The following is a 51759-nucleotide window of genomic DNA, read 5'->3' on the forward strand; positions in this document are numbered from 1 at the left end:
GCACGAACTCCTCTCCGCCGAGGCGGAAGGCCAGAACCTGAGGATCCGCGTCGAGAGCTCCGCCCACTGCCTTCAGGACCCCATCGCCGGTGGCGTGGCCGTGAGTGTCGTTGATTGCCTTGAAGTGGTCCAGGTCGAGCACGGCAAGTGCGTGGTAGCCCTCAGCGCGATACCTCGCGAAATTCTGCTCGATCGCTCGACGATTGAGCAGGCCCGTCAGAGCATCACGCTCGGAAATGTTCTTCAATGCGTCGGCTTCAAAGAACGCTTTGTCGCGCTGGAGCCGCATCGTCATGAAGCGGTCTGCGACCCCGAGCGTGGTGAACAGGACTTCGCATACGCAGCCGGTATAGAACAGGAGCATCGCGTCATTGCTCTCCAGCCATGGAAACAGGCCCGTGACCAGGCGTGTCGATCCGGCCAAGATCACCGGTATGTAGCCGATTGCCTGAAATTTGGCGGCCCGGCTTCCGCGTCGCAATGCATCGGCAACGGACAGGATGAAAATAAAGAGCACCGGGCCGAAAGCCGCAGTGTAGACGGTCGACTGGACCGGGCGTTCGACATACGGGAACGCTGCGTGAAACGTACTGAGGAATACCGCCCAGGCGGCGCAATAGATGAGCGCCCGGCGAAGCAGGGGATCCATATAGCCCGGTTCGATGAAGCTGTAGGTGAACATCGCTCCGGATGCGATCGTAAGACCGAAGATCACCGTCGTCATCCAGCTCAGCGTCATTGCCGGCGGATCCCAAAGAACGACCGAGATTCCCGAAGAGATCAGGATCGTCATCAGCAGCGAGATCGTCAGCGCCGAATGCCACAGCACGAATGGTTCGCGCAGAATCCGATAAAAGGCAGCGTTGAAGATGAGCGGCATGCACAACATGCCGGAAAGGATGGCGAGAAACAGCTGCGAGCGGAGAAAATCGGGGCTCAAAGCCAGATCCGACGGTGCCAGATAAGCTCTTTCCAGCGTCATCCGGTGGCTCGGCAGATCGAAAGCAACAACGACATGTTGCGTGTCGCGCGTGACTGTCGGCAGTGAGGCTTTGAAATATCCGCCCCGCAAAGAGCTATGCAGGTCGCCTGCGGGCAGGGTGGTTTGGCGCATAGCGCCATCCCGGTTGATTGCCAGCAGATGGACAGCGGTAAGTGCCGCTCTTCTGGAAAAGACATATTGCGGAAGGGCGCTGTCAGGACCGATTTCAAAACGCAGCAGGACCCGCTCGCCTTCAAGCGAATAGTCCTGATCCCCGCAGATCCAACGTTCCGATGACCGGACAGCGGTGGCAAGGTCCTCCGACAGATCGCCGGAAGCCCAGCAAGAGCTTTGAATCTCCATAGATTGCGCCGCCTCAAGCGGTGTGGCATGCGAAGATGCCAACATCACGAGGCTCAGCACAATTATCGAAAGCGCTTTTTTGACGTCGTGCCAGAACATGGTGCGACAATACACGTCAAATATTGCGATGCGGTTACGCGAGTGCTTTGCAGGACATGTGGCGTTTCAAGCGCGAGATGACGCTTTCGGCACTACGAGTGAGAATGGTCCTGGTTGGCGACTTTCCTGTCCATCGAGATGGCGGTGCGAAGTAGATCGATAAACTGTTCCGCTCTGACGGTCATGATTTTCGTCAGGCCATCCGTGTGGCGGATTTCGATTGTCTCCGAGGCAAAGCCTTTCTTCGTGTCGATGCTGTGGATTTGAGTGAGCGGCAGGCTCCACTCGACAGTCTTGCCGACCTTGATCAGGCCCTTCTGCGCGAAATGCACGTCGTTCGAGCGGATGGAGAATTCGCCACCGACCCACTGGCCACGGCTGCGATGCAACATCCAAGCGGAAGTCGGCAGCAGGATCCATCTCCAGAAGGGGATTTTATAATCTGCAGGCAATGGGCTCAGCCATGCGGCGGGGATCATGTGCGTCTTCGGTTCGTTCAATACAGCCTCCTCGTCCAAATGCCAGGTCGGGGAATAGCGAGTTCTCGCGCAAAACACCAATGGTCGTTTGTCTCGCCCGAAAGCGAGGATAGCTACAGGCTCAATAGCCCCGTTCCGGGTCCACGAGGTTGCTCAGCGGCTTATCACGCAGATACGCATCGAGACTGCCCAGGAAGCGTTCAAGGAAACGGCCGGTCTTCGCGCCAATTCAAGCTCAAAAGAGGTCAGGCGCAATACCTGCGGTGGCGAACAGGTAGTCGCGGCTCGCCTCCAGTTCAGCTCTCAACTTGGCGATGTCGTGGCCAAGCAGGCTGCCCTGCCATTTGCGGACTTTGCCGGCGCAAATGACCGTCGAGACGTTGGAGCGCTCCATCAGTGTGACGACGGCGCCCGGCACGTGGTTCAGCGGCGCGACGTTGATGGCATTCGCGTCGAGCAGGATAATGTCGGCTTCCTTGCCCGGAGTCAGCGAACCCGTCTTGTGATCGAGCTTCAGGCCGCGTGCGCCTTCGATCGTTGCGAAGCGGATGACGTCCATGGCGGATAACAGCTTCGGATATTCCTCGCCGCGCAGCGCCTTGTCGTTCGCCAGCATGCGCTGCAGCGTGATCGCAGAGCGCATCTGGGTGAACATGTCGGCGGTCATCGTGCATTCGACATCCGTCGAAAGCGACGGCTGCAGGCCGAGATCGAGCGCCTGATGCAGCGGCGGATTGCCGTGCCGCATCTGCATTTCGATCGGAACCGAGAGCGAGATATGCGCGCCTGCATCCGCGACGCGCTTCCAGGCCATATCGCTCATGCCGGTCATGTGGATGAAGATATTGTCCGGCCCAAATTTCCCGGCCTCCGCCAGCTGGTCGAAGACCGGCTGCATGCCGAACGTGCCGACCACATGCAGCGCCACCGGAATGCCGAGTTCGCGGCCGAGCGCCCAGGCTTCTTCATGGAAAGGCAGGTAGATTTCACCGCCCATGACCATGGTCAGCAGCTGATCGTCGCTGGAGAAATGTTCGGTCTTGATGCGCCGGGCATCGCCCGGATATTTCGATGCATCGCCCCAGCCTTCGAAGTAACCGAAGGCGGCGCGACGCCCGGCATCGCGAAGGGCGGCGATGGCCGCATCCGAGTGTTCGGGTGAATGGTGGATCTGGCTGACGTCCATGACGGTGGTGACACCGGCATCTATCTGCGAAAGGCTGCCGAACAGCTCGGAAATATAGACGTCCTTCGGCCGATAGAGGACGGAAAATTTCTGAAGGATCCATTCGTAATAATTGGCGGCACTTTCCGGCCGGCCGTCATTGATAAGGATTGCGTCGGCGAGCAGGCTGCGCAACGCCGTCTCGAACTGGTGGTGATGGGTGTCGATGAAGCCGGGCATGACGACCATGCCGGATGCATCGATAACCGCGGCATCCGGCGCATTGATGGATGTTGCGATTTCGACGATCTTGGAGCCGCGGATCAGCACGTCGCCCCTGGCGAAATTTCCGACCGCGGCGTCCATGGAGAGAACCGCTCCGCCGCGGATCAGCGTCAGCCGGTCTGCGTCACCGATGCCGGCGGGCATGGCGGAAGATGAAGCCGCGAATTTGCCGATGCCATTACCGATTTCCGCCGGCGCATGGGTCCGGTTGCCGCAGAACTTGCACATGGTCTTCCTCCCGATCCCAGTCCAAATCGCCGAAGCCTCCCGCTTTTGAAGCGAAAGGCTTGTTCAAAGCATCGCGATCAGCGTGCTGCTGCCTGCCACAGTGCGATGGACGGATAATCCTTACCAGTCCAGTGCTGCAGTTTTTCGGCGAACTCGCGCTGGAAGGAGAGGGGACCGCTCTTCGTCATGTAATCCTCGTCGTAAATGGCGATGAAGATCGTCAGCGACAGGAAGAAATGCACGCCCATCTCGAACAGTGCAACATAATCGTGATTGATCAGCGCGTCTCGTTCGGCATCCGTCAGGAAGTTGACGGTCGAGACTTCGGCATCGTTCAGCTTTGGACCAATCGACTGTTCCCAACTGGCGACCAGCGAGCGCGGGTCTTCCTTATAGCGCCGCAGCAGTTCCGGGTCCCGGTCGACGGTAAAGAGGAACTTGTTCACATAATACTTGCTCATGCGGCTGCTCCTTCCGGATACCAGGTAAAATAGGCTTCCATCGTATGGAAGAGGTCGAGATTGTCGTGATAGGCGGTCGGGATCGGCCCGGCGATGCCCATCATCAGGATCAGGTCCATGAAGCCGTGCGTAGCATTGCCGCTCGCGGTCATGCTTTCATGCGTGACGTTCTCAAGGATCGCCTCGATATTGCCGGTGGAAAGCCACTCGATCGCCTTGCGGTCGAAGTCCGGGTCCGGACCAGTCTCCTTGAACTGGCGAGGACCGCCAAGCTCCAGCGACAGATGCCCGCTGCCGACGGCGGCGATACGCTGGTCGGACGGATAGGCATCGATGATCTCGCGGATGGCGCGGCCAAGATCCCAGAAGCGTTTCGGGGAGGGGAGCGGCGGCACGAAGATATTGGTGTAGATCGGCACGACCGGCAGGTCGGCATCCGGGCGGGTGGTGATGATCGGGCAGATGATTGAATGGTCGAGCTTCAGTTCGTGGCTGAAGGCGAAGTCGAAACCGCGCTCCATCAGGCCTTCGTGCATGAAATTCGACAGTTCCTCATGGCCCTCCAGCACGTATTTCGGAATGCCGAACTCGCGCTCTTCATTATAGAAGGTCGCGTCGTAACGCGGTGCCTTGCCGATCAGGAACTGCGGATAGTTGTCCAGGAAGAACTGGTGGAAATGGTCGGCGCCGATCATGACGAGGATGTCGGGCTTGGCGCACGTCAGGGTCTCGCGATAGGCCTCGACCTTGCGTTTCCATTCCGGAGCCTGCGGCATCTGCTGTTCCGGCGGCATGGTTGTCGCCTTCAGGTAAAAAGGGTGATGCGTGGTAGCAAGCACCGCTGCCAGGGTCGCCATATCTCTCCTCCAAATCCCAGTAAAATGAATACACCGATTTATTGTGCGGCAGCTACCGATTCCGCCTCCGGTTTCAGTTCCGGCCAGGCCTTGGGATCGCTGTCGAGTGCGGCGCGGATTTCCGCGCTGTGCTGATCGAGGACCGGTGCCGCGCGTACCGCGGTTGCGTGTTGACCGTCGAAGGAAAATGCGGGACGAACAGTCCGCTCGGCACCTTCGATGCGGCCGGTCAACGGCACGAACATGTCGAGATGGTTGGCCTGCGGATCGCTCACCACATCCGGGATCGTGTTGATCGGTGCGGCCGGCACGTCGAATTGGGCAAACCGCTCCACCCACTCGGCGCGTGTCTTCGTCGCGAAGATAGCGTTCAGTTCAGCATTCAGCGCTTCGTAATTGTCGATACGCTTAAGGCGCTGCGAAAAACGGTCGTCCTGCGCCAGCGCCTGACCGTCGATCGCCTCGACCAGTGCGTCCCAGAACTTGTCGAGTGACGAAAGATGAAAGGCAAACAGATTGTCGTCCTTGCAGCGAACGATGAAGGCCTGGGCGAGGCGCGGCCGGTCGACGCCGCTCGGTTCTTCACCGAGCGCGAAGTAACCCATGAATGGCTCGACGGCGAAATGCATCATCGCCTCGATCATCGAGATGTCGATGCGCTTGCCCTTTCCGGTGCGGGCACGCTCCACAAGAGCGGCGGAAATCCCGAGCGAGGCATAGATGCCGGTGATCGCGTCAGCGAGAGCGGGGCCGACAAAGCGCGGCTGTTCCGGATCGATCGAAACGCTCAGGAAGCCGCTGACTGCCTGCGCGACGGAATCGTAGACCGGCCGCTGTGAATAAGGACCATCCGGACCGAAGCCGCTGATCGAGCAATAAATGAGCTTCGGATTGAGTTTCGACAGAGTTTCGTAGTCTGCGCCGATACGGGCTGCGGCGCCCGGCCGGAAATTCTGGATATAGACATCCGCCTGAGCGACGAGCTGGTAGAAGACCTCGCGATCCTTCTCGCTCTTGAGGTCGAGGCCGATCGCCCGTTTGTTGCGGTTATAGGCCTGAAAATGGGCGCTGTAGAAGCCGGTCTTGAAGCTGCGGTAGGGGTCGCCGTTGCCGGCCGATTCGATCTTGATGACATCGGCGCCGAGATCGGCGAGCATCATGCCGGTGCAGGGGCCGGTGATGAACGTGCCCTGTTCGACGACACGGATTTGATTCAAGGCAGTCAGCATCTGCGGATCCTAGTTCTCGTTGGCGACGAAACCGTCCGGTGCCGGGCCGTCGTATTCGATGGCGGCTGCCGCCGCATGGGACATGATGAAACCGATCGGACGGGTCTGCTCTTCGAGGAGATGACCGATCAGACCGGCAGTGCGTGCCAGCAGCGGCACGCCCTTCAGCGCCAGCAGCGGATAACCCGCATCGAGCAACACGCAGGGGATGGCGCTCGAAACATTCTGGACGAGCGGCTTGCCGATGATGTCGGGGATCAGCTTTTCGACCGCCTTGGCGATCTCGCAATGGATGCCAGCGATGCCGAGTTCGCGGGCAATCGCAAGCAGCCGTTCGGCGCGCGGATCGTGGCCCTTGTGCAGTGGATGGCCGTAGCCCGGCACCACCTTCTTCTGTTCCTTGTAGCGGTGCAGCAGCTTTTCGGCGGCAGCTTCGGTCGTGCTGCCGCTGGCTTCCTTCTCTTCGCGAATATCGCGGAAGAAGGCGCCGGAAGTTTCCGATGCACCGAGAATGACCGAACCGCAGCCGAGCAGCCCGGCGGCGACCGCGCCCTGGACCGCTTCGGGAGAGGCGGCGAGTGTCATGCGGGCCGCCTGCACGCTTGGCACCAGCCCGTGTTCGGCGATCGCCACCAGCGTGGCATCCAGCATGCGGCGCTGGTTCTCGTTCGGCAGCGAGCCGGCGACCAGCAGCCAAGTATATTCGGTGAAGGAAATCGAACCGACGAGATCTTTGACGAGATCATGTCCACGGACGATGATCGTCTCGGGGTTCGAGGTGCAGATCGCCTGATAGGGTGCAGACTGCTTGCCGATTTTCATGCTGATGTCCTTGATTTGAAAAGCTAGGCTGCGGCACTCGCCTTGTCGGCGAAGCGGCTGGCCCATCGGCCGAACTGGTCCATGAAGCCCTGCAGGAAGAGGCGGGTTTCGTCGTTGGTAACCTCGCCCTCCGGCGTGACCAGCCCGGGGAACAGATGGATGAAAGCCTCCGGCTGTCCCATGACGGCGACATCGAGGCAGCCGAGAATGGCGCGCAGATGCTGTTGAGCGGCGGCCGTGCCGATGCGTCCATAGGAGGCGCCGGTGATGGCCGCCGGCTTACCAGCCCAGACACTGGAATCCCGTGGCCGCGAACCCCAGTCGATAGCGTTCTTCAGCATGACGGAAACGGAACGGTTATGCTCCGGCGTCACGAAAAGCAGCGCGTCGGCCCGCGAGATCTCGGCCTTCAGGCGCTCGACCTGCGGCGGCACGCCGGCATCCAGCACTTCCTGATCGAAGATCGGTAAGTCGCGGATGATCACCCACTCGAATTCCATGTCGGGCGTATCGAGTTTCGTCAAGGCAAGCGCCAACAGCCTGTTCAGCGACGCCTGACGTGCGCTGCCGACAATGACGGCGACCCTCAATCGCGCCATGATAACCTCCCAAATCATTTTAATTTATTCGCTCAGCGAATTTATATTCGTATAATGAATTCGTAAAATCGAGGGAGTGTCAACCCCTGCGAAGAGAGGCTCTGAAAAATTCCGGAGGGTCGGAGCAGATCAACGGGTAGGGGCGGCCGTCGGTGCCAGGGAATGCAGCAGCGCTGGAAAACGTGTGAAGAGTTGCGAGAGCCGGTTCGCTGCAAGCCGCATCTCCGGAAGGCGCTGCTCGATCAGCTCTTCTGGTGTCAGCCGCGGTGTATAACCGGAACTGTTGATCGAACAGACGACGCGGCCGGTATTGTCCTTCACCGGAACGGCAATCGCCGTGATGCCGTAGTCGAGCTGGTCGACGGTGATCGAATATCCCTTGGCGCGCGTCTCGACGAGGATGTCTCGCAGTTCGGCCTCCTCGGTCAGCGTGTAGTCGGTCAGTTTCACCGGAGTGTATGTTTCGAAATAACGGGCAATCTCGTCCTCCGGCAAGGAAGCGAGCAGAACGCGGCCCATCGAGGTGGCGTAAGCCGGATAGGTGACGCCGAGCGTCGCGTTGCGGCGAACACCGCGGCTCTCGGAAAGATGGGCGATGTAGAGCACGTTCACACCGTCGAGCACGGCCATGTTGGCCGCATCGCCGAACTGCGAGGTGATCCGGTGCAGTTCCGGCGTCACCGCTTCCTCGACATTGAAAGCGTTGAGATAGGCCGAACCGAGCGTCAGGATACGCGGCGCCAGCAGAAAATGTTTGTTGTGACGGCGGATGAAGCCGAGCGCTTCCAGTGTCAGCACGTTGCGCCGGACGGTGGCGATCGACATGCCGACCTTGCGTGAAAGCTCGGCCAGCGTCATTTCGGGGTCTTTAGCATCGAAGGCTTCCAGAACGGACAAGCCCCTCGCCAGTGCCTCGACGAACTCGGGCGAATTGCTGTCGATCATCGGAATTCTCCTGCGCTTCTTTTTTCGTTCGCATACGGGATTGACAAGCGCAAGACCCGCCGCCTATCGTTATGCGAATATTTATTCGTCTAGCGAATTTTCTTGGGAGGGAAAAATGATGAAGACAAGGCGTGAGTTTCACAAGCTCGCGGCCGCCACGGCCGCAGCGCTTGCCGCCCCTGCATTTGTCGGGAGCAAGGTATTTGCACAGGACAAGCCGATCCGGGTCGGCGCCAGCGTTTCACTGACGGGGCCACTTGCCAGCACCAAGAACGGCCTGATCGGCTACGAACTTTGGCGCGACGACGTCAATGCCGCCGGCGGTCTCCTCGGCCGCAAGGTTGAACTGGTCACCTATGACGACCAGAGCAGCGCCGCCAACGTGCCGGCGATCTATTCCAAGCTCGTCGATGTCGATGCCTGCGACGTGCTGTTTTCGCCCTATGGCGCAAACCTGTCGGCGCCGGTCATGCCATTCATCAAGCAGCGCGATCTTTTCATGATCGGCATGTTCGGTCTTGCCGGTAACGACGTCGCCAAGCACGACAAATTCTTCCACAGTGGCCCCTGGGGACCGAATTCCGGTCGCGACTGGGCACGCGGTTTCTTCGATCTCGCCAAGGGGCAAGGTGTGAAGAAGATCGCCATCATCAATGCCGATCTGGAATTCTCCAAGAACGCCGCCAAGGGCGGCGCGGAGGTCGCCAAGGAATACGGCATGGAGATCGTGTTCAACCAGAGCTATCCGCCGAACACGACCGACTTTTCCTCGATGATCCGCAATATCAATGCCGGCGATCCGGAAGCGATCTTCATTGCCTCCTATCCGGCCGACAGCACCGCGATCATCCGCGGCGTCAAGGAAATCGGCATTTCCGACAAGGTGAAGATCTTCGGCGGGGCGATGGTCGGCCCGCAATACGGTGCGCTTTTGAGCTCGCTTGGGCCGGAACTCAACGGTCTGGTCAACTCGCACACCTTCGTGCCCGAGCCGACCATGCAGACCCCGGCGATCAAGGGTTTCTTCGACCGCTACACGCCGATTGCCGTCAAGCAGGGCGTCGATCCGCTCGGTTATTACATTCCGCCCTTCTACTATGTCGCGGGCCAGCTCGCCGCAGCTGCGATCACCGGCTCGAAATCGGTCGATCCGGCCAAGATGGCGGCTTTCCTGCATGCCAACAGCGTCGATACGATTGCCGGCAAGATAGCCTTCAACGAGATCGGCGACTGGAAGGAACGGCGTGTGCTGATGGTGCAGTTGCGCGGCATCAAGGGCAATGACCTCGAACAGTTCCGCAACCCGGGCCACCAGGTCATTCTCGATCCACCGTCGCTGAAGACGGGCGATCTTGCCGGTCCCTATAACAAGGCGCGTGCCAGCTAATCTCGTCAACCGATCCAGAGAGCCGGCAGAATGCCGGCTCAAGGACCTCCATATGATATCGATCGACATTCTGCTGAACGCCGTGGTGACCGGTATTCTGCTGGGCAGCGTCTATGCGTCGCTCGCCCTCGGGCTCGCCATCACCTTCGGCATTCTCCACATTCCGAATATCGCGCATCCGACGCTGGTCGTCGCTGGCGCTTTCTTCGTCTACACGCTCTCTCAATGGGGGCTTGATCCGATCGTCGCTGCGCTGATCGGCCTCGTGCCGTTCTATATCCTCGGCGTGGCGCTCTATATTTTCTATTCCCGCGTGTTCGAACGGCGAGGCGGCGCGAATGTGCTGCAGAGCTTGACCTTGTTCTTCGGCCTGTCGCTGGTCATCGAAATCCTGCTGGCGCTTGGTTTCGGCTCGGAACTCAAATCGGTCAGCGTCTCTTATATCGGCTCCAGCCTGAAGCTCGGCCTGCTCACAATTCCTTATCGTCTGTTAATCCCGGCGCTTCTCGGTCCGGTCATGATCGGCGCCGTCTGGCTTTATCTCAGCCGCACCAATTCCGGCACGGCGATCCGCGCCGTTGCGCATGAGGAACGAGCGCTGTCGATCGCAGGCCTCAATCCGGCTTCCGTCAAACGCCACGCCTTCGGCATCGCCACGGCAACCGCCGTGGTCGCGGGTGCCGCGCTGATCATGGTCGGCCCGGTCGAACCCTTTGCTGGCCGTTTCCAGATAGGTCGCGTTTTCGCCATCGTCGTGCTCGCTGGCATGGGCTCCATTCCCGGCAGCCTGGCGATCGCCGTCATCATCGGTATCGCCGAGGCGCTGGTCTCCAGCTATCTCAACCCTTCATGGTCTCCGGGTGTCGCCTTCGCGATCCTGCTGCTCGGCCTTGCACTTCGCCCGCAGGGCCTGTTTGGAGCGGCGCGATGAGAAAGACGTCCATCCTGTTCATTGCCGGTATCGTCATCGTGCTGGCGCTCGGTTTTCTCTTGCCCTGGACCGTCCGCAATCCGTTCTATTTCTTCGTCGGTTACGTGGTCCTGCAATATGTGACGATCGCCACCGGCTGGAATATTCTGGGTGGTTACGCCGGTTATATCAATTTCGGCGCGGCCGGATTCTTCGGGGCGGGCGTCTACCTGTCGGCTTTCCTGTTCACCACGTTCGGACTGCCCTTGCCGCTTTGCATCCTTGCGGCTGCCGTCTTCGGCGCCGTTCTCGGCTTGCTGATGGGTTATCTGACGCTGCGGATCCAGGGCGTTTATTTCGCTATCGCCACCCTCGGTCTCGTCGTGGTGCTGGAGACGATCGTCCACAATATCTCGGCACTCGGCGGCGCGAGCGGCATGGCGGTTTACGGCCCGCGCCCGCCGGCCTGGAGCCCCGGTCCGTCGCAATACAATTTCACCATCATGCTGGTGATCGCGGTGGCCGCCGTTTCGCTTGCGCGTTTTGTGGAAATCTCCTGGATCGGCCGCGGCCTGCGGGCCGTGCGGGCCAGCGAGGATGCCGCCGAATGCTCCGGCGTGCCGACCTTGCGGCTGAAACTTCTGGCCTGCGCGCTCAGCGGCGCGGTACTCGCTATGGCGGGTGCTCCCTATCCATTCTACACGTCCTTCGTCGAACCGGTCACCGCGTTCAGCCTGATCATCGGCCTCAACGCCATCGCCATGCCGCTGATCGGCGGCACCAAGAGCTGGGCGGGTCCGGTTCTCGGCGCGCTGCTCCTTGCCTCCGTGCAACAGATCGCCACCGTCACAATCTCGTCGGAACTCAATATCCTCTTCGTCGGTCTTGTCCTGATCGCCTTCGTGGCCTTCGCACCCGGCGGCCTCTCCGATCTCTTCGGCCGCAGGCAAGGGAGGGCGAAGTCGTGAGCGATACTATCCTTTCCCTCAAGGGTGTCGAAAAGCACTTCGGTTCGTTCCGGGCGCTCGGCCCTGTCGATCTCGACCTGCGGGTGGGAGAACGACTCGGCATTATCGGCCCCAACGGCTCCGGCAAGACGACGCTGATCAACTGCATTACCGGCGTTTACCGTCCTGATAAGGGCTCGGTACATTTTCAGGACCGCGACATTTCCCATATCGAAGCCCATAAACGCGCCCGGCTCGGCATCTCTCGTAGCTTCCAGATCCCGCGACCGTTTACCGGCATGACGGTGTTGGAGAACCTGCTCGTGCCGCTCGACTACTGCCAGGTGGACGGGAGCAAGGAGGAACGCGCGCGATCCGTTTTGGCGAGCGTCGGGCTATCGGGCCGTATCTCCGACCCTTCCGAAAAACTGACGCAGCTAGAGCTGCGCAAGCTAGAGCTTGCCCGCGCGCTGGTCGGCAATCCCGAGGTCTTGATCGCCGATGAGGCGATGGCGGGCCTTTCCGAAGAAGAGATCGACGAAGTTCTGGCGATCCTCTTTGCGCTCAACAAGTCCGGTGTCGCCGTCATCATGATCGAGCATATCATGCATGCCGTGATGCGTTTTTCGGAGCGGATCGTCTGTTTCGAAACTGGCCGCCTGATCGCCACCGGCACATCGTCGGAGATCGCTGAAAATCCGCTCGTTCAGAAGGTGTACTTCGGTGAATAGGCTGATCATCGACAATCTGTCCGCCGGCTACGGCGCCGTTTCCGTGCTCCGTGAGGTATCGCTGGAATTGAACGAGAGCGAAATGGTGGCGCTGCTCGGCATGAACGGCAATGGCAAGAGCACGTTGCTCAACTGCGTGCTGGGTTTCGTGCACGCAAGCGACGGCCGTATCCTGCTCGAATGGGATGGCAAAACCAACGATCTGACCAGGCTGCAGCCGCACGAGATCGTCCGGCTCGGCCTGTCGATCGTGCCGGAAGGGCGGCGGCTGGTTCCGAACATTTCGGTCGAAGACAATCTGAAGCTTGCCGGCAGCAATCCGCTGGTGGTCGGCCGGATGAAGGAAAACCTCGCCTATTGTTTCGAGACGTTTCCGCTGCTTCTGGAGCGCCGCAAACAGATTGCCTCGACCATGAGCGGCGGCCAACAGCAATTGCTGGCGATCGCCCGCTCGCTGATGACCGCGCCGAAGATCATGGTGATCGACGAACCGTCCGTAGGCTTGGCACCGATCGTCGTGCGCGACGTGCTGAACGCCATTACCACGCTGCGCGAAAAGAGCAATATGACGATCCTGATGGCCGAGCAGAGCTTTTTCCAGGCGATCGACGTTTCCTCGCGCGCCTATGTGCTGGCGCATGGCAGCATTCATAAGGAGTTCAAACGCTCGGATGGCGCGATTGCCCATGATGAAATCCGCCGCGCCATGCTGGGCACGGGGCACTGAGGAGGCTTCCATGGAACTCGGATTGAAGGGCAGGGTGGCGCTTGTCACCGGCGCCAGCAAGGGCATCGGCAAGGCGACGGCGATCTCGTTTGCCAGGGAGGGTGCAAAAGTCGTGCTTCTTGCCCGCACTGCAGCCGATCTTGAGGTCGTGGCGCGTGAGATTTCTTCCGAATACGGCGTGCCGGTTCTCCCGATCGCATGCGACATCACCATTGCCGACGATGTGAAACGTGCTGTGGAGACGGTGCAGAACCATCCGGATTTCGGCCGTCTGCATGTGCTGGTCAACAATGCCGGCAGCGCCATTCGCCGTCAGGACCGTCAGCTCCTCTGGGAGGACGACGACTGGCGTGCCGATCTGGAAATCAAGATGATCGGCTATCTTCGCGTCATCCGGGACTTCCTGCCGCTGATGCCGCGGGACGGGACGGGCCGCATCATCAATATCACCGGCGCGGCCGGCATCTCCACCTGGTCGCCCGCCTTGACCCATGGGCTCAACAACGCCGCGCTCAACCATGGGACAGGCTATCTGGCGCAAGATCTCGTGGCGGAGAAGATTACGGTCAATGCGGTCATCCCCGGCTTGATCGCCACCGAATGGCGGCAATATTGGGCGGAAAACGCCGGCAGCGCTACGGGCGTTTCGCGGGAGGAATTCCTCGAAAAATTCTGCAAGGAAAAGGGCATCATCTCCGGCCGCTGGGCGCAGCCACAAGAAGTGGCCGATGTCATTGTTTTCCTCGCCTCGGACCGTGCATCCTATATCAACGGCGCCAAGATCATGGTCGATGGCGGCATTCATGTGAATGCGCGCTGATAAATTGGGCCATGGCTGAGCGCCTACCGACGCCCGAACCACAAGGAGCCCGCCTTACCGGCCTTCGCGCAATCCGGAGCTCTGATAGATGCGATCGACAGCCAGCATGTTACCGATCGCGTCGGCTCCGCCGGTAATCGGCAACCTACCGGTTTCCACCGCCTCGATCATCGCGGCGAGCTGATAGTCGTAGGTCGTGCCGGCTCCAAGCGTGTGCTCGCGATAGGGTTCATCTTCGAGCCATTCGCGGATCGAGTGTCCCTTGTGCGGCAGACAAGGATTGTCGAGTTCGACAATGCCTCGTTCGCCCTCCAGCCGAAGCAGGCCCCGGAAGGGCGGACTGGCGATGTCGGCGATGACCGTGGCCGGCGTGCCGTCTGGAAACCGCATTTCCACATGCATGCTCTGATCGACGCCAAGCGGATTGATCGTGCCTTTGGCGGAGAGTATCTCCGGCTCTGCCTGCATGATCGAGCGCACCCAATGGACCGGGTAGCAGCCGAGGTCCATCATCGCTCCGCCGCCTTGAGCGGGATCGTGGCGAATCGACTTCGGATCGAAGGGAATGTCGACGTAGAATTCTGCTCTGACCGATTTCAGCTTGCCAAGACGGCCGGAGGTCTTGAGATCGAGGAGATGCAGAAAAGCCGGGTGATAACGGTCGTGGAAGGCCTCCATCAGGATACGCCCGGCGCGATCGGCTTCCGCCACCATTTCCTCCGCCTCTTCGGCATCCATGGCGATCGGCTTTTCGCAGAGTACGTGTTTGCCGGCCTTCAGGGCTGCGATTGACCACTCCTTATGACCGGCCGGCGGCAGGGCATTGTAGACGATGTCGATCTCGGGATCGGAAAGCATCGCCTCATAGCTTTCATGGGCTTTCGCGATCCCGTGCTTTTCTGCATAAGCAGCGGCTGCACCCGGCCGCCGTGAGGCGACCGCGTGAATGACCGCATCCTTGCTGCGATTGGCTGGCTGGATGATGGAGCGCGGTGCGATGCCGGCGGCGCCCAGAATGCCGATCTTGTGCATGATGTCTCTCCTCCAGGTCATGTCGAAGTTCAGTCGAAAAACGCCTTGTCATCCTCGGTGAGGTAGCGTTTGGCCTTTTCCGGCACGAGATCGACGCCCATACCGGGCCGGTCGATAACGTCGATGAAGCCGTCCTTGACGATCTGCTGCGGCAGGCCTTCGACGATGTCGTACCACCACTCCGGATCGCCGGTCGTGTATTCGAAGGCGATGAAATTGTTGGGCAATGTCGCCGAGACCTGGATGAGGGCGGCAAGTCCGAGCACGCCATTCGCGGTGCCGTGCGGCGCCATCAGGATCGAATGCAGGTCGGCATATTCGGCGATCCATTTCAGCTCGGCGATGCCGCCGACGTCAGCCGGGTCCGGGCCGACGACATTGACCGCTTGGCCTTCGATCAGTTCCTTGAAATTCTGGCGCAGATAGATCTGTTCGCCGGTATGGATCGGCGTCGTGCTCATGCGGGTCAGTTCGCGATAGACCCCGGCATTGACCCAGGGCGTGTAGTCGCCCGACAGCAGGTCCTCGACCCAGAGGAGATTATAGGGTTCGAGCATCCGCACCAGCCGGATCGCGTCCGGCAACATCCAGCCGGGGCCGCAGTCAAGCGCGAGACCGATGCTGTCGCCCGCGACTTCCTTCATCGCCGCGACGCAGTCGACGAAATGCCGGAGGCCTTTTTCGGTGATCGGACCGCGGTCCAGCGCGCCGTGGAAGGGGCTGGCATTGGGTTCGTGGTAATAGAAATCCTTCACCGCCCGCTTCATGGGCGAATGGAAGCCGATCGGTTGCTTGATGATGGTGAAACCTTCCGGCAGAGCCATCATCTTCTTCAGGTCGTCGGCCAGATCTTCCGGCCGGTGGTCGGCGAGCGGGAAGCGGATCGAGCCGTTATAGACGCGCACCTTGTCACGCACCTTGCCGCCGAGCAGCTTGTAGACGGGCACATTGGCCGCCTTGCCCGCAATGTCCCACAGCGCCATTTCGATGACGCTGACAGCCGATCCCCACGGCTTGAAGCCGCCGCGTTGGCGGATTTTCAGCATGACGCGCTCGACATTGGTCGGGTCCTCTCCGATCAATGCGTCGCGAAAGGCGAGGATATGCGTCTTCAGGTAGGGTTTCCAGGTCTCTGCCTGTCCGTAACCCGAAATACCCTCGTCGGTGACGATCCGCACGATCGGGCTCTTGCCGATGACCGCGCATTTGAGGTCGACGATCTTCATTCTGCCTCCCAGTCTGAATGTCTTTTGATTGAATGACTTAAACGGGCATCGCCTCGCTCATGGCCCGTGCCGCGTCGATTGCCGCAACGCGAATCTCCTCCATGCGGCTCGGTTCGGCGCCGGCCAGAAACGGCACGCTGATCGCGGCGACGAGCTTGCCTGAGCGGTCGAAAACGGGGGCGGCAAAGGCATGGATGCTCGGCGCGTTTTCGCCGCGGTCCTGCGCCCAGCCCAGCCGCTTGATGCGGGCGAGCTCGGTTCCGAGCCGTTTCGGGTCGGTGATCGATTTCGACGTGTAGGCGATCAGCGGCTTGGCGAGCCAAATCGCCATTTCCTCGGGCGGCAGGTGTGCGAGCAGCATCTTGCTGGCGGCGCCCGCATGGATCGGCATGCGCTGGCCGGGCGCGACGGTCAGTGCATATTCGCGACGGCCTTGCGATGCGGACAGGACGAGTATCCCCTCGGGATCGAGCACCGAAAGCTTGCTGCCTTCGCCAAGTTCGGTGGAAAGCTTATCGAGGAACGGTTGGGAAAAGGCGGCGAGATCGATATCGCTGACGCCGGCCGCCACATGCGATGCAAGCTTCAGCAGTCGTCGGCCAAGATGATAGGCGCCGGTATCGTCTCGCCGCAGCATGTCATGGCCCTGCAACGTGTTGACGATGCGGTAGATCGTCGTGCGCGGCAGGCCGAGAAGCGCGGTCAGGTCGCGGATATTGACGCCGTTCGGCCGCCGCTCCAGCGCCGCCAGAACATCCATCATCCGGTCAATCACCGGGATCGTGTGCTTGGCCGCACCGGAATCGCTCATTTGGTCCATTGCAATCTTCGCCGTTGACTTTCCAATTCTCTTCTCTCTATCATGCATTATTGAACTGTCAAAGTTCAAATATGGATTAAAGCTTGCGGCGCGCTCGAAGAGGAGGGCGCGCTCGGCGAGCCGATCTGCTGGAGGAGGCAGACATCATGGAGAGAGATACCGCAGCGATTGCGGCCACGGCCGCACGCTTTCAGAAGCTCTACACCGCTGCCGTCTACGACATTCTCGACGAGATGGGCCTGCCCAATCAGTGCATGGATCTGGAGATCCGCGGCCTCGACAAGGGCATGCGGATCGCCGGCCCGGCCTTTACGGTGGCCTGCACGCTCGATGTCCGCGAAGACCACGAATACGACAACGAAGAGGTGAAGACCTTCACCTTCTTCCGCCGTATGTATCCCGGCTGCGTGGTGCTGATCTCGGCGGCCGGCGAGCGCAAGGCCGGCCATTGGGGCGAGCTGATGAGTACCGGCTCCAAGGCCAAGGGCGCCGCCGGCGTCGTGGTCGATGGCGGCATCCGTGACGGCAATATCCTGATGAGCATGGAGAACTGGCCGGTCTTCACCCGTTATCTCTCGCCGATCGAATCCCGCAAACGCACCCGCATCAGCGGCATCGAGGTGCCGATCTCGATCTCCGGCACGCTGACCTCGCAGATCCGGGTCGATCCTGGCGATTGGATCTTTGGCGATATGGACGGCGTCATCGTCGTGCCGGCCGGCAAGGTCGAGGCGGTTCTGGATCGGGCCGAAGAGATCATGGGGATCGAAAACCGCTCCCGCAACGAAATCCGCGCCGGTGGCGATGTTGCCGACGTCTACGCCAAATACGGCCGTCTTTAACCGGAGTTATTTCTATGCTGACCATTTCCTCGATTGCCCATGTGGCCATCCGCGTCAAAGACATCGACCGGATCCTTGATTTCTACATCAATAAGCTCGGTTTTTCCGAGATGATGCGCCTCGACAAGGATGGCAAGCTCTGGCTCGTCTACCTGCGCATTACCGACGATCAGTATCTGGAAATTTTCCCGGACGGCGAAGGCGATCGTGCCGCGGAACGCGAGGTCGTCGGCTTCAATCACCTCTGCCTGGCCGTGCCGGATATTCACAAGGCGGTTGCCGAACTCGACGCGCTCGGTATCGAGCGTATCCGCCCGACCATCAAGGCGGCCGATAACAACTGGCAGACCTGGATCGAAGACCCCGAAGGCCACCGCATCGAGCTGATGCAGATGGCCGACGACAGCCTGCAGTTCCAGGCGATCGAACGCCTGAAGTCGCAGCGGAAATAGTCGCCGAGACGTCGCGTCGATCGGGAGGAGCCTCATGAAAATCGTCAAGCAGAAGATCTTCGTCGCGAACGTCTCGCGCACCAATTTCGTGTTCGTCAAACTCTATACGGATGACGGCTACGAAGGTGTGGGCGAGGCGACGCTCGAATGGAAGACGAAGACGATCGTCTCGGCGCTTGAAGAGCTGGAGCGCGTGCTGATCGGCCGCGATCCTTTCCAGGTCGATGCAATTATCGAGCAGTTGCACCGGGATTCCTACTGGAGAACGGGTGCCGTGTTCCGTACGGCGCTCGGGGCGATCGAAGCGGCGCTGCTCGATATCAAAGGCAAGTCGCTCGGCGTCCCGGTCTTCGAATTGCTCGGCGGTAAATACCGCGATCGGGTCGAATGCTACGCCAATCATTGGTTCTTCGGCGCGGTGACGCCCGACCAATATGCCGAGAACGCCCGCAAGGCGGTCGCCATGGGCTATCGCGCGCTGAAATGGGACCCGTTCGATGTTGCCGACCTCGAAATGGACCGCAAGCAGCGCCGCGAAACGATCGATATCGTCGCCGCCGTGCGCGATGCGGTCGGCCCGGATGTCGATCTGATGTTGGACGTTCATGGTCGTCTCAACGTGCCGACGGCGATTGCCATGTGCCGCGAACTGGCGCCGTATAATCTTCGCTGGATCGAGGAGCCGACGCCGCCGGAAAGCATCGATGCACTGGTGGATGTGCGGGAAAAGAGCCCCGTTCCGATCGCAGCTGGTGAGCGCTGGTACGAGCCCGGAAAGTTCCTCGAGGCCCTGAACAAGAAGGCCGTCGATATCCTGCAGCCGGACGTCTCGCATGCCGGCGGCCTTGGTGAGACCAAGCGCATTTCGCATATGGCCCACCATCATCTGATCCCGGTCGCGCCGCATAATCCGGTGGGTCCGGTCATGAATGCCATGACGCTGCATATGTCCGTGGCCATCCCGAATTTTTCGATCTTCGAGACGGTTTCGGTGGATGTGCCGTGGCGCAAGGAGCTGGTCAGGGAAACGCTGCAATTCGAAGGCGGCGCCATTCTAGCGCCGACCGCGCCAGGTCTCGGCGTCGAGCTGATCGAGGAAGCCTGCGAGCGTTATCCCTATGCGCCCTACAACGTGCCGCTGTTCGACGGCAGCATGAACACAAGCGGCGTCGCCACCGGCGCTGCCACGCTGAAGGACCGCTCGCACTCGTGATGAGCGTCTAATTGACAACCGGGCCTAACTGGCTCAAGTTATAGTTCGAATTGATGACATTCAAATATGAACTAACTGGCGCGCAAGCTAGGCATCAATCGGGGAGGCAGGCGTGAGGGTAGGACTGACGCTGTTCGGCGATCATCTGACGGAGGATGGTGCGCGTTATGCGAGCCAGCTCGGCGTCGCCGACGTGGTCATCCATCTCACCCAGTATGCCCGCAATGCCGACAACAGTGCCTATCGTGCCGGCGGCATCGTTGGGCCGATCAATGGCGACTGCATCGACGTGCCGCTCTGGACCTATGATCACATGGCAGGTGTCGTCTCGATGCTCGGGAAACATGGCCTCAAGATCGCAGCGCTGGAAAATCTCTCGCCGAATTTCTGGTCGGATATTCTTCTCGACGGCCCGAAAAAGCACGAGCAGATGGATGGCCTGAAACAGCTCGTGCGTGATGCGGGCAGGGCGGGAATCCCGGTTCTCGGCTATAATTTTTCGATCGCCGGTGTCTGGGGATGGCAGCGTAAGCGCGTTGCCCGCGGCGGCGCCATGACAGCCGTGTTTTTCGGCGAGGAATTCGACCAGCAGCAGCCCATGCCGGACGGCATGTTGTGGAACATGCGTTATCGCCCGGCTGCTTCCAATGGTGTGCCGATCGACGTCTCCGAGGCTGAGCTCTGGTCGCGGCTTGAATGGTTCCTGAAGGAACTTGTGCCGGTTGCCGAGAAAGCGAATGTGAAGCTCGCCGCCCATCCGGACGATCCGCCGGTGGAACGGCTGCGTGGCAACGCCCGCCTGGTCAACAGCCACGCCAAATACGAGCGCCTTCTGGACATCGTCAAAAGTCCCGCCAACGCGCTCGAATTCTGCGTCGGTTCGCTGCAGGAAATGGTGGACGGTGACGTCTACGAGACGACCCGCCATTTCGCCCGGCGCGACGCGATCGCCTACGTCCATTTCCGCAACGTGCGCGGCAAGGTTCCGCATTATGTCGAGAGCTTCGTGGACGACGGCGATGTGGAAATGGCCGAGATCGTCCGCGTGCTGCGCGATGAGGGTTTTGACGGCGTGATGGTCCCGGACCACGTGCCGGACCTCGATTGCCCGGCTCCATGGCATGCCGGCAATGCCTATACGATCGGCTTCATGAAGGCGCTGACGATGAACGCAGCTTCGCTCGGGCCGGCGCGTTCGCAGCGCACAGCGAGCTTTGAAGAGATGCGGAAGACAGCGACAGCATGATGAATTCCGGCGGGAGCCGGGTCTGAAGGAGGGCGGCGATCAAGCCGCATGGAGGAGGAAATGGCAATGAAACTCAAGAAACTGGCCGTCATGGCCACCGCAATGACGATGCTCGCCAGCGGTGTAGCATTCGCCGGTGACGTCACCTGGTGGACGCCGAACTTCAACGAGGCGAGAGCTCGCGAAATCGTCGCCAAGTTCGAAAAAGCCAACCCGGACGTCAAGGTCAAGCTCGAGATCACCACCTCGGACGGCCTGCCGCAGCGCGTGCTGACCGCGCTTCAGTCGGGTGCTGCCCCTGAAGTCATCGACGTGCAGCATGCCTGGATCAATGGTTATGCCCAGAACGACCTCGTTCTGCCGGTCGATGACGTGCTGAAGGATCGCGACGACTACATTCCCGCCGCGCTGGACTATGCGACATGGAACAGCAAGCTCTGGGGCATTCCGTACCGCATCGAGACCCATGCGATCATCTACAACAAGGGCGCTTTCAAGGATGCCGGCCTTGATCCGGCGAAGCCGCCGCTGACCTGGGACGAACTCGTTGCTGCCGCCAAGACGCTCTCCAAGGGCAAGCTTTCCGGCTTCGGCATTACCGGCGGCGGCGAAATGGGCAACACCATTTTCCGTTCGCTTCCCTTCATCTGGATGAACGGCGGCGACATCATTTCCGCCGACGGCAAGAAGGCGCTCGTCAACCAGCCGGCAGCCGTCGCGGCCGTGAAGTTCTATACGGACTTCTTCAAGAACAAGCAGGCGCCGGCCTCGACGCTCGAAAACGACGGCACGGCGCTTCGCCGCCTGTTCATTGCCGAGACGGTCGCAGCCTACCAGTCCGGCCAGTTCGACATCGCTTCGATCAAGAAGGAAAACCCGAAGATCGATATCGGCGTGATGCAGATCCCGCATCCGGCCGACAAGAAGACCGCAGCCCTTCTCGGCGGCTGGAGCTTCGTCATTCCGAAGTCGGCCAAGAACCCGACGGATGCCAAGAAGCTGGTCGGCTTCCTGGCCGAGGCGGAAAACCAGGGCGCCCTGACAGACACCTTCCCGGCCCGCAAGTCGGCCATGTCGCTGCCGCGCTTCAGCGATCCGATCCTGACCGTCTTCAAGGAAATGTTGCCCTACGGTCGCGCCGTGCCGAACAACAAGAACTGGGTACAGATCACCCAGGCTTATTTCGACGGCATTCAGCGCATCCTGCTTGGCGATGAAGACGTGCAGAAGTCCATGGATGGTGCCGCGAAGGACATCCAGGCCCTGCTCGACCAGAAATAATACTCGGATATCCGACCGCTCCGGGGCTCAATCTCCCGGAGCGGCCACGCATCTGACTTCCCGAAGGAGCCATAGATGGACCGCAATTCGACGGGCCTTGTTTTCGTGCTGCCAGCGCTGATCGTGCTGGCCATGCTCATCGCCTATCCCGTTGCCTATACCGGCCTGTTGAGCGTCACCGATCGCCAGGGCGCCTTCGTCGGCCTCGACAATTTCAACGCTGTGCTCGGCGCGCGCGCCACGCCGCAGGCGTTCTGGAACACGCTCTGGTTCGTCGGAGGATCGATTGTCTTTCAGGTGGTGCTTGGCACAGCGGCAGCCATTCTGCTCAACCAGAATTTCGTCGGTCGCGGCATCGTGCGGTCGATCACGCTGCTGCCCTGGGTTGTGCCCGGCATCGTCGCGGCGACCACCTGGGCCTGGATGTTCCATACCGAATTCGGCATTATCAACTACATGATGACCGGCGCCGGGGTCATTCCGGAACCGATCGGCTGGCTGACCAATGGCAGCACCGTTATGCCGGTGCTGATTGCCATCAACGTCTGGAAGCTCTTCCCTTTCGTGGCGATCATGGTGCTCGCCGGCCTGCAGTCGATCCCGAACGATCTCTATGAGGCGGCTCGCGTCGACGGCGCCAATTTCTGGCAGGAGGTCTTCCACATCATGCTGCCACAGGTGCGCTCGGTCATCGTCGCGGTCACCCTGCTACTGGTCATCTGGGGCCTGAACTCGATCACCATCATCTACGCGATCACCCGCGGCGGCCCTGCCAACCGCACGCTGATCACGCCGATCCAGATCTTCCGGCTCGCTTTCGAGAGCACCAATTTCAATCAGGCGGCAGCACTTTCGGTGATGTTCTTTGCCGTCGCGCTGGTCATCGTCATCATCTACATCAAGGCGCTGGCCTCGACCCCGGGAGAGGCAAAATGAGCGACGCAAACACCCTGAAGCGCACCGGCCTGCCGCTGCCCATCACCATCATCGGCGCGGTGGTCATCGTCTTCATATGCCTGTTTCCGTTCATGTGGATGTTCGGTTCGTCGATCAAGACGCTGCCGGAACTCTACACCGTGCCGCCGATCTGGTGGCCGGAGACGCCGACATTCGGCAATTATTACAAGGTGCTCTTCGAGAGCAATATTCCGCGTTACTTCCTGAACAGTGTGATCATCTCGGTCGGCTCCACCGTACTGGCGCTGATCCTCGCGATCTTTGCCTCCTACGGGTTCGCCCGCTTCAACTTCCGCGGCAAACCGATCCTGCAGAGCTTCGTGCTGATCGGCCAGCTGCTGCCGACGGCGGCGATCATCGTGCCGCTGTTCATCACTCTCAGGGTGCTTGGCCTCGTCAACACGTTCTGGGGTCTGATCCTCGTTTATATGATCGTCACGCTGCCGCTCTCGGTCTGGATGCTGACGTCGTATTTCAAGGCGATCCCGGTGGAGCTTGAGGAGGCGGCGATCATCGACGGCGCCTCGCGGGTCGGCATTCTTTTCCGCATCACGCTGCCGCTTTCGACGCCGGGCATCGTCGCGGTCGTCGTCTACGCCTTCGTCACCACCTGGAACGAGTTTGTCTTTGCGCTCTGCTTTGCGACCGATAGTTCCGTGAAGACCCTGCCGATCGGGCTTGCAGAATTCTCGACCGAGTTCAACACCGATTGGGGTGCCGTCATGGCCGCCTCCGTCGTCATGACGCTGCCGATCGCGCTTCTGTTCTTCTCGATGCAGCGTCTCTTCGTCGGCGGCTTGACCGCGGGCGCCACGAAAGGATGATCATGACGGACGACACCATTCCCAAGCTTGGGCTCGGTACTTATGGCCGGACGGGAGACGAGGGCATTGCCGCACTTCTGAAGGCAATCGAGATCGGCTACCGCCATCTCGATACCGCCCAGAGCTATGGCACCGAGCAGAATGTCGGCGAGGCTATGCGCCGCTCCGGCCTCAAGCGCGGCGATTTCTTCGTCACCACCAAAGTCGCCGATACTCGGCTCGACAAGGCGCAGTTCGTGCCCTCGGTGCGTGCCAGCCTCGACACGATCGGCGTCGATCAGGTCGATCTGCTGCTGATCCACTGGCCGTCGCATGGGGATGCTGTGCCATTTGAGGATTATATGCTGGCGCTCGTCGAGGCGCAGCAGAAGGGTTATGCCCGCCTGATCGGTGTGTCGAACTATCCGGCTGCGCTTCTGGACAAGGCAGCGGCCCTGATCGGAGAGAATGCGCTTGCCACCAATCAGGTCGAGATCCATCCCTATCTGCAGGCGCCCAAGCTCGTGGCCCATGCGCGAAAGATCGGCCTGCAGTTGACGGCGTATCAGCCGCTCGCCAAAGGCGAGATTGCCGATGATGCCGTGCTGAAGCGTATCGCCGAAAAACACGGCGTCACGGTCTCGGCCGTCGCGCTGGCCTTCTTGATGGCGGAAGGCCACATCGTCATTCCCGCTTCGGGCAGCGAGACCAATCTCAGGGCAAATTTCGCTGCCGGCACCGTTTCGCTGGATGCGGCCGAAATGGCCGAGATCCGTAAACTCGATCGCGGTTATCGCCGTATCGATCCCGAAAAATCGCCCGCCTGGGACGACTGAATTTTTGAATGGAGGTGCCCCTTGGGCTCAGTGAACATCGCGCAGGCGCGCAAGAATTACGGTGCGCTGGAAGTCCTTCACGGCGTGTCCGTGGATATCGCCAACGGCGAATTCGTGGTGCTGGTCGGCCCGTCCGGCTGCGGCAAGTCAACGCTTCTCCGGATGATTGCCGGTCTGGAAGCGATCAGCGGCGGCGAGATCGCCATCGACGGCAAGGTTGTGAACACGCTTGCCCCGAAAGAACGCGACATCGCCATGGTGTTCCAATCCTATGCGCTTTATCCGCATATGACGGTCGAAGCGAATATGGGCTTCTCGCTGAGGCTCGGTGGTGCGCCGAGAGACGAGATCAAGACACGGGTGGCGGAAGCCGCCAAGATGCTCGGCCTCCAAGATTACCTGAAGCGCTATCCCAAGCATCTCTCCGGCGGCCAGCGGCAGCGCGTCGCCATGGGCCGCGCCATGGTGCGCAAGCCGAAAGTCTTCCTCTTCGACGAGCCGCTGTCGAACCTCGATGCCAAGCTGCGTGTGCAGATGCGCTCGGAGATCAAGCAGAACCACCAGCGCCTGAAAACGACCACCGTCTATGTCACCCACGACCAGATCGAGGCGATGACCATGGCCGATCGCATCGTGGTGATGAATGGCGGCGTGGTCGAGCAGGTCGGCTCGCCGCTCGAACTCTACGATCGTCCAAACAATCTCTTCGTCGCCGGTTTCATCGGCTCCCCGAGCATGAACATTCTCTCCGGCAGGCTGGAGAACGGCAATTTCCGGACGGCGGATAACACCACCTTCGCAGTGCCGGGCGCCGAACGTGTCGGCAACCGGGACGTCCGCCTCGGCATCCGGCCGGAGCATTTCAGCCTCGATCCGAACGGGCTTGCCGCCGAGATCGTCACCGTCGAACCGACCGGCTCGGAAACGCAGGTCGTCCTTCGGCTTGGCAGCCATGACGTGGTCGGCGTCTTCCGCGAACGCATCCTGCAGCAACCGGGCGAGAAGCTTGCCGTCGGTATCGATGCGACGCGGGTGCATTTCTTCGATCCCGAAACCGGCAAGCGACTGGAGGCCTGACATGACCGCAACTGCGATCCTGGGCGATGGCGAAGAGCTTCTGCAGATTTGCTTCGTTACCCACAAGCTCGAAGAATCGGCCGCCTGGTTTTCACAACTGACCGGGCTGCCATTGCCGCCGGTGAGCTATGCCGCCGATCCGGACAAGGCGCAGGCCGTCTATCGGGGTGGACCGCCGCGGATCGGCTGCCGCATCATGATGTTCCATTTCGCCCATATCGACCTGGAATTCATCGAGCCGGGACCGGAGCCGAGTGCCTGGCGCGATCTTCTGGAAAGCCGCGGCCCGGGCTTCCACCATCTGGCCTTCAAGACCCGCAACCTGACACGCGATACCGCAGCACTCGAAGCGGCGGGCCATCCTATGCTGCAGCGGGGCGAATTCCAGAGCGGAACCGGCCGTTACGCCTATTTCGACACCGAAGGGGCGCTTGGCGGATTGATCGAACTTCTCGAATTCGATCGGGACAAGCAGCCGCAATAGCAGTTCAGACGAGACGCGGTGCCCGTCGGGCCATGCGTTGTCGCACATGCATCGAAAGACGAAATCCATGACGTATCCGATTTCCTACCAGCTTTATTCCTCCCGCAATTTCCCACCGCTTTTCGCCCAGTTCGCTGAGCTGAAATCTTTCGGTTACGATGCGATCGAGCCCTGGCTGCCGGCCTATGAGGCCGATCCGAAGGCCTTTCGACAGGCGCTCGACGATAACGGCCTGAAATGCCATTGCTTCCACATGCCGTTGAAGGGGCTGGTCAACGAACCGAACCGCTTCATCGACATTGCGCTCACCATCGGCGCGACGATCATGATCCCGCCCTATGTGGTGCCGGAAGAGCGTGGCACGAGCGCCGAATACTGGAATGGTCTAGGGCGGCAGCTTGCCGAAGGCGCAGCACTTGCGGCGGACCACGGCCTGAAGGTCGCCTGGCACAACCACGATTTCGAGTTCATGCCCCTGGCGGACGGCTCGCGCCCGATCGACCATATTATGGCAGGCGGCGGTGAAAATGTCTGGTTCGAGATCGATTGCGGCTGGATTACCCGCGCCGGCGGCGATCCTGCAGCCGAGCTTGAGAAATTCGCCGACCGCATCATTGCCATCCAGGTGAAGGATACGATGCCGTTCGGGACGAAACAGGACGATGGCTGGGCGCCGACCGGCGACGGTATCATTGACTGGCAAAAGCTCGTGCCACTGTTCCGCAAGACGAAGGCCGAGCATATCGTCACCGAGCACGACAACCCGAGCGATTGGCGTGCCTTTGCGAAGCGGTCGATCGACTATGTTAAAAAGCTTGGCCTTTAGGTCGCAGCCAATCTCATACCGTCTTGTCGCAAGGACACAATCTTGACCGCACCTCAAACCATCGAAGAGCTGCAGATCCAGGCGGCGGAGCTCGAGCTCCCCGCATTCGATCCGCTGATCGCCTGGGAGATCGGCTGCTTCATTCAAAAGCGGGCATTGGCGGAAAACATGCCGATCGCCTTCGAAGTGGCCCGAACCGCCCATCCGCTATTCTATTTTTCCATGCCGGGCGCCATGCCCGACAATGCTCACTGGATCAGACGAAAGCGCAATGTCGTCGAACGCTTTTATCGCAGCTCGCTGATGATGAAGCTGCTTGCCGATCGAGAAGGCCGACCATTTCTGGAGCGTTACATCCTGTCGCCGGATGATTTCGTCTCAAGCGGTGGCAGCGTTCCGATCATCGTCAAGGGAAGCGGCTGCATCGGTTCCGTGACTGTGAGCGGCCTGACGCAATACGACGACCATCGTCTTGCAGCCGAGGCCATCAGGCATGTGATCGGCTGACTCGAAGAAGCAGGTCCCATTCACCGCGGGTTGGACGGCGAATGGGACGTTACTTTCCGAGACGGGCGGATACTGTTCCAACGATCAGCCGCCGGCCAGCGGCAGGATCAATACGTCGCGAGCGGGTACCTCGATCTTTCCTCCCGCAGAATCCAACGGCCAGACTGGCGCTCCGCCGCCGATGCTGCCGTGTTCTGCAGCAAGTTTCACCTCTGTCGTCTGAGCCTCCCGTGTCGGATTGACCAGCCAGAGGAAGCTGCCGGCGTCGCCCTTGTGGACACGGGCAAAGAGATTGGCATTTGAAAGCGCCGCATGGCTGGTTCTGCCGCTCCATTTGATGAGTTCGGCATAGAAGCCAGCATTCGATTTTCCGTTCGTTCGATAATAGGCGACGGAAGGATTGGTGCCTATCAACAGCGTCCGGCCCTGGCCGAACGTGTTCTCGACCACCGCCATACGGCCGTCGTCAAAATTGCCATGCGCCTTGCCGCCGGCAAGCCGGTAGGATTGCAGCAAGCCGCCGCCATCGACGGCAATGTCGCCGAATTTGAAATGGATGCGGTCGCCGATATCCGGCATGAATTCGACGGTTTCTTCCTGTGCGCCGAAGACTGTGTCGAGGCCCATATTCGGCTGCACTTGGCCGACATGGCCGCGGTCGCCGAAATAGCCGGGGCAGGCTTCGGCGATCAGCGTGCCGCCTTTCTCGACCCAGGCCTTAAGGCGAGCCGCCTGATTTTCGGTGAACATGATCGGATAGGGGAAATACAGGAAATCGTAAGCGTCGATATCATCGATATGCACCCAGTCCGGCTGCATGCCATTATCGAGGAAGGCGCGATAGGTACCCCACATGGCTTCCGGATAAGGCTTTTCCTTGCGATCGTAACTCAGTAGATATTCCCATTCCTGGGTTTCGGGAACCACAAGAATGCCGATTTCGCCGCGCACCGGCTTGGCGTCCCACAACGGCTTTTGGGCCGGATCGTTGGCCCATTTAGCCATGGCGCTCTGCATTTGCGAACGCGGCGTGCGCGAGCCGTCCATGCCATAGGCGCCAAAGGCTCCGAAGAGCGGGCCGTCGAGCAGCGGACGCCAGCGCAGATTCAGCACGCCACGGGCACCGCCCGCAAACGAGGTCATGGTCCAGATGCGGATGTCCTCCGGCTCGGCAACGCGGCCGTCCTCTTTGTCCCGGCCGATCACCTGCGGCTGCAGCCACAAGGGGCCGCCCTGACGCTCCGCGTGCCAGAAAGGCTTGCCGCGTGCAGCACCGCGGTTGATATCGACACCGTACCAAGTCTTCCAGGGCTCGGTGCCCTTGCGCGCCTGAATCCAGGTGAAGCCGTAGACCTGCACCTTGGAGGCGGCCAGCCAGTCGTCGCAGCCGTTTGCCGCCATGTTGGGGATCGAGCCGGAAATGCCGTGGGCGGCGATGACGTTCTTCTGGTCGATGGCGCGGATCGTATCGATGCGCCACTGCATCTGGTCGTAAAAATTGTCGCGTTTGAACTGCAGCCAGTCGATGCATTCCGGATAAGGCGCCATATGCACCGGCGGCTCGACATCGTCCCATTCGGCATAGCTGTAGCGGTGCCAGGCCTTGGCGAGCACTTTCAACGTGCCGTATTTCTTCTCCAGCCATTTGCGGAAAGCCGCCTTGGCATAACTCGAATAATCGACATCAGCCGAATAATTGCACTCGTTCCAGACGTCATAGCCGTAGATCGACGGATGGTCCTTGTAGCGGGTGGCGAGTGCGGTCAGGAACTTGCCGGCAGCTTCCTTGACTTCCGGGCAGTTCAGCGTAAGCGCACCGGCACCGCCACCATTGTTGGAAAAGCCGCCCGTTGCGGCCGAAACGCCCATATAGGAACCGAGCTTGGTGCCGTCGGCGTTGACCTGCAGCGCATCGGCATATTTGCGCACCGCCCAGTCCGGCACGGCGTGGATGAGTTCGGCGATGATCGTCTTGATGCCGTTCTTGGCGGCAAGATCGAGCTGCCGGTCGTATTCTTCCCAATCATAGACGCCGGGCGCTACCTCGATCGCACTCCACATGAACCAGTGGCGGAAAATATTGAGCCCGTCCTCGCCGGCGACGCCATAATCGCGCTCCCAATGCTCGCGAGGCGGGTTGGATTTTCGGAAATAGACGGCGCCGAAAGGGAATTGGATATCGTTAGGCATTGTGCTGGTCCTCTTTGTCTAAGGTCCGGACACAGCTCCGCCTTCGAGGCGAAAGCCTCTTGAAAACAGACAGAGATAGCGTCCGGAAATTCTAAAAGCCGTGGGTCTTAGCGCGATCCTCCGAAGAGGCCGCGGGTTGGGTGGTGAAGTATTTGCATGGCTATGTCCTCACGCATTCGCCGGTGCGACGAAGCGCTGACGGTGCAGCATGCGCTTGTCGCGTGGGTCGGGGTTCGGGACGGCGGAGATCAGGCTTTTCGTATAGGCTTCCTGCGGCGCAGTGCAGATCTGCTCGGCGCTACCGAGTTCGACGATCTTGCCGCGATGCATGACGGCGACGCGGTCGCAGAAATAGCGCACCACTGAAATGTCGTGCGAAATGAAGACGAAGCTGAGGTTGAGGCGCTTCTTGATGTCGAGCAGCAGATCGAGGATCTGGCTACGGATCGACACGTCGAGCGCCGAGGTCGCCTCGTCGGCGATGATGATGCGCGGTTCGAGCGCCAGCGCCCGTGCGATGCCGATACGCTGCCGCTGGCCGCCGGAGAAGGCGTGCGGGTAACGCTCCATACCCATCGGATCGAGCCCGACGAGCCGCATCAGCTCGGCGACGCGATCCTCCAAAGCCTTGCCCTTGGCGAGCCCGTTGACGATCAACGGATCGCCGATCACCTCTTTTACGGTCATGCGCGGATTGAGCGAGGCGAACGGGTCCTGAAAGACGAGGCGGACTTCGCGATGGAAACCACGCAGTTCTCGTTTGCCAAGGCTTGTGACGTCGATCTCCTGACCGTCCCTGGCGCGATAGATCACTTTGCCGGTCGTCGGTTCGACGGTGCGCAGAATGAGGCGTCCGAGCGTCGTCTTGCCGGAGCCGCTTTCGCCGACGATCCCAAGATTTTCGCCGGGATATAGGTCAAAGTTGGCGTCGTCCACGGCGCGCAGCACCGTATTGCCCGCAAGCCCGAATGTCTTGCCAAGGCCGCGAACAGAAAGGACCGGTTTCGGCATTTCCGCCGAGAACGCCGAAACCGGCTGCCGTGCCTCGGCGTGGTGGGTGAGTTTCACCGTCGAGGCAAGCAATTGGCGGGTGTAGGGGTGTACGGCGGCGTGATAGATCGCATCCACTGGTCCGTGCTCGACGATACGGCCGAAACGCATGACCGCGACCTCATCGGCCACTTCGGCCACGATGCCCATGTCATGGGTAATCAGCAGCATAGCCATGCCGCGGCTGACCTGCAGGCGCTTGATCAGGTCGAGAATTTCCGCTTGGGTGGTGACATCGAGTGCCGTCGTCGGTTCGTCGGCAATCAGGATATCCGGATCGCCGGCCAGCGCCATGGCGATCATCGCGCGCTGGCGCATGCCGCCGGAGAATTCGAACGTATAACGATCGGCCATTTTGTCGGCATTGGGAATTTCCACCTGCCGCAGCAGCTCGATCATCCGTTCGCGCGCAGCTTTCCTGTCCATCTTGCTATGCAGCCGGATGGCCTCGACGATCTGCGAGCCGATCGTGTGGACGGGCGAGAGCGAACTCATCGGCTCCTGGAAAATCAAGCCGATGCGGCGGCCGCGGATGGCGCGCATCGTCTGGCTGTCCGGGTGAAGCCCGGCAATATCGGTGATCGCATCACCATTTCGCAGCAGAATGTTGCCGCCGACGATCTGGCCGGGACGATCGACGATCTGCAAAAGCGACCGGGCCGTGACGCTTTTGCCCGAGCCGCTTTCGCCGACGAGGCAAAGTGTCTGGCCACGCTTCAGTTGGAAGCTTACCTTCTCGACCGCGTGGAGAATATGCGTGCGCAAGCGAAAATCGACGCAGAGGTCTTCGACGGAGAGCACGACGTCGTCTGGAAGGGTAGCCATCGTCACCTCCTCAATTGTCATAAGGATCGGCCGCATCGCGCAGGCCGTCGCCGAAGAAGTTGAAGGACAGGACCGCGACGACCACGGCCAGCGAGGGCCAGATCAGCAGCCACGGCGCGGTCGCGACGGTGCGAATATTCTGCGCGTCCTGCAGCAGCACGCCCCAACTGACCACCGGCGGCTTCAATCCAATTCCCAGGAAGGACAGGGAGGTTTCCGCGACGATCATGGTCGGCACGGCAAGCGTCACGACGGCAAGGATATGGCTGGTCAGCGACGGCAGGATGTGCCGGAAGATCAGCCGTGCCTCGCTCGAGCCGTCGAGCTTGGCGGCCGTTACGAAGTCTTCGCCGCGTAGCGCCAGGAAACGGCCGCGCACTTCCCGTGCCAGGCTCGTCCAACCGAGAAACGAGACGATGATGGTGATGACGAAATAGACGCTGAGCGGCGACCATGTGATGGGAATGGCGGCCGCCAGGCCCAGCCATAGCGGAATGGTCGGCATGGCACTGATCACCTCAATGACGCGCTGGATCACCGTATCGACCCATCCGCCGTAGAAGCCCGAAATCGAGCCGAAAACGACGCCGAGAATGAGCGACATGGCGACGCCGACGAGGCCGATCGACATGGAGACACGCGTGCCATAGACCAGCCGCGAGAAGACATCGCGACCGAGGCGATCGGTGCCGAGTAGGTACATCGGATCGTTGAGATTGATCGGACCGATCAGATGCCGGTCCATCGGGATCAAGCCCCAGAGCTGATAGGCTGGGCCTTTGACGAAGAAGCCGATCGGCACGACCTTGTTGTCGTCGACCACGAAAGTGCGGCGCAGCGCCACTTTCTCGATCTCGATCTTGTAGCCCTTCACATGGAAATTGAACTCGCTCGAACCGTCCGGCCTGGTAACGAAGAAGCTGATCCCCTGCGGCGGCGCATAGGTATATTGCGGCTTGGAAGTCGAGGGCAGGGATGGGGCGATGACCTCGGCGAAGAGGCCGACGAAATAGAGGAAAAGAATGATCGCGCCGGCAAGCATCGCTACCTTCTGGCGCACCAGCTTGCCTGCCACCAGCCGCCACGGGCCGACGGCTGCGGTGGAGACTGTCTTTCCCTGTTTCAACGGGCTGATCGAGGGGCCATCGACGATGACGAGCGAAGGTTCTGAGGCTTTTCCCATCGTTTCGTGAATTGTCATCCGCCGCTCCTCAATTGAACCGGATGCGCGGATCGAGCAGCGCAAGCAGGATATCGGAGAGAAGCATGCCGACCAGCGTCAGCGCCGAAAGGAGCAGGATGAAGCTGCCGGCGAGATACATGTCCTGCGAGATCAGCGCCCGGAAGAGCAGGGGCCCTGCGGTCGGCAGGTTGAGGACGATGGCGGTGATTGTCACGCCGGAGACCAGATGCGGCAGGACCCAGCCAATCGCCGAGACGAACGGGTTGAGCGCGATGCGCACCGGATATTTGAGGATGACCTTGTATTCCGGCAGGCCCTTGGCACGGGCGGTGACGACATAAGGCTTGTGCAGTTCGTCGGTCAGGTTGGCGCGCAGGATGCGGATCAAGGCCGCTGTGCCCGAGGCGCCGATGATGATGATCGGGATCCACAGATGCGCCAGGAAATCGCCGACCTTGGCAAGGCTCCAGGGCGCCTCGGCATATTCCGGAGAATTGAGGCCGCCGACACTCAGGCCGAGATATTTATACGCGAGATACATCAGCGTCAGCGCCAGGATGAAGTTGGGCACCGCAAGCCCGATGAAGCCGAAGAAGGTGAAGACGTGGTCGCCGACCGAACCGCGACGGACGGCCGAATAGATGCCGATCGGTAGCGCGACGATCCAGACGAACAGCAGGCTGAGCAAGGAGATGACGAGCGTCGAGCCCATCCGCGCCCAGATCAGATTGGCGACGGGCTGGTTCCATTCGAAGGAGTGGCCGAAATCGCCACGGCTCACGATGCCCCAGATCCATTTCAGATATTGGAGATAGAACGGAGCATCCAGTCCATATGTTTCCCGCAGCCGCTCGATCTGGGCAGGGTCGACCGCCTGGCCGCTGTCGCTCATCGTCGCGATCATCGAAGTCAGATAGTCGCCGGGCGGCAACTGGATGATCAGGAACGCGATCAGCGACATGCCGAACAGGGTCGGGATCATGTATAGGATTCGCCTGACGATATAGGCCAGCATCGGAATGGTTCTCCTCCCGTTGAAAGCGCCGCCGCTCGAATGGTTCGCGGACGCTTCGTCGGTTCTTCATTCACCTTCGGCCCCTCCAGGCCAAAGGCGCTCCTCCCTCGCCACCTCATTTCCAACTGAGGTGCAGCACCTCCAGCCGGTCGATACCAGACACCTCCATGATCGCCCGGCCATCCTTGACGCTGAAGTTCGCGGCGCGGTCGGCCACCACGAGCCAGGCCCGCGCCACCGACTTGCCGTTTGGAATGTCCACCGAAACCGTCTGGCCCGCCAGAGGGTAATTTTCGCGGATCGGACCCTTCATCATCATCGGGTTGGTCAGGTTGAACATGCTGAGCGCGATGCCGTCTTCATTCTCGCGCAGAGCCAGATCGATGACGCCCGGTCCCTCGACCGCAATGCGCGATGACTTGCCGAGTGCCCAGCGCACCGCATTGGCGATCAGCCGGCCGTGATCGACAGCGAACACTTCCCAGAAAATCTCGCCGATATTCCAGGGGATATAGACCGTGCGGCCGCCTTTGCCTGTCTCGCGCGCCACGACGGCGGCACCTTCCGGGTCTTTTCGCGGATATACCTCTTCCATCGGCAGGTCCGGAAAATCCGGAACATAGAGGAAAGGTGTTTCCACATTGCCGGCTGTATCCACATGGATCAGCCGCGTACCGCCCATGATACGCGCCGCGCCGTCAAAACCCTGATTGACCGGATGATCGCCGAAGAGCGCCACATAGGTATTCTTGACGATGCCACGCGGGCCGGAGGCGAACTTGATGCCCAGCGTATCGGCTAGGCCGAATTCCGGTCGCGTCTTGCCGTTCTCATCGCGCAGCGAAGTCTCATAGGCCGCCACCACGCTGCCGCCGCGTTCCACGTAAGCGCGGATCGCTTCGTTCTGTGCATTCGAGAGGCATGAGGCGTTGGCGAGGATGACGACCTTGAAACGATCGAGATTTTCTTTGGTCAGCACCTGGTCGGAAAGCAGCTCGAACGGCAGTCGAGCTTCGACAAGCGCATGATAGAAGCCGAGATCGTGCTTTTCGGCACTGTGCCGGTCCTCCGGCGCCCAGTGGCGAAGCGTTGTCGAAGGATCGATCACGGCGATTTCCGCGGTCGGCTTCATGCTGTTGATGACCGGCTCGACCGCTGCCTGCAGGCCGAAGGCTTCGGCGACCGGCTCCACCCAGCGTTCGTCCGGCACAACGCCGTTGAACTTGGTGAACCAGCCGTAGAGCCCGTGGGTCGTGCCGTTATTGATCCAGAGCTGCATTTCCTCGCCGGAGGTGACGGCATCCTTCCAGCGGTATTCTTCCTCCGGGCCGATCGAGGTGATCAGCACGACGGGGCGGTCAGGAAAGCTGGCGCGGATGCGCTTGCCGTTGCGGCCGGCTGACCAGCCGACTTCCAGACCCTTGCGGCCCTGATGGTCGACGACCAGGAAGGGGCAATGCTTGGTGATGACGGAGAGATCGAACTCCATCAGCGACGCGCCGCTCATGTTCGGGATGAAGCTCGAATTCGGGCGGATCGCCTTCATCGCGTCGTCCCATTGGGCGATCATGTCGGTCAGCACCTGGCGGCGCCATTGCAGCCAGGCCTGCCATGCTGGGTCTTCCGCATCCGCCTTTTTCGGCAGGGCATAACCGAACATGTCCTTGAAGCGGCGGGCGCTGTTTTCGCTATAGTCGACACCGTGGCCCTGCCAGCGGTTGGCAAAGATCGCGTCGATATCGTATTCGCGCACGATCTCCTTCACCACTTCCGGCATGAAGCCAGTATTGTAATCGCCATAGGCATTGGTGACCCAGACATCTGGATAGGCCCAGTGGCGGCGCGGACTGCCGTCGGCATTGACCATCACCCATTCCGGATGCGCTTTCGCCGCATCGTCATGGATCGCATGCGGATCGACACGAGCCATGACATGCATGTCGAGCTTGCGCGCCGCATCGACCAATGCGCCGAAAATGTCCTTGTCGCCCAGAAATTTGGAGACGTAGTGATAGGGCACCTTGCTCGGGTAATAGGCGATGTAGCCGCCAGCGCTCAGGCAGACAGCATTCGACTTGGTGCGCTTGAATACATCGACCCAGAAGGCCGGATCGTATTTCTCCGGATCGTCTTCCACAAAAGTCAGCTGCGTCCAGCGGGTCGCGGTCTTGTACCAGTCGGGAGTACGCAGAGTGTCGGCGTTCGGTCGTGTGGCCTCAAGCATGGCATTCATCCAATTCATCGGCAAAGGAAATCCCATGGCGCCGGCCGGTTAAAACCGGCGCCCGGAAAGCTGTACGAAACAGCTAGAGATGTCAGACCTTGTAGAACTGCTCCGGCATGGTCGGGGCAGGGGTCGGCCAGCCGAACGAGTTCGGCATGGTCATGGTGATGTTCTTCATGTTGTTCTTGACGATGCCGTAACTGTCCGGCGGCTGTGAAATGCCGAACACGTAGAAGGTCTCCGCGGCGCCCTGCAGAATCTGTTTCATGACTTCGCGCTGGCCCGCCTGATCGGAGGTCGATTTCAGCTTGTCGTAGAGGGCAAGCTGTTTCTTGGTATCCTCCGGCGGTTCTTCGGCATTGGCATTCTTCGGATCGAGATACCAGAGCTGCCAGGCCGGGGCATACATCGCGTTATTGTCGGTCGGCACATAGTAGCGCGGATCGAGCATGGCCGCGACACCGCCATTGGCGCCGAACTGGTGGGCGGTGGCATCGAAATCGCGACCCTGGCGGACGCGGGTTTCCCACAGCGAACGGTCCATGGTGCGCATCTGGGCATCGATACCAACCGCCTGGAACATCGGGATGATCAGTTGGAACAGGTCGAGGAAGATCGGGCGGGCCTGGTCGATCTCGAAGATGATCGTCAGGCGGCGGCCTTTTTCGTCCAGACGGAAGTTCTGGCTGTCGCGTTTCGGAACCAGCTCGTCGAGCATGGCATTCGATTTGTCGACGCTGTATTCCGTATATTGCTTGGCGAGCTGCTCGTTGTAGAGCGGATCGCCTTCCTTGATCGAAGGCTGGGCCGGCGCGCCCTGGCCGACAAGCACCGCGTCGATCAGCGATTGACGATCGAGCGCCATCGACATTGCCGCCCGGAACTTCTTGTCCCGGAACAGTTTTCGCTTCGTCTCGTCGTTGTGGTTCAGGTTGAAGATGAAGTTCATGACGTTTGCCTCGGTCGAGGTCAGCGTATAAAAATCATAACCGCCCTGCTGGCGCGCGTCGTAGAGCACCGACTTGTTGTTCGGCGTGGCGATATACTGGTCCATCAGGTCGATTTCGCCCTGCATGCATTTCAGCAGCAGCACCTGGGGATCCGCCACCATCTGGTAGACGATACGATCCATATAGGGCAGCTGGTTCCCTTCGGTATCGACCTTCCAATAGTAGGGATTACGCTCGGCTACGACCCGCTCGGTATTTTCGCCGGGAGCGATGGTGAAATACCAGGCGTTGAGCGTCGGCTTTTTCGACGAATTCAGGAAGAAGGTATTGTCCTCCTGGAAGCCGGAAGCGGCCTGAAAGGACGCGATCCACGACTGGAACCCACGCGTCTTGGCAAGCTCGTCGGCCTTCGGATTGTAGTCGATATGGAACTGTTCGAGATAATGTTTCGGGCAACGGGTTGTATGGTCCCAGTTGGACCAAGCAACTTGCAACGCAAACATACCGTTAGGTTTATCGAAGATCACCTTGAAGGTCTGTTCGTCGACGATTTCCAGCTTGGCCGGTTTGCCGCCCTGCTTCCAGTGACCCTGGCTGGTGACTGCGACGCGCTTGTCGGTGAGCACGGTATCGTACCAGAATTTGACGTCCGCCGTCGTATAGGGATGGCCGTCCGACCATTTCATGCCCTTGCGCAGCCGGATCGTATAGACGGTCGAATCCGCATTGCCGTCGAAGGCTTCCGCGACATTCAGCGTCACGCCCGACCAGTCTGGCGTATAGCGCAGCAATGGTTCGTAGGCCTGATATCGGAACAGCATGGACAGCGATCCGCCGCCCACAAGCGCCAGTTTCCAGTCGCCGCCGTATTTTCCGATGCTTTCGACAGGCTTGATGACGAGCGGGTTTTCCGGCAGCCGGTCCTTGACCGGCGGCAGACCGCCACTCGACACTTTTGGCTTGAGAATATCCGCTTCCTTGTAGCTGGCAGCGGCAAGGGCCGGCAGGGCCGGCAAAATCAAGGCGGCCGAGGTCCCGGCCAGAAACGCACGACGTTTCAGCGTGATCATCAGTGTCTCCTCCACAAATCCACGCCCAAACTGCTGCTTTTTCTCTCTTCAGGCTTGGATAATCCAAAGGTCTCACTCGAATACTGTTAGGTAAAGTGTTATGTTGCTTTAAGTAGGAATTTTATGTTGTGCGTCGCAGCAGTTTGGTGCGGCACGACCGATGAGAGGGCTATATGGGCAAGCGAGGGCGGGTGACGTTAGAAACGATCGCCGCGGAGGTTGGGCTCTCCAAATACGCGGTATCCCGATCACTCGCCGGCAAGAATGGCGTCAGCGAGGAGACGCGCGAGCGCATTCGCGAGACGGCGCAAAGGCTGGGTTATATCAAGCCGGCCAATTCGTCGGTATCAAACGAGATCGCAGTCGTCTTCCACGACCATGACTCCGTCAACAGCGAACTCTACATGCAAATCCAGAACGGCGTTCAGGCCGAAGCGCATCGGCAGGGCATGAGTCTGCGGATACGCTGGACACATAACAAGGGACAGCTTGCGGAGATGGCCAAGACCTGCGCCGGTCTCTTGCTGGTCGGCCCCCACGACCGCGAAGCCGTTGATGCAGCGGTGGCGACGGGAATTCCGATTGTCCGCTTCGGCTGGGTCGATCCGCTGGAGGATGCCGATCAGGTGTCCGGCACTGACCACGAATCCGGACAGGCCGTGCTGCAGTATCTGATCGATCTCGGTCATCGCGAAATAGCTTATGTGTATGGTGTGCCGGGATATCGCGGACGGCGCGAGCGCTTTTATGGCGCCCGCGAGATTGCCGAACGGTATAGCGATGCCAATCTCCATGCCATGCAGTTTGAAGAGCAGGGCGGTTTTGCAGATGCGTATCGTGCCCTGAAGGCGAAGGGTGTTCAGCCCACGGCTTTCTTCTGCGCGCATGACGGATTGGCCCTGACCGTCATTTCGGAACTGCTCGGGCAAGGCTACCGCATCCCGGATGACATATCGGTCGTCGGTTTCGGCGATTTTTCCGCGGCAACCCAAATCTCGCCAGCGCTGACGACCGTGAAGATGGAAGGCCAGGAATGTGGCGCGGTGGGATTGCGTCTACTGGTCCAGCGGATCGAAAACCCGCGCCTGCCCGGCATGCCGGCGTGCCGCATCTACATCGCTTCGCACATCGTGGAGCGCCGCTCATCCGGACCACGCCGTGATAGATCAAAGTCAACGGAAGTGCCGCTCGATAGTCGCAGGCAGCATCAACAACGACCAACTCATGAGGCCGCTGCCATCGCAGATGAAGAGGCGATCGAATTCAATCGTCGGATGTGGCCGACTGATCCGCGGAACTGACGTCGATTGCCACACTGCTGGACAGCCTGTTCAGGTCTTCTGAAATCGCGACCGCTGCAGATTTGAGAATTGGCACATAGCGATCTCGTGCCTCCTGCTCTGAACCAAACGCGGCCTTGAAATAGGTCAGTCCCAGGCTGGCAAGCACCCGGCCGCTTTTGGCTATGATCGGCACGGCAATCGTGTCCGAATTGCGTGGTTCGACGGTTGAGGAACGTGTCGCGTAACCGTTGCTACGCACTTCGTTCAGCAGGCGCAGAAGTTTGTCCTGGTGGTGGCTCAGCGCATTTTCCGGATTGTCGGATTTCTGCAGGATGTCGATCATGACATTGCGGTCTTCGCCATCGAGAAAGGCAAGATAGGCAAGCCCCATCGCGCGGGTGAGCATGCACAGGCGCTTGTTGACCGTGCTGTGGAAGGGCGAAATCAGGCTGTCGGGCACCGTGCTGAAGCGGATGATCATGTCGTCGTAATCCGGCAGGGCAATGGCGACTGGCCATTTGTGCTTGCGGGTGATGGCGATCGCCCACGCTCGGCCGGCCTCGACGACCAGAGGCCCCTTGTGGAAACCGGAGCTGAGCGATGTGACGAGCGCGCTCACCTGATAGCCGCCTTGCCGCGTGTCGTTCTCCACGTAGCCTGCCTCCTCCAGCGTTCGCAGGATGCGCACTAGCGTTGGCTTGGGCAGTTTCGTGCGGGCATGAAGCTGCGCAATCGTATTGATCGGCTGCTGGTTAAGCTCCTGCAGCACGTTCATCGCGCGTTCTATGGCTCTAATGGTCATGGGTCCTCCTCCCAGACTGTCCGCCAAGCCATTCCGGCTCGCGAAACGATAGAGACGATAGGTTGTCGCCGGACCAAGTCAAGTTCTAAGGCTGCCTTAGATGCAAGGAGGATGAAGTTCATGGCTTCGACAGAGGATACGAAACGCAACCGCGAGGAAGTTCGCCGACTGATCGCCGGTATTGATGACGCCTTGGCGGCAAGCCTGTTGCGCGGCGCACTGGATCTTCACGTGCATTCCGGGCCTTCGACGATGCCGCGCCAGCTCGATCACCTGGAAGCGGCCGAAGAAGCGGCGGCGGCGGGCATGCGTGCTGTGCTGTTCAAGGATCACCATTATTCCGTGGCGCCGTTCATTCCCCTGATGGAACGGGTGCTGGGGGATCGTGGCCTTGCCATGTATAGCGGCCTCGTACTCAACAATTCGACCGGCGGCTTCAATCCGTTTGTCGTGGATGCACAGTTGAAGATGGGCGCCAAACTGATCTGGATGCCGACGGCGCAGGCCGCCAACCATATCAGAAGCGCCCATCGCAAGGTCCGGCTCGCCTCCAATGTCGAGCTGAAAAACTCGCCGGCGCTGAGTGTCGTCGACGGGTACGGAAATATTATCGACGAGGTGAAACAGATCCTAGACATGATCGCCGAGTTCGACGTGATCCTGTCTTCCGGCCATCTGCATGTCTGGGAAATCTGGCAGCTGTTCGAGGAAGCGAAAAAACGCGGGGTCAAGCGTCTCCTCATCAACCATCCGATGTACGGCTTGCACTTCACCTACGACGATATCCGCGACCTGGCCGCCATGGGTGCGCTGGTCGAGCAGTCGGCCGGCATGTATGTCGACAGCCGCTTCAACGCCTATTCCCCGCAGGAACTCAAGGAGCACATCCTTGCCGCCGGTGTTGCACACTCTTCGATCGGCTCCGATCTGGGGCAGGTCGATAATCCGACCCCCGTGGAAGGTATGCGGCAGGCCATCAAGCTCTGCCTGGCACTCGGCTTCAGCGAGGCGGAGGTTAGGGCCATGGTTTCGGATAATCCAGCCCGACTAGTCGGTCTGAGCGATTGACGCGGCGACGGGTCCGAGCTGGTGCAAGTCATTGAAATCGAGAGGCCGGGTGGTCCGGAAGTGCTTCGGATCGCCGATCGCCCTCGGCCGCAGCCAGGCGCTGGCGAGGTGTTGATCCGGGTCGTTGCGGCAGGCGTCAATCGGCCGGATGTACAGCAACGACGCGGGCTCTATCCGCCACCGCCCGGTGCATCGGATATTCCCGGGCTTGATGTTGCGGGGCTCGTTGAGGAGGTCGGTCCCGGCGTCGAAACCCTGAAGCCCGGAATGCCGGTCTGCGCGCTGGTGAATGGCGGCGGATATGCGGAGTTCTGTGTCGCGCCGGCCGTGCAGTGCATGCCGGTCCCGAAGGGGCTGAGTTTTATCGAGGGTGCGTCGCTTCCGGAGGTCTTCTTTACCGCCTGGAACAACCTGATCTGGCTGGCGCGTCTCGGCGAGGGGGAAACGCTGCTGATCCACGGCGGCACGAGTGGTGTCGGCATGGCCGGCATCCAGATCGCCAGGCATCTGCGCGGGGCAAAGGTTTTTGCCACCGCGGGCAGCCCGGAGAAACGCGACGTCTGCTTGGCGATCGGTGCCAAGGCGGCGGTGGATTATCGCGGTGCCTGGGACGAGGAAATCCGCGCGCTGACCGATGGCGCCGGTGTCGACGTCATTCTCGACGGACAGGCCGGGCCGAATACCCAACGGCATCTCGATCTCTTGAAGGCCGATGGCCGGCTGGTCTTCATTGCCAGCCATGAGTGCGAGTCCGCCGAGGTCAATATCAGGTCGCTGGTGCGCCGGCGTCTGACGATCACGGGTTCGACACTGCGGCCCCGATCGGCGGAGTACAAGGGCCGGCTGGCGCGCGAGCTTGTCGCACAGGTCTGGCCGCTGATCGAGGATGGGCAGATCAAGACGCATATCCACGAACCCGTGCCATTTCATCAGGTGAGGGATGCTCACGCCATTCTCGACGAGAACCGGCAGATCGGCAAAGTCGTGCTGGTCGTCGACCCGGCGATGGCGCCAGCCGTGCCCGAACCATGTCGGCCATTCTAGGGGACGAGAGATCAAGATGACCGAACAACGCCCGAATTTCACAACGTTTCGCGAACGCCTTGTTGCGCGGGAGCGGATGCTGGGAACCTTCCTGAAACTGCCGACGACCCAGGTGATCGAAATACTCGGGCATATCGGCTACGATTTCGTCGTCATCGACCAGGAGCATGCGCCTCTCGATCGTGGAATAACGGACCTGATGATCCTGGCTGCCCGCGCTTCCAATATTGCGCCACTGGTGCGGGTGCCAGAATTCAACGCAGCGAGCATCCTCTCCGCACTGGATTGCGGGGCGATGGGGATCATGGTTCCGCATGTGAACTCGGTGGAGAAGGCGCAGGCCGTTGCGCAAAGCTGCCGGTATGCCGGTGGCAGCCGCGGCTTTGCAGGACTTACCCGTGCAGGCGCTTGGGGGAGTTTCACTGGCGTGCAGCATATGGCTTTGCAGGACAGACAAGTCGCCTGCGTCGTGATGATCGAGGATCAGGATGCGATAGAACATGCGGAGGCGATCGCACGTGTCGATGGGATCGACGCCCTGTTTATCGGCCGTGGCGATCTGACCGCCTCCTTCGGTAACGATCCGGATGCCGCAAAGAAGGTTGCCGAAATCAGCGCAAGAGTTGCGGCCGCGGCTCAAGCGGCCAATGTCCCATTGCTGATGCTGCCGACGAACAAGGACGACTTCGAATTCGCCAAAGGGCTTGGCGCCAGCGCCATGCTGCTTTCAAGCGACCACGGGTTCATCCGTTCCGCAGCCGCCAAGGCGCTCAAGGACTTTGCGGACTGATTGTTCGATTGGAGGAGAATGTGACTGCTATCGATATCCCCGCGCTCCGTATCCCCAAAGTGGCGGTCGTCACCGGAGGAAGCAGCGGGATCGGCCGCGCTACCGCAGCGCGTCTGGCCGAGATGGGCTCGACGGTTGTCGTCGGTTACAACAGCCGGCCTGACGCAGCGAATGACGTGATCAGCGGTCTTCAGGGCAGCGGTCATGTCGCCATGCGCATCTCGATCGACGATCCCGTCTCGATCGATACGGCTGTTGCCGCCGTGAAGGAACGGTTCGGCAGTATTGACGCGCTCATCAATTCCGGTGGCGCGACCACGCCGGTTCCTGCCGGTGATCTGAACGGGCTTACCGACGAAATCTTCGACCGGACCGTGATGCTCAACCTGCGTGGGCCCTTCGCGACGATCCGCGCGTTTCGTCCGTTGCTGGAACGCGGTGACAATGCCGCCATCGTCAACGTCTCGTCGATCGCGGCGCGGACGGGGATCGGCAGCAGCCTCGCCTATCTCGCAGCAAAAGGCGGGCTGGATTCGCTGACGATCGCGCTTGCCAAGGTGCTGGCGCCGAAGGTCAGGGTCTTTTCCGTGTCGCCGGCCGGAGTCGATACGGATTTCGTTCCGAACCGCACCCGCGAGCAGCTGGAAAAGGTTGCCGAAAGACTGCCGCTAGGGCGGGTTACGACGCCTGATGACGTGGCGCGCGCTGTGATTGCCTGCATCGTCAACCTGACGAGTTCGACCGGGATTATTGTGCCGGTGGATGAAGGAAGGCATTTATAAGGTTGCCTTCCAAGCCGGCTTGTTGTCGTCTGGCGAAACGTCTTCGAGAATGCGTTGCCAGTCATGTCCAGCCCTATAGTGTCGATGAGATCCCTTACCTCTTTGACGCCAGCAGCAATGAACGGAACGATGGAAAAACTGAAGTTTTACATAGACGGCCGATGGGTCGATCCTGCCGTTCCGGCAAGTATCGGGATTACCAACCCGGCGACCGAGGAAACGTTCGCACGGATCAGCCTCGGTGCGCGCGAAGACGTGGACAGGGCGGCACGGGCTGCCAGACGCGCTTTTGCAGTCTACAGCGACACCAGTGTTGAGGAGCGGCTGGGTTATCTCGAAAAGATCATTGCCGGGTTTCGGGCACACCTGCCGGAACTGGCAAAGCTGATGACGCTGGAGATGGGATCGCCGATCACCTTCTCGACCGAACGCCAGGCGACCGTCGCGCTCTTCCATTTCGAGGAAGTGGTGCGGGTGCTTTCGATTTACGATTTCGAGCACCGGATGGGCAATGGCATCGTCCGCCGCGAGCCGATCGGCGTTTGCGGTTTCATCACGCCGTGGAACTGGCCGTTGAACCAGGTCGCCTCCAAGGTCGCCCCGGCGCTTGCGGCCGGCTGCACCGTGGTCCTGAAGCCGAGCGAGATCGCGCCGCTGAGCTCGATGCTGCTTGCGGAGATCATCGACGCGGCAGGCCTGCCGCCCGGCGTCTTCAATCTGGTGAACGGCGACGGCCCGACCGTCGGCGAAGCGATTGCCGGTCATCCGGAAATCGACATGGTGTCCTTCACCGGTTCGACGACCGCCGGCATCAAGGTCGCGAAGCTGGCCGCCGATACCGTCAAGCGGGTCGCTCAGGAGCTTGGTGGAAAGTCCGCCAACATCATCCTGACGGATGCCGATCTTGAAGCCTCAGTCGAGGCCGGCGTGCATGCCTGCTACACCAATGCCGGCCAGAACTGCCAGTCGCCGACGCGCATGCTGGTGCACCGCTCACAACGCGAACAGGCATTCGACGCAGCCCGTAGGGCCGTCGACAGCATTCGTCTTGGTGATCCGCTCGACCCGAAATCGACGATGGGGCCGCTCGTCAGCCAGCAGCAGTTCGACAAGGTCCAGAACCTGATCCAGACCGGCCTTGACGAGGGTGCGACGCTGGTGGCCGGCGGGCCATGCCGCCCTGCCGAACTGAACCGCGGTTATTATGTGCGCCCCACGGTGTTCGGCGACGTGACGCCCGACATGACGATCGCCCGAGAGGAGATTTTCGGCCCCGTTCTGTCCATCCTGAATTACGACACGGAAGACGAAGCCATTGCGATAGCCAATGATACGCCCTTCGGGCTGGCGGGTTTCGTGCAGTCGAAGGACGTCGATCGCGCCCGCAAGGTTGCCAACCGCATCCGGGCAGGGCGCGTCTACCTGAATGGCGCCGGCTTCGACCGCAGCCTGCCGTTCGGCGGTTACAAACAGTCCGGCAACGGGCGTGAGTTCGGCCTGTTCGGTTTCGAGGAATATCTCGAGGTCAAGGCGATCCTTGGCTACCCTGCTTGAGGGGTGACCTGCATCGATTTCGGCAGGAGGAGCCGGATCGGTTGCATGACCTATCGTTTGCATCGACCTGAAGCATAGGTCGAGTTTCTGTCCGCATTTTGGGAGGTTTGCCGATGAAGATCGGTCAAGACAGTATATTAGGGCTCTTTTTTGCCGTCACCGGCTGCGTGGCGCTCTGGATCGCAATCCAGTATCCTTTCGGGACAGCAGGGCGAATGGGGCCGGGCTATTTTCCGGTCATCATCTCGAGCCTCCTCGTCGTGACCGGCATCTGCGTCGTCATCCGATCGATATCCGCATCGGGCGATGCGTTTCCGGCGATCAATTTGAAGGCACTGTTCATGGTGCCTGCGGCCGTCGTGGTCTTCGGCCTGGCGATCGAGCCGCTCGGTTTTCTGCCAGCCGTCCTGCTGCTTCTCGTCCTCAGCGCGGCAACCAGCGTCAAATTCCGTTTCGACTGGAAGGCGTCTGCCGGCGCACTGGTTTTCTCCGGACTATGCACCGTTCTTTTCGTCAAGCTGATCGGGCTGCCCATACCTATACTCGGCACCTGGCTGCAATAACCAACGCATCGTGAGCCTCGACATGGATATATTCAACGGACTTATGCTCGGCTTCTCGACCGCGACGACGTTTGGGAATTTTCTCTATTGTTTCCTGGGCGTACTGCTCGGAACGGCTGTCGGTGTGCTGCCGGGCCTCGGGCCGATCGCCACCATTTCCATGCTTCTGCCTTTCACCTTCGGCCTTCCGGTGGATACGGCGCTGATCATGCTGGCGGGCATTTTTTATGGCTCGCAATATGGCGGGTCTACCACTGCCATCCTGATGAACCTTCCCGGTGAAGCGTCTTCGGTCGTCACCACGCTTGATGGCCATGAGATGGCAAAGCAGGGCAAGGCGGGCAGGGCGCTCGCGGCGGCGGCCATCGGCAGCTTCTTTGCAGGCACCGTCGGTACGCTTTTCATCGCCATCGCGGCGCCGCTGCTCGCAGGCCTTGCGCTGACCTTCGGACCCGCGGAATATTTCTCGCTGATCGTTCTCGGGCTGATCACGTCCATGGTGCTGGCCAGCGGTTCGCTGCTCACAGCCCTCGGCATGGCCCTCTTCGGAATGATGCTCGGCATGATCGGAACCGACGTCAATTCGGGCGCCGCTCGCTTCACCTTCGGCACGCCGAACCTGCTCGACGGACTGGATTTCGTCGTGGTGGCCACCGGTGTTTTCGGCCTCGGCGAAGTTCTTGCAAATCTCGAGAATGAGCGCAGCCGCTCCGCCGGGATCGCTCAGGTCAGCAGTCTGTTTCCGACCCGCGAGGACTGGAAACGCATGGCCGCGCCGATCCTGCGCGGCACCGGCATAGGTGTCCTGCTCGGCGTGCTGCCGGGGGCAGGGGTGTTGCTCGCGTCCTTCTCGGCCTATGCGCTGGAAAAGAAGGTTTCGCGCCATTCCGCCGAGTTCGGCAAGGGCGCGATCGAAGGCGTGGCGGCTCCCGAAGCGGCAAACAATGCGGCGGCCCAGACGTGTTTCATCCCGATGCTGACGCTTGGTCTTCCCGGCACGGCAACCATGGCCTTGATGATCGGTGCGCTGGTCGTGCAGGGTGTGCAGCCGGGGCCGGAAATTCTGACGCAGCAGCCGGCTCTGTTCTGGGGGCTCGTGGTTTCCATGTGGCTCGGAAATCTGATGCTGCTGTTCCTGAACCTGCCGCTCGTCGGCGTCTGGGCAAAGCTGATCTCGGTGCCTTATCATTACCTCTTCCCGATGATCTGCGTCTTCGTCGCCATCGGCGTCTACAGCATCAACAACAGCGTCTTCGACGTCTACATGATGGCTCTGTTCGGCGTGCTGGGGTATTTCTTCAAGAAGGTCGGCGCGGAGCCTGCACCACTCATCCTCGCCATGATCCTGGGGCCGATGGCGGAGGAATATCTCCGGCGGGCGCTGCTGATCTCGCATGGCGACGCCAGCGTCTTCTTCACCAGCCCGCTCAGCCTCGGGACGCTGATCGTCGCTGCGCTGCTGCTGCTGTCGATCATATCTCCCCGTTTCCGCAAAGTGCGCGAGGAGGGGCTGCAGGAAGTCGACTGACGATCGTCGGTTTCCTGCGCCTTCGCGCAGCCGCATCCACATAAAACAGGAGACCCAATGCCACATGATTTCGACGCCCGCCTGCGAGCTCATCTCGACCGCGAAGAACTTTTCGATCTCGTGCGGCGCGAACGGTTCGCACGGGACCAGCGCCGTTTCGACGTGATGGCTGCATGTTTTCACCGCGACGCCTATATCCGCACCAGCTGGTATGACGGCCATGGCGGCGACGCCTATGTGGACGCGACGCGCAAGTGGATGAGCAATACCGGCAATAGCAAACACTGGGTGTTTCCGGCCTTTGCTCAAATCTCCGGCGACCGGGCGACAGTGGAAAGCCCTGCCATGATCTTCAACCGCGCGCGGTTGGAAGATATTGAAGTGGATTTTCATGTGTTCTGCCGCTTCTTTTCCCGCGCGGTCAGGGAGGATGGCGCCTGGAAGCTCTTGTCCTTCCACGTTTTCTTCGAACGGGATGTGATGAAGCCGGTCAATCCGTCCGAAACGCTTCCGATCGACTGGGCGCAACTGAATGCAATGCGGCCATCCTACAAGTTCCTCGCCTATATCCAGAGCGTGCGGGGTGTGAAGGTCAACCCGGATCTCCTGGGCGACGACCGACCGGATGAACTGGCCGCGTTTCACGCCGGAGAAGAGCGGTGGCTTGCCGGTGGGGAATAGGGATGGCGGGAGGCCGTTCCAAGCAGCGAAACGGAAGCAGCCTCATGTTCGAGAAGGGGACATGTTGCGTTAATTTGACGACATAGGCTCGATCAACGAGCGGGAGGAATAACAATGAAGAGACGCGAATTCATGGTGCTCGGTGGCACGGCAGCCCTGCTGGCCTCAAGTGGAACGGCATGGTCGGCCGGCAAATGGCCGAGCAAGCCGGGCGTCGTTATCTCGGCCTACCCGCCGGGCGGCACGAGCGACATCATCACGCGCCTGGTGGCGGATGTGCTGACGGCCAAGTTCGGCCAGCAGTTCGTGGTCGAAAACCATGCCGGCGCCGCCGGAGCGCTGGCAGGCGGCAAGCTCGCCCGTGCGGCCGCAGACGGCTACACGATCATGGTCAGCGGCAGCGCGCCGATCGCGGCCAACAAGGTCGTTCAGAAGAACCTTGCTTATGACCCGCAGGTGGATTTCACGCCGATCACGATCGTTGCGGAAAGCCCGGCACTCTTGACCGCGAGCGCTTCTGCTCCGGCAAAGTCGCTCCAGGAACTGATCGCCTACGCCAAGGCAAATCCCGGAAAGGTCAATATCGGCAATCCGGGCGCCGGCACCAAGGGACATATCGCAGCGGCGATCATCGGCCAGTTGGCCGGCGTCGAAATCAACCACATCCCCTACAAGGGATCGCCCCCGCTGCTGACGGATCTCCTGGGCGGGCATATCCATTTCGCGCTCGATGCACCGTCGAACTACCTGCCGCATGTGCGAGACTCCAAGATCCGCGGGCTTGCCGTCACGTCGCTGAAGCGCACGAGCGAATTGCCGGATGTGCCGACAGTCGCCGAACAGGGTTTCAAGGATTACGACCAGACGCTGTGGTTCGGGGCCGTCGGTCCGAAGGGAATGCCGGCGGAGATCGTCAATGCGATCCAGGGCGCCATCAAAGAATGGACCGATATGCCGGCAACCAAGGAAAAGCTGACATCGCTCGGCCTGACGGCGGTCGCCAATACGCCCGACCAGATGCGGGTTTCCATCCAGAAGGAAATCGAGTCCATCCGGCCGCTGGTCGATGCCGGCCTCGTTCAACCGACGTGATCCGGAAACGTTTCCCGATCCTGCTCATAATAAAAGGCCCCCGGAAATCTCCGGGGGCCTTTCTGTATTCGTCTTAAGCCTTCGGCATGGGATAATCGTCCTCGTTGAGAACCCAGCCGGGCTTCAGCGAAAAATCCATGCGCGGCGGTGCGAATATGTCGACGAGCTGGTTCACGCCGGCCGATTCCGCTGTGGTCGTATGGATCGACGGTGGCGGGATGACGCAGACCGATGGCGACTCGCAGTAAAGATGCTCGTCTTCGCGCCAGACATTCATGTCCGTCGTCCACGGCCAGCGCAGATGGTGCGTGAACGTGCCGGTCAAAGCCAGCGAGCACTGCTCGAAATCGTCATGATGATGCGGCGAGACCTTGTCGCGCTCGCGTGGGCCGACCCGCGGCGTCAGATAATTGACCATGAAAGTCGTGCAGCGATAGATCCGCCCGAAGCGTGACGGGTCTTCGGGAACGTCCAGCGTGTACCACTTGAGCTTCAGGCCACCGGGCGGTACCGGCCAGGCTTCGAAGGGCGGAACATTGGGATGCGGGCCTGAAAAGGCGTCCGCGTTGGAAGCCGCATCGGCCATATCCTTCGATTTCGGCGTAAAGAGCCGGACGATGCTGCCCGCGGTCAGCATGCGGATGCTGCTTTCGCCAGGTGGTATGAAGGCAACCGAATAGCCCGGAACGGTCGTAGTTCCGTCCGCCGTGGTGATCTCGACGGAGGTTTCCCGGTCCGGAATGATCAGGGCATATTCGTCCGGTTGGGCGCTGCGGGCGAAGGTGCCGCCCTGCTTGCCGTCGGCATAAGCTATCACGAAATTCTGGCCGCGGCTGATCCAGGTCCTGCCGTTCTCGTCCGAGACCTGCGGCTCAGTGCCGTAATAAAGGCTAAGCTGCGAGCCGAAATAGCTGTTGTGGACATGGCCTGTTTTCGGCTTTGCGGCCTGAGCCAGGCTGGCTCTCGGGTCACTCTGGTCGTACATCTGTTCCTCCGCTTCTGTCTTGAAATATGCTCAGGGAAAATCGCTGGCAGCCTTTCGGGTGGCGCCTCACGTTGGCAGCTGTTTCTTCAGCTTGAGAATTTCGCGCGCCTCACCGGGCGTGGCGATCGTGCCGCCGAGTTCCTTCAGGATGCGCACGGCCTTGCTCACGAGCTCCGCATTGCTTTTCGCCAACACGCCTTTTTCCAGATAGATGTTGTCTTCCAGCCCGACGCGCACATGGCCGCCGAGCAGCCAGGCTTGCGCCAGCATGGGAAACTCCCAACGGCCGATGCCAAAGGCCGCCCAGTGAGACCCAGCCGGCAAGAGGGACTTCATATAGGCAAGCGTCTCCGGCGTGGCGATCGCGCCGTAACGAACGCCGAGTACGATCTGGAAGAGGGCGGGCGCATCGAGGCGACCTTCCTGAATGAACTGGTTGGCGAGCTGGATATCGCCGGTGTCGAAAACCTCGAGTTCGGGCAGGACGCCGGCTTCCCGGATGATATCCGCCATGATGCCGAGATTGCGCGGCGTGTTGATCACCACCGAGGTGCCGGAATACATCGTGTTGAAGTCGAGGCTGCAGATTTCCGGCCGAAGTGTGGCGATATGCTCAACGCGCCGCTCGGGCGGCAGCAGCGTGGTTCCGGGGCCGGCAACGCTCGGCTCCTGTTCGCCCGGCACGAACCGGCCGCCCGGTCCGGTCGTCAGGTTAATGATGACATCCTCATCGGCGGCGCGAAGGCGATCCATCACCTCGCGATAATGCTGCAATTCCATGCTCGGCCGCCCGTCCGGGTGCCGGACGTGAATATGCACGATCGCCGCGCCGGCTCTGACGGCTTCCAGGCAGGAATTCGCGATCTGCTCGGGCGTGATCGGCAGGTAGGGTGTCGACTCGACTGTCGTGATATTGCCCGTGACGGCGCAACTGATAATCGTCGGATTGGCCAAGTATTTCTCCCACATTTTCAAGGCACTGAGGTTTTGCTTGCTCACTGGCTCGCATCTGGATGCGCCAAGCGCAAAGCAAATTGCCCTGCGTTTCACGGACAGAAATGCTGCGGTCGGATCTGGGTCGGGATGGCCGAGGTTCGAAGCGCCGTCAGGAGCATCGACGCTTCCGAAACTCCCGGTGACATGCGGCGTCGGGATTCACGCCGCCATGGATGCTTCATTGACCAATTTCGTCAGGATGGCTCGAACCGTCGAGCCACACCTATGGCGGCAGCTTGTAAAATCGTCGGCGGTTCCGCATCGAGGTAATTGCTGGAGGTCTATCCAAGTTCCATAAGATAGATTATCTGATTATGACGTGTAGCCGCAAAGTTAGAATGTCCTGTTTCTGCAAAGTTGGAATGTCACACTCCCCGGGTCTGAATGATGCCTGGGAGTTTGCAGATGGGATTGATAGCGATGAGCGAGCGCGATCTGCGGCGGAT

General features: G+C 60.4%; 49 protein-coding genes (1 of these 49 running past the window's edge). 28 read left to right on the plus strand and 21 right to left on the minus strand.

Features of this window, described 5'->3' with window-relative positions; translation table 11 throughout:
• The 9 genes from KX729_RS26775 to KX729_RS26815 all read right to left on the minus strand — a co-directional run.
• Positions 1-1345, minus strand: the 5' portion of a protein-coding gene (locus KX729_RS26775) for a GGDEF domain-containing protein (protein WP_246617878.1). The gene continues 311 nt to the left of window position 1, outside the view; only the first 1345 of its 1656 coding nucleotides appear in the window; it begins with the start codon at positions 1343-1345; its stop codon lies off the left edge, out of view.
• A 191-nt stretch (positions 1346-1536) separates the two neighbouring features.
• Entirely contained in the window at positions 1537-1944 is a 408-nt protein-coding gene (locus tag KX729_RS26780) for a PH domain-containing protein (protein ID WP_219745550.1), read from the minus strand.
• 214 nt (positions 1945-2158) lie between these two features.
• Positions 2159-3601 carry an amidohydrolase family protein gene (locus KX729_RS26785; RefSeq protein WP_219745551.1) on the minus strand — a complete coding sequence of 481 codons (1443 nt, stop codon included), beginning with the start codon at positions 3599-3601 and terminating at the stop codon, positions 2159-2161.
• Positions 3602-3678: 77 nt separating this feature from the next.
• A complete protein-coding gene (locus KX729_RS26790) occupies positions 3679-4062 on the minus strand; it encodes a hypothetical protein (protein WP_219745552.1) in 384 nt (127 codons plus the stop codon).
• A complete protein-coding gene (locus tag KX729_RS26795; RefSeq protein ID WP_219745553.1) occupies positions 4059-4919 on the minus strand; it encodes a DODA-type extradiol aromatic ring-opening family dioxygenase in 861 nt (286 codons plus the stop codon). Before KX729_RS26795 ends, KX729_RS26790 begins: the two co-directional genes overlap by 4 nt.
• Before the next feature lie 38 nt (positions 4920-4957).
• On the minus strand, positions 4958-6148 hold the full coding sequence (locus tag KX729_RS26800; protein WP_219745554.1) for a CaiB/BaiF CoA transferase family protein: 1191 nt from the start codon (positions 6146-6148) through the stop codon (positions 4958-4960).
• A gap of 9 nt (positions 6149-6157) precedes the next feature.
• Complete coding sequence (locus KX729_RS26805; RefSeq protein WP_219745555.1) at positions 6158-6970, minus strand: citryl-CoA lyase; 813 nt, start codon at positions 6968-6970, stop codon at positions 6158-6160.
• Positions 6971-6993: 23 nt separating this feature from the next.
• Entirely contained in the window at positions 6994-7569 is a 576-nt protein-coding gene (locus tag KX729_RS26810) for an NADPH-dependent FMN reductase (RefSeq protein WP_219745556.1), read from the minus strand.
• Positions 7570-7698: 129 nt separating this feature from the next.
• Positions 7699-8514 (minus strand): IclR family transcriptional regulator domain-containing protein, encoded by an 816-nt coding sequence (locus tag KX729_RS26815; RefSeq protein WP_219745557.1) that lies wholly within the window; start codon positions 8512-8514, stop codon positions 7699-7701.
• Positions 8515-8629: 115 nt separating this feature from the next.
• Here KX729_RS26815 and KX729_RS26820 point away from each other — a divergent pair, with 115 nt between their 5' ends.
• From KX729_RS26820 to KX729_RS26845, 6 genes are read left to right on the plus strand one after another with little or no spacing between them, the layout of a single operon-like run.
• Positions 8630-9901, plus strand: a complete 1272-nt coding sequence (locus tag KX729_RS26820; RefSeq protein ID WP_219745558.1) for an amino acid ABC transporter substrate-binding protein — start codon at positions 8630-8632, stop codon at positions 9899-9901.
• Between the two features lie 52 nt (positions 9902-9953).
• Positions 9954-10832, plus strand: coding sequence for a branched-chain amino acid ABC transporter permease (locus KX729_RS26825; RefSeq protein WP_219745559.1), 879 nt, complete (start codon positions 9954-9956; stop codon positions 10830-10832).
• Positions 10829-11779, plus strand: a complete 951-nt coding sequence (locus KX729_RS26830; RefSeq protein WP_219745560.1) for a branched-chain amino acid ABC transporter permease — start codon at positions 10829-10831, stop codon at positions 11777-11779. Before KX729_RS26825 ends, KX729_RS26830 begins: the two co-directional genes overlap by 4 nt.
• On the plus strand, positions 11776-12489 hold the full coding sequence (locus tag KX729_RS26835) for an ABC transporter ATP-binding protein (protein ID WP_219745561.1): 714 nt from the start codon (positions 11776-11778) through the stop codon (positions 12487-12489). Before KX729_RS26830 ends, KX729_RS26835 begins: the two co-directional genes overlap by 4 nt.
• A complete protein-coding gene (locus KX729_RS26840) occupies positions 12482-13216 on the plus strand; it encodes an ABC transporter ATP-binding protein (RefSeq protein ID WP_219745562.1) in 735 nt (244 codons plus the stop codon). The genes KX729_RS26835 and KX729_RS26840 overlap by 8 nt, the downstream gene beginning before the upstream one ends.
• A 10-nt stretch (positions 13217-13226) precedes the next feature.
• A complete protein-coding gene (locus tag KX729_RS26845; RefSeq protein ID WP_219745563.1) occupies positions 13227-14036 on the plus strand; it encodes an SDR family NAD(P)-dependent oxidoreductase in 810 nt (269 codons plus the stop codon).
• A gap of 54 nt (positions 14037-14090) precedes the next feature.
• Here the strand turns inward: KX729_RS26845 and KX729_RS26850 are convergent, their stop codons facing one another.
• From KX729_RS26850 to KX729_RS26860, 3 genes are read right to left on the minus strand one after another with little or no spacing between them, the layout of a single operon-like run.
• Positions 14091-15068, minus strand: coding sequence for a Gfo/Idh/MocA family protein (locus KX729_RS26850; protein WP_219745564.1), 978 nt, complete (start codon positions 15066-15068; stop codon positions 14091-14093).
• 29 nt (positions 15069-15097) lie between these two features.
• Positions 15098-16294: a mandelate racemase/muconate lactonizing enzyme family protein gene (locus KX729_RS26855; RefSeq protein ID WP_219745565.1), complete on the minus strand. Its 1197-nt coding sequence runs from the start codon at positions 16292-16294 to the stop codon at positions 15098-15100.
• Positions 16295-16331: 37 nt separating this feature from the next.
• On the minus strand, positions 16332-17114 hold the full coding sequence (locus KX729_RS26860) for an IclR family transcriptional regulator (protein WP_246617879.1): 783 nt from the start codon (positions 17112-17114) through the stop codon (positions 16332-16334).
• Between the two features lie 146 nt (positions 17115-17260).
• Here KX729_RS26860 and KX729_RS26865 point away from each other — a divergent pair, with 146 nt between their 5' ends.
• The 12 genes from KX729_RS26865 (at position 17261) to KX729_RS26920 (ending at position 27638) form a co-directional block, all read left to right on the plus strand.
• Complete coding sequence (locus tag KX729_RS26865; RefSeq protein ID WP_219745566.1) at positions 17261-17956, plus strand: RraA family protein; 696 nt, start codon at positions 17261-17263, stop codon at positions 17954-17956.
• A 14-nt stretch (positions 17957-17970) separates the two neighbouring features.
• Positions 17971-18408: a VOC family protein gene (locus KX729_RS26870; protein WP_219745567.1), complete on the plus strand. Its 438-nt coding sequence runs from the start codon at positions 17971-17973 to the stop codon at positions 18406-18408.
• A gap of 34 nt (positions 18409-18442) precedes the next feature.
• Positions 18443-19621 carry a mandelate racemase/muconate lactonizing enzyme family protein gene (locus KX729_RS26875; protein ID WP_219745568.1) on the plus strand — a complete coding sequence of 393 codons (1179 nt, stop codon included), beginning with the start codon at positions 18443-18445 and terminating at the stop codon, positions 19619-19621.
• A gap of 112 nt (positions 19622-19733) precedes the next feature.
• Positions 19734-20867, plus strand: coding sequence for a mannonate dehydratase (locus KX729_RS26880; protein WP_219745569.1), 1134 nt, complete (start codon positions 19734-19736; stop codon positions 20865-20867).
• A 66-nt stretch (positions 20868-20933) separates the two neighbouring features.
• Complete coding sequence (locus tag KX729_RS26885) at positions 20934-22148, plus strand: ABC transporter substrate-binding protein (protein ID WP_219745570.1); 1215 nt, start codon at positions 20934-20936, stop codon at positions 22146-22148.
• Between the two features lie 75 nt (positions 22149-22223).
• The gene (locus KX729_RS26890; RefSeq protein ID WP_219745571.1) at positions 22224-23084 is read left to right on the plus strand and encodes a carbohydrate ABC transporter permease; all 861 of its coding nucleotides are present in this window, start codon (positions 22224-22226) and stop codon (positions 23082-23084) included.
• A complete protein-coding gene (locus tag KX729_RS26895) occupies positions 23081-23929 on the plus strand; it encodes a carbohydrate ABC transporter permease (RefSeq protein ID WP_219745572.1) in 849 nt (282 codons plus the stop codon). Before KX729_RS26890 ends, KX729_RS26895 begins: the two co-directional genes overlap by 4 nt.
• A 2-nt stretch (positions 23930-23931) precedes the next feature.
• Entirely contained in the window at positions 23932-24744 is an 813-nt protein-coding gene (locus KX729_RS26900; RefSeq protein WP_246617880.1) for an aldo/keto reductase, read from the plus strand.
• A gap of 21 nt (positions 24745-24765) precedes the next feature.
• Positions 24766-25821 carry an ABC transporter ATP-binding protein gene (locus KX729_RS26905; RefSeq protein ID WP_219745574.1) on the plus strand — a complete coding sequence of 352 codons (1056 nt, stop codon included), beginning with the start codon at positions 24766-24768 and terminating at the stop codon, positions 25819-25821.
• 1 nt (position 25822) lies between these two features.
• A complete protein-coding gene (locus KX729_RS26910) occupies positions 25823-26305 on the plus strand; it encodes a VOC family protein (RefSeq protein WP_219745575.1) in 483 nt (160 codons plus the stop codon).
• A 67-nt stretch (positions 26306-26372) separates the two neighbouring features.
• On the plus strand, positions 26373-27131 hold the full coding sequence (locus tag KX729_RS26915) for a sugar phosphate isomerase/epimerase family protein (RefSeq protein ID WP_219745576.1): 759 nt from the start codon (positions 26373-26375) through the stop codon (positions 27129-27131).
• Between the two features lie 42 nt (positions 27132-27173).
• Positions 27174-27638, plus strand: a complete 465-nt coding sequence (locus tag KX729_RS26920; RefSeq protein WP_219745577.1) for a heme-degrading domain-containing protein — start codon at positions 27174-27176, stop codon at positions 27636-27638.
• Positions 27639-27722: 84 nt separating this feature from the next.
• Here the strand turns inward: KX729_RS26920 and KX729_RS26925 are convergent, their stop codons facing one another.
• The 6 genes from KX729_RS26925 to KX729_RS26950 all read right to left on the minus strand — a co-directional run bounded on the left by KX729_RS26925 (position 27723) and on the right by KX729_RS26950 (position 38145).
• A complete protein-coding gene (locus tag KX729_RS26925) occupies positions 27723-29828 on the minus strand; it encodes a beta-galactosidase (protein ID WP_219745578.1) in 2106 nt (701 codons plus the stop codon).
• A gap of 168 nt (positions 29829-29996) precedes the next feature.
• Positions 29997-31703: an ABC transporter ATP-binding protein gene (locus tag KX729_RS26930; RefSeq protein ID WP_219745579.1), complete on the minus strand. Its 1707-nt coding sequence runs from the start codon at positions 31701-31703 to the stop codon at positions 29997-29999.
• Between the two features lie 10 nt (positions 31704-31713).
• Positions 31714-32904, minus strand: coding sequence for an ABC transporter permease (locus tag KX729_RS26935; protein WP_219745580.1), 1191 nt, complete (start codon positions 32902-32904; stop codon positions 31714-31716).
• Between the two features lie 10 nt (positions 32905-32914).
• A complete protein-coding gene (locus KX729_RS26940) occupies positions 32915-33901 on the minus strand; it encodes an ABC transporter permease (protein WP_219745581.1) in 987 nt (328 codons plus the stop codon).
• A gap of 115 nt (positions 33902-34016) precedes the next feature.
• Positions 34017-36134, minus strand: a complete 2118-nt coding sequence (locus tag KX729_RS26945; protein ID WP_376776078.1) for a family 10 glycosylhydrolase — start codon at positions 36132-36134, stop codon at positions 34017-34019.
• A gap of 82 nt (positions 36135-36216) precedes the next feature.
• On the minus strand, positions 36217-38145 hold the full coding sequence (locus KX729_RS26950) for an ABC transporter substrate-binding protein (RefSeq protein WP_219745583.1): 1929 nt from the start codon (positions 38143-38145) through the stop codon (positions 36217-36219).
• A gap of 173 nt (positions 38146-38318) precedes the next feature.
• Between KX729_RS26950 and KX729_RS26955 the strand changes: the two genes are divergently transcribed.
• Complete coding sequence (locus KX729_RS26955; protein ID WP_219745584.1) at positions 38319-39446, plus strand: LacI family DNA-binding transcriptional regulator; 1128 nt, start codon at positions 38319-38321, stop codon at positions 39444-39446.
• On the opposite strand, the gene KX729_RS26960 is transcribed toward KX729_RS26955, so the two are convergent.
• Positions 39409-40230, minus strand: a complete 822-nt coding sequence (locus tag KX729_RS26960) for a helix-turn-helix domain-containing protein (protein WP_219745585.1) — start codon at positions 40228-40230, stop codon at positions 39409-39411. The two genes, KX729_RS26955 and KX729_RS26960, sit on opposite strands and share 38 nt — an antisense overlap.
• Positions 40231-40350: 120 nt before the next feature.
• On the opposite strand from KX729_RS26960, the gene KX729_RS26965 reads away from it, so the two are divergent.
• From KX729_RS26965 to KX729_RS27005, 9 genes are all read left to right on the plus strand, one after another.
• Complete coding sequence (locus tag KX729_RS26965) at positions 40351-41298, plus strand: DUF6282 family protein (protein ID WP_219745586.1); 948 nt, start codon at positions 40351-40353, stop codon at positions 41296-41298.
• 21 nt (positions 41299-41319) lie between these two features.
• Positions 41320-42342: an NAD(P)H-quinone oxidoreductase gene (locus tag KX729_RS26970; RefSeq protein WP_219745587.1), complete on the plus strand. Its 1023-nt coding sequence runs from the start codon at positions 41320-41322 to the stop codon at positions 42340-42342.
• A gap of 16 nt (positions 42343-42358) precedes the next feature.
• Positions 42359-43132, plus strand: a complete 774-nt coding sequence (locus tag KX729_RS26975) for an HpcH/HpaI aldolase family protein (protein WP_219745588.1) — start codon at positions 42359-42361, stop codon at positions 43130-43132.
• A gap of 20 nt (positions 43133-43152) precedes the next feature.
• The gene (locus KX729_RS26980; protein ID WP_312992139.1) at positions 43153-43914 is read left to right on the plus strand and encodes an SDR family NAD(P)-dependent oxidoreductase; all 762 of its coding nucleotides are present in this window, start codon (positions 43153-43155) and stop codon (positions 43912-43914) included.
• A gap of 129 nt (positions 43915-44043) precedes the next feature.
• Positions 44044-45468 (plus strand): aldehyde dehydrogenase family protein, encoded by a 1425-nt coding sequence (locus tag KX729_RS26985; protein ID WP_219745589.1) that lies wholly within the window; start codon positions 44044-44046, stop codon positions 45466-45468.
• Positions 45469-45581: 113 nt separating this feature from the next.
• Complete coding sequence (locus KX729_RS26990; protein ID WP_219745590.1) at positions 45582-46031, plus strand: tripartite tricarboxylate transporter TctB family protein; 450 nt, start codon at positions 45582-45584, stop codon at positions 46029-46031.
• A gap of 22 nt (positions 46032-46053) precedes the next feature.
• A complete protein-coding gene (locus tag KX729_RS26995) occupies positions 46054-47559 on the plus strand; it encodes a tripartite tricarboxylate transporter permease (protein WP_219745591.1) in 1506 nt (501 codons plus the stop codon).
• 57 nt (positions 47560-47616) lie between these two features.
• Positions 47617-48240 carry a nuclear transport factor 2 family protein gene (locus KX729_RS27000; protein WP_219745592.1) on the plus strand — a complete coding sequence of 208 codons (624 nt, stop codon included), beginning with the start codon at positions 47617-47619 and terminating at the stop codon, positions 48238-48240.
• Positions 48241-48354: 114 nt separating this feature from the next.
• Complete coding sequence (locus KX729_RS27005; protein WP_219745593.1) at positions 48355-49332, plus strand: Bug family tripartite tricarboxylate transporter substrate binding protein; 978 nt, start codon at positions 48355-48357, stop codon at positions 49330-49332.
• Between the two features lie 73 nt (positions 49333-49405).
• Here the strand turns inward: KX729_RS27005 and KX729_RS27010 are convergent, their stop codons facing one another.
• Together KX729_RS27010 and KX729_RS27015 are read right to left on the minus strand one after the other, a co-directional pair.
• Positions 49406-50317, minus strand: a complete 912-nt coding sequence (locus KX729_RS27010) for a cupin domain-containing protein (protein ID WP_219745594.1) — start codon at positions 50315-50317, stop codon at positions 49406-49408.
• A gap of 66 nt (positions 50318-50383) precedes the next feature.
• Positions 50384-51271 carry a beta-keto acid cleavage family enzyme gene (locus KX729_RS27015; protein ID WP_219745595.1) on the minus strand — a complete coding sequence of 296 codons (888 nt, stop codon included), beginning with the start codon at positions 51269-51271 and terminating at the stop codon, positions 50384-50386.
• Positions 51272-51759: the final 488 nt, after the last annotated feature.

Source organism: Neorhizobium populisoli (assembly GCF_019430945.1).
In the GTDB taxonomy this organism is placed as follows: domain Bacteria; phylum Pseudomonadota; class Alphaproteobacteria; order Rhizobiales; family Rhizobiaceae; genus Neorhizobium; species Neorhizobium populisoli.

What these genes read in the sequence shown, in the direction of transcription:
- KX729_RS26785 (WP_219745551.1), bottom strand. Translation starts at nt 3,601, where the DNA reads ATGTGCAAGTTCTGCGGCAACCGGACCCATGCGCCGGCGGAAATCGGT.
- KX729_RS26790 (WP_219745552.1), bottom strand. Translation starts at nt 4,062, where the DNA reads ATGAGCAAGTATTATGTGAACAAGTTCCTCTTTACCGTCGACCGGGAC.
- KX729_RS26795 (WP_219745553.1), bottom strand. Translation starts at nt 4,919, where the DNA reads ATGGCGACCCTGGCAGCGGTGCTTGCTACCACGCATCACCCTTTTTAC.
- KX729_RS26800 (WP_219745554.1), bottom strand. Translation starts at nt 6,148, where the DNA reads ATGCTGACTGCCTTGAATCAAATCCGTGTCGTCGAACAGGGCACGTTC.
- KX729_RS26805 (WP_219745555.1), bottom strand. Translation starts at nt 6,970, where the DNA reads ATGAAAATCGGCAAGCAGTCTGCACCCTATCAGGCGATCTGCACCTCG.
- KX729_RS26810 (WP_219745556.1), bottom strand. Translation starts at nt 7,569, where the DNA reads ATGGCGCGATTGAGGGTCGCCGTCATTGTCGGCAGCGCACGTCAGGCG.
- KX729_RS26815 (WP_219745557.1), bottom strand. Translation starts at nt 8,514, where the DNA reads ATGATCGACAGCAATTCGCCCGAGTTCGTCGAGGCACTGGCGAGGGGC.
- KX729_RS26820 (WP_219745558.1), top strand. Translation starts at nt 8,630, where the DNA reads ATGATGAAGACAAGGCGTGAGTTTCACAAGCTCGCGGCCGCCACGGCC.
- KX729_RS26825 (WP_219745559.1), top strand. Translation starts at nt 9,954, where the DNA reads ATGATATCGATCGACATTCTGCTGAACGCCGTGGTGACCGGTATTCTG.
- KX729_RS26830 (WP_219745560.1), top strand. Translation starts at nt 10,829, where the DNA reads ATGAGAAAGACGTCCATCCTGTTCATTGCCGGTATCGTCATCGTGCTG.
- KX729_RS26845 (WP_219745563.1), top strand. Translation starts at nt 13,227, where the DNA reads ATGGAACTCGGATTGAAGGGCAGGGTGGCGCTTGTCACCGGCGCCAGC.
- KX729_RS26850 (WP_219745564.1), bottom strand. Translation starts at nt 15,068, where the DNA reads ATGCACAAGATCGGCATTCTGGGCGCCGCCGGCATCGCACCGCGCTCC.
- KX729_RS26855 (WP_219745565.1), bottom strand. Translation starts at nt 16,294, where the DNA reads ATGAAGATCGTCGACCTCAAATGCGCGGTCATCGGCAAGAGCCCGATC.
- KX729_RS26860 (WP_246617879.1), bottom strand. Translation starts at nt 17,114, where the DNA reads ATGGACCAAATGAGCGATTCCGGTGCGGCCAAGCACACGATCCCGGTG.
- KX729_RS26865 (WP_219745566.1), top strand. Translation starts at nt 17,261, where the DNA reads ATGGAGAGAGATACCGCAGCGATTGCGGCCACGGCCGCACGCTTTCAG.
- KX729_RS26870 (WP_219745567.1), top strand. Translation starts at nt 17,971, where the DNA reads ATGCTGACCATTTCCTCGATTGCCCATGTGGCCATCCGCGTCAAAGAC.
- KX729_RS26875 (WP_219745568.1), top strand. Translation starts at nt 18,443, where the DNA reads ATGAAAATCGTCAAGCAGAAGATCTTCGTCGCGAACGTCTCGCGCACC.
- KX729_RS26885 (WP_219745570.1), top strand. Translation starts at nt 20,934, where the DNA reads ATGAAACTCAAGAAACTGGCCGTCATGGCCACCGCAATGACGATGCTC.
- KX729_RS26890 (WP_219745571.1), top strand. Translation starts at nt 22,224, where the DNA reads ATGGACCGCAATTCGACGGGCCTTGTTTTCGTGCTGCCAGCGCTGATC.
- KX729_RS26895 (WP_219745572.1), top strand. Translation starts at nt 23,081, where the DNA reads ATGAGCGACGCAAACACCCTGAAGCGCACCGGCCTGCCGCTGCCCATC.
- KX729_RS26900 (WP_246617880.1), top strand. Translation starts at nt 23,932, where the DNA reads ATGACGGACGACACCATTCCCAAGCTTGGGCTCGGTACTTATGGCCGG.
- KX729_RS26910 (WP_219745575.1), top strand. Translation starts at nt 25,823, where the DNA reads ATGACCGCAACTGCGATCCTGGGCGATGGCGAAGAGCTTCTGCAGATT.
- KX729_RS26915 (WP_219745576.1), top strand. Translation starts at nt 26,373, where the DNA reads ATGACGTATCCGATTTCCTACCAGCTTTATTCCTCCCGCAATTTCCCA.
- KX729_RS26925 (WP_219745578.1), bottom strand. Translation starts at nt 29,828, where the DNA reads ATGCCTAACGATATCCAATTCCCTTTCGGCGCCGTCTATTTCCGAAAA.
- KX729_RS26930 (WP_219745579.1), bottom strand. Translation starts at nt 31,703, where the DNA reads ATGGCTACCCTTCCAGACGACGTCGTGCTCTCCGTCGAAGACCTCTGC.
- KX729_RS26935 (WP_219745580.1), bottom strand. Translation starts at nt 32,904, where the DNA reads ATGACAATTCACGAAACGATGGGAAAAGCCTCAGAACCTTCGCTCGTC.
- KX729_RS26940 (WP_219745581.1), bottom strand. Translation starts at nt 33,901, where the DNA reads ATGCTGGCCTATATCGTCAGGCGAATCCTATACATGATCCCGACCCTG.
- KX729_RS26945 (WP_376776078.1), bottom strand. Translation starts at nt 36,134, where the DNA reads ATGAATGCCATGCTTGAGGCCACACGACCGAACGCCGACACTCTGCGT.
- KX729_RS26950 (WP_219745583.1), bottom strand. Translation starts at nt 38,145, where the DNA reads ATGATCACGCTGAAACGTCGTGCGTTTCTGGCCGGGACCTCGGCCGCC.
- KX729_RS26955 (WP_219745584.1), top strand. Translation starts at nt 38,319, where the DNA reads ATGGGCAAGCGAGGGCGGGTGACGTTAGAAACGATCGCCGCGGAGGTT.
- KX729_RS26960 (WP_219745585.1), bottom strand. Translation starts at nt 40,230, where the DNA reads ATGACCATTAGAGCCATAGAACGCGCGATGAACGTGCTGCAGGAGCTT.
- KX729_RS26965 (WP_219745586.1), top strand. Translation starts at nt 40,351, where the DNA reads ATGGCTTCGACAGAGGATACGAAACGCAACCGCGAGGAAGTTCGCCGA.
- KX729_RS26975 (WP_219745588.1), top strand. Translation starts at nt 42,359, where the DNA reads ATGACCGAACAACGCCCGAATTTCACAACGTTTCGCGAACGCCTTGTT.
- KX729_RS26985 (WP_219745589.1), top strand. Translation starts at nt 44,044, where the DNA reads ATGGAAAAACTGAAGTTTTACATAGACGGCCGATGGGTCGATCCTGCC.
- KX729_RS26990 (WP_219745590.1), top strand. Translation starts at nt 45,582, where the DNA reads ATGAAGATCGGTCAAGACAGTATATTAGGGCTCTTTTTTGCCGTCACC.
- KX729_RS26995 (WP_219745591.1), top strand. Translation starts at nt 46,054, where the DNA reads ATGGATATATTCAACGGACTTATGCTCGGCTTCTCGACCGCGACGACG.
- KX729_RS27000 (WP_219745592.1), top strand. Translation starts at nt 47,617, where the DNA reads ATGCCACATGATTTCGACGCCCGCCTGCGAGCTCATCTCGACCGCGAA.
- KX729_RS27005 (WP_219745593.1), top strand. Translation starts at nt 48,355, where the DNA reads ATGAAGAGACGCGAATTCATGGTGCTCGGTGGCACGGCAGCCCTGCTG.
- KX729_RS27010 (WP_219745594.1), bottom strand. Translation starts at nt 50,317, where the DNA reads ATGTACGACCAGAGTGACCCGAGAGCCAGCCTGGCTCAGGCCGCAAAG.